The sequence below is a fragment of the Oerskovia enterophila genome (assembly GCF_001692445.1).
Classification (GTDB): domain Bacteria; phylum Actinomycetota; class Actinomycetes; order Actinomycetales; family Cellulomonadaceae; genus Oerskovia; species Oerskovia enterophila.
Genome location: NZ_MAQA01000035.1, coordinates 1 through 54,318, shown reverse-complemented (window position 1 = coordinate 54,318; position 54,318 = coordinate 1). Strand labels below are relative to the sequence as shown.

At 71.1% G+C, this 54,318-nt stretch carries 29 protein-coding genes; 5 read left to right on the top strand and 24 right to left on the bottom strand.

The annotated features are described in order from the left end of the window. Positions 1-587 precede the first annotated feature (587 nt). From OERS_RS14000 to OERS_RS13990, 3 genes are all read right to left on the bottom strand, one after another. Positions 588-2,504, bottom strand: coding sequence for a 5-oxoprolinase subunit B/C family protein (locus OERS_RS14000; RefSeq protein WP_083201472.1), 1,917 nt, complete (start codon positions 2,502-2,504; stop codon positions 588-590). Further along, positions 2,501-3,286 (bottom strand): LamB/YcsF family protein, encoded by a 786-nt coding sequence (locus OERS_RS13995; protein ID WP_068626335.1) that lies wholly within the window; start codon positions 3,284-3,286, stop codon positions 2,501-2,503. The genes OERS_RS14000 and OERS_RS13995 overlap by 4 nt, the downstream gene beginning before the upstream one ends. A 180-nt stretch (positions 3,287-3,466) precedes the next feature. Further along, positions 3,467-3,658: a DUF1059 domain-containing protein gene (locus OERS_RS13990; RefSeq protein WP_068626332.1), complete on the bottom strand. Its 192-nt coding sequence runs from the start codon at positions 3,656-3,658 to the stop codon at positions 3,467-3,469. 219 nt (positions 3,659-3,877) lie between these two features. Between OERS_RS13990 and OERS_RS13985 the strand changes: the two genes are divergently transcribed. Beyond that, positions 3,878-4,507 carry a GNAT family N-acetyltransferase gene (locus OERS_RS13985; RefSeq protein ID WP_083201471.1) on the top strand — a complete coding sequence of 210 codons (630 nt, stop codon included), beginning with the start codon at positions 3,878-3,880 and terminating at the stop codon, positions 4,505-4,507. 198 nt (positions 4,508-4,705) lie between these two features. Here the strand turns inward: OERS_RS13985 and OERS_RS22045 are convergent, their stop codons facing one another. The 16 genes from OERS_RS22045 to OERS_RS13905 all read right to left on the bottom strand — a co-directional run bounded on the left by OERS_RS22045 (position 4,706) and on the right by OERS_RS13905 (position 38,245). Beyond that, complete coding sequence (locus tag OERS_RS22045; RefSeq protein ID WP_068626328.1) at positions 4,706-10,225, bottom strand: ThuA domain-containing protein; 5,520 nt, start codon at positions 10,223-10,225, stop codon at positions 4,706-4,708. Between the two features lie 183 nt (positions 10,226-10,408). Continuing rightward, positions 10,409-11,215 carry a hypothetical protein gene (locus tag OERS_RS13975; RefSeq protein ID WP_068626326.1) on the bottom strand — a complete coding sequence of 269 codons (807 nt, stop codon included), beginning with the start codon at positions 11,213-11,215 and terminating at the stop codon, positions 10,409-10,411. 210 nt (positions 11,216-11,425) lie between these two features. Further along, complete coding sequence (locus tag OERS_RS13970; RefSeq protein ID WP_248948574.1) at positions 11,426-17,407, bottom strand: ThuA domain-containing protein; 5,982 nt, start codon at positions 17,405-17,407, stop codon at positions 11,426-11,428. A 215-nt stretch (positions 17,408-17,622) separates the two neighbouring features. Further along, positions 17,623-18,486 (bottom strand): sugar phosphate isomerase/epimerase family protein, encoded by an 864-nt coding sequence (locus OERS_RS13965; protein ID WP_068626323.1) that lies wholly within the window; start codon positions 18,484-18,486, stop codon positions 17,623-17,625. Positions 18,487-18,683: 197 nt separating this feature from the next. After that, a complete protein-coding gene (locus OERS_RS13960; RefSeq protein WP_068626321.1) occupies positions 18,684-19,910 on the bottom strand; it encodes a substrate-binding domain-containing protein in 1,227 nt (408 codons plus the stop codon). A gap of 106 nt (positions 19,911-20,016) precedes the next feature. Then, positions 20,017-21,138, bottom strand: coding sequence for an ABC transporter permease (locus OERS_RS13955; RefSeq protein ID WP_068626319.1), 1,122 nt, complete (start codon positions 21,136-21,138; stop codon positions 20,017-20,019). Beyond that, a complete protein-coding gene (locus OERS_RS13950; protein ID WP_082608495.1) occupies positions 21,135-22,280 on the bottom strand; it encodes an ABC transporter permease in 1,146 nt (381 codons plus the stop codon). The genes OERS_RS13955 and OERS_RS13950 overlap by 4 nt, the downstream gene beginning before the upstream one ends. After that, positions 22,277-23,935 carry a sugar ABC transporter ATP-binding protein gene (locus OERS_RS13945; protein ID WP_083201470.1) on the bottom strand — a complete coding sequence of 553 codons (1,659 nt, stop codon included), beginning with the start codon at positions 23,933-23,935 and terminating at the stop codon, positions 22,277-22,279. Before OERS_RS13945 ends, OERS_RS13950 begins: the two co-directional genes overlap by 4 nt. Continuing rightward, the gene (locus OERS_RS13940; protein WP_082618455.1) at positions 23,932-25,194 is read right to left on the bottom strand and encodes a Gfo/Idh/MocA family protein; all 1,263 of its coding nucleotides are present in this window, start codon (positions 25,192-25,194) and stop codon (positions 23,932-23,934) included. Before OERS_RS13940 ends, OERS_RS13945 begins: the two co-directional genes overlap by 4 nt. A 253-nt stretch (positions 25,195-25,447) precedes the next feature. Continuing rightward, the gene (locus OERS_RS13935; RefSeq protein WP_056646348.1) at positions 25,448-26,452 is read right to left on the bottom strand and encodes a sugar phosphate isomerase/epimerase family protein; all 1,005 of its coding nucleotides are present in this window, start codon (positions 26,450-26,452) and stop codon (positions 25,448-25,450) included. Positions 26,453-26,567: 115 nt separating this feature from the next. Further along, positions 26,568-27,215 carry a hypothetical protein gene (locus OERS_RS13930; protein WP_068626318.1) on the bottom strand — a complete coding sequence of 216 codons (648 nt, stop codon included), beginning with the start codon at positions 27,213-27,215 and terminating at the stop codon, positions 26,568-26,570. A gap of 314 nt (positions 27,216-27,529) precedes the next feature. Next, positions 27,530-33,052, bottom strand: coding sequence for a ThuA domain-containing protein (locus OERS_RS13925; RefSeq protein ID WP_248948572.1), 5,523 nt, complete (start codon positions 33,050-33,052; stop codon positions 27,530-27,532). A 164-nt stretch (positions 33,053-33,216) separates the two neighbouring features. Beyond that, positions 33,217-34,392, bottom strand: a complete 1,176-nt coding sequence (locus OERS_RS13920) for a Gfo/Idh/MocA family protein (protein ID WP_056646342.1) — start codon at positions 34,390-34,392, stop codon at positions 33,217-33,219. Between the two features lie 88 nt (positions 34,393-34,480). Next, on the bottom strand, positions 34,481-35,545 hold the full coding sequence (locus OERS_RS13915) for a substrate-binding domain-containing protein (RefSeq protein ID WP_068626316.1): 1,065 nt from the start codon (positions 35,543-35,545) through the stop codon (positions 34,481-34,483). 124 nt (positions 35,546-35,669) lie between these two features. Beyond that, on the bottom strand, positions 35,670-36,722 hold the full coding sequence (locus tag OERS_RS13910; protein ID WP_369800613.1) for an ABC transporter permease: 1,053 nt from the start codon (positions 36,720-36,722) through the stop codon (positions 35,670-35,672). Then, complete coding sequence (locus OERS_RS13905; protein WP_068626314.1) at positions 36,719-38,245, bottom strand: sugar ABC transporter ATP-binding protein; 1,527 nt, start codon at positions 38,243-38,245, stop codon at positions 36,719-36,721. Before OERS_RS13905 ends, OERS_RS13910 begins: the two co-directional genes overlap by 4 nt. 417 nt (positions 38,246-38,662) lie before the next feature. Between OERS_RS13905 and OERS_RS13900 the strand changes: the two genes are divergently transcribed. Together OERS_RS13900 and OERS_RS13895 are read left to right on the top strand one after the other, a co-directional pair. After that, positions 38,663-39,796 carry an ROK family protein gene (locus OERS_RS13900; RefSeq protein WP_056646836.1) on the top strand — a complete coding sequence of 378 codons (1,134 nt, stop codon included), beginning with the start codon at positions 38,663-38,665 and terminating at the stop codon, positions 39,794-39,796. Positions 39,797-39,813: 17 nt separating this feature from the next. Beyond that, positions 39,814-40,479: a ThuA domain-containing protein gene (locus OERS_RS13895; protein WP_068626312.1), complete on the top strand. Its 666-nt coding sequence runs from the start codon at positions 39,814-39,816 to the stop codon at positions 40,477-40,479. 138 nt (positions 40,480-40,617) lie between these two features. Here the strand turns inward: OERS_RS13895 and OERS_RS13890 are convergent, their stop codons facing one another. Continuing rightward, complete coding sequence (locus OERS_RS13890) at positions 40,618-41,727, bottom strand: hypothetical protein (protein WP_068626339.1); 1,110 nt, start codon at positions 41,725-41,727, stop codon at positions 40,618-40,620. A gap of 81 nt (positions 41,728-41,808) precedes the next feature. On the opposite strand from OERS_RS13890, the gene OERS_RS13885 reads away from it, so the two are divergent. After that, the gene (locus OERS_RS13885; protein ID WP_068626311.1) at positions 41,809-42,804 is read left to right on the top strand and encodes a dihydrodipicolinate synthase family protein; all 996 of its coding nucleotides are present in this window, start codon (positions 41,809-41,811) and stop codon (positions 42,802-42,804) included. Positions 42,805-42,860: 56 nt separating this feature from the next. Here OERS_RS13885 and ligA read toward each other — a convergent pair whose 3' ends face one another. Together ligA and adhE are read right to left on the bottom strand one after the other, a co-directional pair. Further along, the gene (gene ligA, locus OERS_RS13880) at positions 42,861-45,344 is read right to left on the bottom strand and encodes an NAD-dependent DNA ligase LigA (protein ID WP_083201468.1); all 2,484 of its coding nucleotides are present in this window, start codon (positions 45,342-45,344) and stop codon (positions 42,861-42,863) included. Between the two features lie 381 nt (positions 45,345-45,725). Continuing rightward, positions 45,726-48,419 (bottom strand): bifunctional acetaldehyde-CoA/alcohol dehydrogenase, encoded by a 2,694-nt coding sequence (adhE, locus tag OERS_RS13875; RefSeq protein WP_068626309.1) that lies wholly within the window; start codon positions 48,417-48,419, stop codon positions 45,726-45,728. Between the two features lie 189 nt (positions 48,420-48,608). On the opposite strand from adhE, the gene OERS_RS13870 reads away from it, so the two are divergent. After that, entirely contained in the window at positions 48,609-50,804 is a 2,196-nt protein-coding gene (locus tag OERS_RS13870) for a prolyl oligopeptidase family serine peptidase (protein ID WP_068626307.1), read from the top strand. Between the two features lie 94 nt (positions 50,805-50,898). Here OERS_RS13870 and OERS_RS13865 read toward each other — a convergent pair whose 3' ends face one another. Then, complete coding sequence (locus tag OERS_RS13865; RefSeq protein WP_056646321.1) at positions 50,899-53,376, bottom strand: glycoside hydrolase family 65 protein; 2,478 nt, start codon at positions 53,374-53,376, stop codon at positions 50,899-50,901. After that, positions 53,376-54,116 carry an HAD family hydrolase gene (locus OERS_RS13860; protein ID WP_068626305.1) on the bottom strand — a complete coding sequence of 247 codons (741 nt, stop codon included), beginning with the start codon at positions 54,114-54,116 and terminating at the stop codon, positions 53,376-53,378. Before OERS_RS13860 ends, OERS_RS13865 begins: the two co-directional genes overlap by 1 nt. Between the last annotated feature and the right edge of the window lie 202 nt (positions 54,117-54,318).

Below are 54,318 nucleotides of genomic sequence, written 5' to 3'. Positions count from 1 at the left end.
GGCTAACAACCATACGAAGCGGACCCGAAGGTCCATAATCATGGCTACAAACCGAAAACATGACGTTTTCAATTCATACCAAATAAGAAGTCTCAACACGAACACACAACACACACCGAAGGTGCACACCATGCGCCCATGCAGGACAATTGGCATTAACTATCAAGCACACTGTTGAGTTCTCAAGCAACCGACACGCACCGACTCCAACCCGTTTCCAGGACTTCACTCGGGGCAACTTCTCTAATCTACCAGACTCTTTCCGGCTTCTCAACCCACCGTTTCCGGTGAAGAAGATCTACCTGAGCCGACCTCCCAGGCGATCATCGAGCGACGCACGAGTGCCTCGTCAAGATCTTCAGGGTGGTCACCCGGGGGTTCCAGCCACTTCGCGGCGGCTCCGAGGAGCTTCGCAGTGGTGTCTGTTCCTCCCTGCCGGGCTGACTTCGAGAACATTACGTGGTGCGCCTCGGCTCCGTCAACTCCGTCCGGCTCGGCACCCCGTCGCCCCCTCCCCCTGCTCCGGGCGGGCGGCACGCAGGGACGAGCATCCGCGGCGCCGGTGGCTCACGGCCGGCCCGCCTGCATCACGGACCGGACGGCGCCGATCGCGCGGACCGGAACGAGACCTTGTCCCCAGGCCGGAGCTGCGCCGCGGTGTCGAGAGCGTCCGCAGCGACCACCGCGATGACCGGGTAGCCGCCCGTGACGGGATGGTCCCGCAGGAACAGCACGGGGTTCCCGTCGGGCGGGACCTGGATCGCGCCGGGCACGAGTCCCTCGCTCGGCAGCTCACCGCCGCGACGGTGGATCGTCGGGCCCGAGAGGCGCAGCCCCACGCGGTTGCTCGCGTTCGAGACCTCGAACTCGCCCGCCAGCAGCGCGGCCCAGGCGTCGCCGCCGAACCAGTCGGAACGCAGCCCCGCACGCACTTCCAGGGCGACCCCCACGTCGCTCGTCGCCGAGGGCACGAGTCCCACGGGCACCAGGTCGACGACCGGCAGGGCGGAGGGCCGCGGCCCGATCGCCACGAGGTCACCCGCGCGCAGCGGGGCCGGGCCGAGCTCGGCAAGGACGTCGTACGAGCGCGACCCGAGCACCGCAGACGCGGCGAACCCGCCACGCACACCGACGTACGTACGCGTTCCACGGACGGGGAAGCCCAGCCTCAGTACCGATCCGGGCCGCGCGCGGAGGAGCGCCTGCATCCCGACCGGGGTGCCGTCGAGCGTCGCGGGCGCCGGCGCTCCCGCGAGGGCGAACGTCGCCCGTTCGTGGAACCGCACGGCGAGCCCACCGAGCGTCACCTCGAGCACGGCCGCCGACTCGTCGTTCGCGAGCAGCCGGTTCACCAGGCGGAGGGCGCCCCGGTCCGCGGCGCCCGACCGCCCGACGCCGGCGGCGGACCACCCCGGGCGTCCCCCGTCCTCGATCAGCGTGAGGAGCCCGGGAGCGAGGACCTCGACACCGCGCGGCTCGTGGTGCCCGACCGGGGCGGTCCGCTCGGCGGCGCCGGGACTGCCGTGCACGGGTGCGTCCTGGAGGGATCGCCCCAGGCCACCGGCCCCGGCACGGACGACACCGACACCGAGGTGATCACGGCCCCGCACCAGCCCGTCACCGTCATCACCGTCGTCACCACCGACCCTGATCCCGTCCCCCTCGGACGCAGCGCCGGGCTCGTCGTCGTGCAGCCGCTCGACCGCACGGAACCGCACCCTCGTGCCCGCGGTGAGCAGCGCGGGCGGGTCGCGGTCGACGTCGAAGAGCTCGACGTCCGTCCGCCCGAGCAGGCGCCAACCGCCCGGCGTCGCACGCGGGTAGACCGCCGTGAGGTCCCCCGCGAGCGCGACCGACCCCGCGGGCACGCGCGTCCTGGGCGTCGCGAGGCGGGGTGCGGCGATGGCCGGGTCCACCTGGCTCAGGTACCCGAAGCCCGGCATGAAGCCGCCGAACGCGACGACGTACTCGCGTCCCGTGTGGCGTGCGACGACCTCGGCGACCGACAGGCCGGCCCACGCGGCGACGTCGGGCAGGTCGTCCCCGTCGTAGACGACGGGGATCTCGACGACCGCCGCCTCTCCCGGGCCCACGTCCTCCCCCGGCGCCACGCCGCCCGGCGCACCGGCGTGCGAGGCGACGCCCGCTCCCCCGTCCGCGCGTCGGGCGACCGCGGCCCAGGCCGCCCGGACCTCACCCTCGACGCGGCCCAGGTCCGCGGTGGTCGCCGCGTCGTCGAGCAGCACGAGGACCGTGCGCGCCGCGGGCACGACGTCCGCGACGCCCTCCACGTGCCGCGCCCGCAGCGCGGCGGCGAGCGCGTGGACCTCGTCGAGCCCGGGCAGGTCGACCATGAGCGCCCGGTCGCCGTAGGGGCGCACCGGCAACCGGCTCGTCCCGTCCGTCGTGCCACTCGTGGTCGCTCCGTTCGTCGCGGTCTCCCCCGCACGGTCCGCCGGCGTGCCACCGAGCCGCGACCCACCGGCGCCGGTCGGCCTGCTCATCCGCCGAACCGCTGCACGACGACGCCGCTCGCCTCGAGCGTCCGGCGCACCTCGGTCAGGAGCGCGACCGCGCCGGGGGTGTCGGAGTGGATGCACACCGAGTCGGCCTCGACCGTGATCTCGCTGCCGTCGGCCGCCACCACCACGCCCTCGGTCACGAGGCGCAGCGCGCGCTCGGCGACCTCGACCGGGTCGTGCAGGACCGCGCCCGGGGTGCCCCTCGGCACGAGCGACCCGTCGGGCGCGTAGCCACGATCGGCGAAGACCTCGTGCACCACGGGCAGCCCCGCTTCCCGGGCGAGCCGCAGCACCGCCGAGCCGGACATCCCGACGACCGGGAGCGTCGGGTCGTAGCCCGCGACTGCTTCCACGACGGCGCGCGCCTGCTCCTCGTGCCGGACGATCGCGTTGTAGAGCGCGCCGTGCGGCTTGACGTACCGGACCCGGTCCCCGGCCAGGCGCGCGAACGCGTCGAGAGCACCGAGCTGGTACACGACGTCGGCAGTCAGCTCCGCGGGGGCCACGGCGAGGAAGCGGCGCCCGAAGCCCGCGAGGTCGCGGTACGCGACGTGCGCACCGATGCTCACGCCCCGCTCGACGGCGGCGCGCGTCACGGTGCGCATGATCGTCGGGTCCCCCGCATGGAACCCGCACGCGACGTTCGCGCTGGTCACGAGGTCGAGCAGGGCGTCGTCGTCCGCGAGCGCCCACGGCCCGAACCCCTCGCCCAGGTCCGCGTTGAGGTCGATGCGGCGCGCGTCGGGCGCCGTGAGGTGTGCCATGTCCCCATCATCGCCGAGAACGCGTGCGCCCAGCAGGGTCCTCGACGGGTGTCCCGCGGGCCTCGGACGACCTGCGGGGTCCTGAGCACGGCTGTCGGCCGTGACCTTCGTGGTCACGACCGGCTGTGCCCCGGGTTCGTCCGGCCCCGGTGGCCCTCGTCCTTGCGCCGGGAGGTGTCCTCAGGCCATCGAGGGTTCTGCGTCGACCAGGTCGGCGCGGATCTCCTCACGCAGCTGGGGCGTGGGTTCGTGTCCGTGCTTGCTGACCATGTGGTCGTACGCGGCGTCGAGGACTTCCTCCTCCTCGCCGACGATCGTCAGCGTGCAGTTGATCACGCTGGGCGTGGTCCGGCAGTCGACCATCTTCCTCATGTGTTCTCACCTCCCCTCACGCGGGTCCCGTCGTCGGGGCTCCGGGCGGGGCGGCGTCCGTGGGCTGGGCGGGCGACGTCTCCGGTGCTTCCACCGTCCTCCGTGCGGGGCGAGGTGTCAACGGACGGCAGCGCTGCGGGCGTGGGGCGCGCGCAGCGCGCAGGCCCGACGGCGGAGCGCACCTCCCGCTCGTCGGTGCGCCCGGGTAGATTGCCGCGGGTGACGACCTCCCTGCGCCTCGCGACCCCCGACGACGCCGAGCGCCTCGCGGCGCTGGCCGCGATCACCTTCCCCCTCGCGTGCCCGCCCGGTTCCGACCCCGCGGCCGTCGCCGAGCACATCCGGACCCAGCTCTCCCCGGCACGCTTCGTGGCCTGGGCGAAGAGCGCCGACCACGCGCTGCTCCTGGCCGAGGTCAGCGTCCCCAGCACCGGTACCGGCACCGACACCGGCGACAGCTCCGACGGCAGTCCCGACGGCAGCAGCACAGGACGCGCCGACAGCGCCTCGGACTCCCGTCTCGTCGGCTACGCCCTGCTCGTGCGCGGCGTGCCCGACGACCAGGACATCGTGGCGGTCGTCGGCGACGAGCCCACGGTCGAGCTCTCCAAGATCTACGTGCACCCCGATTCCCAGGGCACGCGGGTCGCGAGCGACCTCATGCGGGCCGCGCTCGACGCGGCACCGGGTCTCGTCGCGGACCGCGCGGTGTGGCTCGGCACCAACGGCGAGAATGCCCGGGCGCAGGCCTTCTACCGCAAGCACGGCTTCGCGGTCGCGGGCTCGCGGACCTACGTCGTGGGCGGCGAGTCGCACGACGACGTCGTGATGGTCCGCCCGCTCGGCTGAGCCACCGCGCGGCGCGCGTCGCGCACCGAGGTGGGCGACGCCGTCGGGCACCGGGCAGTGCCGCGCCCCCGCACGCGTGCCGGACGACGGACGGGGCGGGACCCCGAAGGATCCCGCCCCGCCCGCTGCTGCGGTCGACCGGTCGGCGACGCCGCCCGTCACTCTCTCGACGGTCCGGGCGATCGACCGGTCACCCGGTCACCCGCAGCTCGTGGCCCCGTAGGCGACGTCGAAGGTCGTCGTCCGACCCCCGGCCGTCGCGGTGACCTGTGCGACCCCTGCCTCCACCGCGCCGGCACGCGCGCTGAAGGACTGGTGCGCGGACTTCCCCGGCGCGACGCCGAGGAAGGTCTTGGTGCCGAACGGCGTCGTGACGACGATGTCCGCGGGGACGTCCTCGTCGTTGACCACACGGACCGAGACGTTGGCGGTCCGCCCCACGCACTGGGACCTGACCGTCGTGGTGACCTCGACCTCGGGCTCCGGCTCGGCCGTCAGGTCCTTGACCTGGACGTTGCGGAACGAGACGTCGTCACCGTTGCCGTGGTTCTGCAGCCCGATGTAGCCGGACGACAGGTCGCGCGACGGTTCGGTCGAGGTGAAGTCGTTGATCAGGGTCCCGTTGAGGAAGACCCGGATCCGCTGCCCCTCGACCGTGATCTCGTACGAGTTCCACTCCCCCGGCGCCTTGAGGACGGCGTCGCGGGCCGCGAGGTCGGCGCTCTGGAACGTGTAGATCGCACCGGTCGTGCGGTCGTCGGCGTCCGTCGCGTCGATCTGGATCTCGTAACCCTGGTTGACCGCGACCCACGGGTCGTTGCCCGGGTCGGGGAACCCGACGAAGACGCCCGAGTTGTCGTCCCCGGCCATCTTCCAGTCGAGCGTGAGGCTGTAGGCCTCGAGCTCCTCGGGGTACCAGAGCAGGCCCATGCCCCCGGTGGACAGCATGGAGCAGTCCTCCTGGAGCTCGAACCCGCCCGGCCCGGCCATCTTCCAGCCGGCGAGCGACTCGGCCGTGCCGTCGAAGAGCATGCGGTAGCCCTCCGCGGGCGTGGCCGGCTCGCAGACCTCGGGCTCGTCCTCGACGAACGTGACGTCGCTGAACGCGACCGTCGTGGGAGCCGTCTGGTTCTTGCCGAGCGCGAACGGCCCCGGCGCGATCCCTGCGAGCGTGTCGTTCGTGACCGGTGCGAGGTCCGTCCAGGTGACGCCGTCGAGCGACCAGGAGCCCGTGAAGGTGTCCTGGTCGCGCGTCAGGCGCACGTGGTAGGTCTTGTCGGCCTCGCGCGGCAGGTCGGACACGCCGGGCTGCGGGTCCTGGACCACGTCGCCCTTCTCGCTGCGTGCCTCGAAGCCCACGGTCCCGGCAGCCGCCCCGTTGTGGATCACGCCCACCTTGACGTAGTTGGCCTGGTCCTTGAAGACCATGAGGCCGCCCTGGTGGTAGTTCTGCGTGAGGTCGGACGTGATGGTCGTCTCGACCGTCCACCGGTCACCCGTGGCGATCTTGTTGCGCAGGATGTTCGGCACGGTCGAGTTGGTCGCGCCGAACACGTCGTCGTCCGTGGTGGTCAGGCGCAGCGCGCCGTCGCTCACCGCGAGCTTGGACGCGTCGGGGTTGACGACGTACCAGCGGCACGCGTCGAGCTCGGTGCCCTCGAACGTGTCGCTCGCCGTCGTGCCCTCGCACGTGGGCGGCGTGGTGCCGTCCACGAGACGCACATAGTCGAACGCGACGTCGATCTGCGCCGCGCCCGCGAGCTTGCCGAGCGCGAAGACACCGACCCCGGCGTCCTGGGCCGCCGGGTTCTTCACGCCGCCCGGCAGCACTGCCCAGGTCTGGCCGTTGTCGACCGAGACCTGGCCCGTGAACGTGTCACCGGCACGGGACAGCCGCAGCTGGTACTCGCCGTAGACCGGCTTGGCGAGGTTGTCGATCCCCGGCTGCGGGTTCTGCGTGACGTCCCCGACCTCGCTGCGCAGCTCTGCGCGCACCGAGCCGTCGTCGTTGCCGACCACGTCGAGCTTCACGTAGTTCTTCTCGTCGAGGTAGACGATGACACCGCCCTGCTGGGCCGACCGGACGAGCGGCGCCGTGAACGACGTCTCCACGGTCCAGGTGTCGCCCGGCTGGTCGGTCGTGACGATGTTGGGCACGGGCGAGTTCGCCGTGCCGTAGAAGTCGTCGTCGGTCGTGGTGACGACCCACTTGCCGTCGCGCACCTCGGCGAGGTCCGGGCGGTAGTTGTGGACGTCCCAGCGGCACGCGTCGATCGACGCGCCGAGGAACTCGTCCTCGGGCCCGCGCTGCGGGTCGGGCTCGGTGCACTCGAGCGCACCGAACGTGGTCACCTTCACGGTGCCCGACGCCGAGGCGCCGGCCGGGTCGGTCACGGTCACCTTGGCCGTGAACGCGCCACCGGTCGTGTAGGTGTGCGCGACCTGCGCTCCGGTCCCGGTGCCGCCGTCGCCGAAGTCCCACGCGTAGGTGAGGTCGTCGCCGTCCGCGTCGGTCGCCGTGGCCGTGAAGGTCACGTCGAGCGGGGCGTCGCCCGTGGTGGGCGTGCCCGTGACCGCGGTGAGCCTCGGCGCCACGTTGTTCGCCGCCCCCTTGCCCGCGAAGTGGAGCGAGTCGACGTCGAACATGTCTCCCGTGGCCCCCGACGCCGAGCGCGCGACGAAGAACAACGTGTTCGTGCCACCCGGGTCCGTGATCGGCACGACGTCGGACGACGCGTGCGTCTCCCAGCTGCCCGTCGAGCCCATCGTGATGGTCCCGAGGAGCGGACCGTCCGCCGCTCCGACGCGGACGTCGATCAGGCCGCCCGCGTTGCCCGACGTGTAGCGCGCCGAGATGCCCGTGATGTCCTTGAGGTTCATCCGGTCGAACGCGAACCAGTCGCCCGGGGCGATGTAGCCGAGCTGCTTGGCGCCCTCGGCCGCGGCCTTGTCGACGACCTGGACACCCTGCTGGGCCGTGAAGTACTCGGCCTGCTTGGTCCGCGTGTGCAGGACGGCCTCGTCGTCGCCGGTCAACGAGGGCACGCCCTCGGCTCCGCCGTCGGTGTACGTCGCGTTGACGACCCCGAAGATGTTGGCGTCGAGACCGTGGCCCTCGTCCTTGACGGTCGTGAGGACGCCCTCGCAACCGGTCGCGCTCGAGAGCGGGTGCCCGTGGTTGTCGTGGCCGAGGATGTACTCGACGACGACGTTGTCACAGTCGACCTCTGTCCCGTCCTCGGCGTCCGTGACCGTGACCGTGAACGGCACCTGGTCGCCGAAGTCGAAGAACTGCCCGTCCTGCGGCAGGTCGAGCGTCACCACGGGGGCGGTGTTGCCGACCGTGATCGTGGTGGTCGCGACGCCCGTCTTGCCGTCGGGGGCCGTGACCGTGAGACGGGCCGTGTACTGGCCCTTGGCGGTGTACGTGTGCGTCACGACGGGCTCGGTCGAGTCGACCGTGCCGTCCGAGTCCACGTCCCACGCGTACGTGAGCGGCAGGTTCTCGGGGTGCTGGGAGGCCGATCCGTCGAGGACGACCTCGAGCGGCACGCCACCGTTGGTCACCGACGCCTCGATCTCGGCGACCGGGGACCGTGAGCCCTTGACGTAGTCGATGCGGTAGACCGCGGAGTCCGCGGCGCCGCCGAAGTAGCCGCTGCCGTAGTCGAGCACGTACAGCGAGCCGTCCGGGCCGAACTCGAGGTTCATGGGCCGACGGATGTTCAGCCCGGTCAGCGCCGGGGCGAAGCCGGCAGGGCTGCCGTCCTCGTTGAGCACGGCCTCCTTGATCCAGCGCCGCTCCCACTCGTACAGCAGGGGCTTGCCGTCGTAGTACTGCGGGAACTTGGTCTCCGAGACGAGCTCGGGGTCGTAGTTGTAGACCACGGCGCCCATGGGCGACTCGCCGCCCGAGCCGAAGGCCGGGACGTTGCCGCCGTCGTAGGGCTGCCAGGCGGCGATGGCCGGCGGCAGGTCCACGAGACCCGTGTTGTTCGGGCTCGTGTTCTTGGGAGCGCTGCAGTCGAACGCCGCGCCCGAGGTGCCCGTCGCGAAGTCGTAGTCGACGTAGGGGACGTTGTCCCCCACGCAGTACGGCCAGCCGTAGTTGCCGGGCTCGGTGATGACGTTGAACTCGACCGACCCACCGGGGCCGCGGTTCGGGTTCGCCCCGCCCGCGTCGGGCCCGTAGTCACCGAGGTGCACGTAGCCCGTGGCCTTGTCGACCGAGAACCGGAAGGGGTTGCGGAAGCCCATCGCGTAGATCTCGGGGCGGGTCTTGTCCGTCCCGGGAGCGAAGAGGTTGCCCTCCGGGACCGTGTACGTCCCGTCGTCCTTCATGGTGATGCGCAGGAGCTTGCCCCGCAGGTCGTTGGTGTTGCCCGACGAGCGCTGCGCGTCGTAGGCCGGGTTGCGCGTCGCCCGCTCGTCGATCGGCGTGTAGCCGTCCGAGGCGAACGGGTTCGTGTCGTCCCCCGTCGACAGGTAGAGGTTGCCCTCTGCGTCGAAGTCGATCTCACCGCCCGCGTGGCAGCACGTGCCGCGCGAGGCCTCGACCTCGAGGATCTTCTTCTCGCTCGCCAGGTCGATCGTGTTCTGGTCGGTGAGCGTGAAGCGCGAGAGCTGGTTGTAGCCGTCGAAGGCCTCGAACGACTCGGGGCCCGTCCCGTACTCCGGGGCGTCGCCCGCAGGCGTGTTGAGCCGGGGGGCGTAGTAGAGGTAGACCCAGCGGTTCTCGGCGAAGTCCGGGTCGATCGCGACCCCCTGGAGGCCGTCCTCGTCGTGCGAGTACACCGGGATGGTGCCCGCGAGCGAGGTCGTCGCGTCCGCAGTCGTGTACCAGACCCGGCCGTCGCGCGAGGTGTGCAGGACGTCGCCCTCGGGCAGGACCGCGAGCGCGATCGGCTCGCCGGTCTTCTCGGCGCCCTTCGCGAGCGTGATCTGCTCGTACGAGCTCTCGACCGTCGCGCCGCACTCGGCCTCGACCGCGCCCGCGGCGGTCTGGATCCCGCCCAGGAGGTGCTGGACGAACGCCGGGTCGCTGTAGGACTCCTGCGTGTGGCCACCCCCCGTGTACCAGGAGCGGCCGCCGGCCACGTCCTGGCACCAGGCCGTCGGGTGGTCTGCACCCATCGCGCCACCGCCCGGCGAGTACGTCGCCTCGTCGAGGGTCGCGAGCACGTGCACGTCCCCGCGCGGGTTCTCGCGGAAGTTGTACCACTCGTCGTACCGCTCCCACGTCGCCGGCAGGTGCGCGGTCGAGGGGTGGTCCTTGTCCGCGACCACGACGTTCGCGGTCTGGTTCTGCGGGTGGGCCGAGAAGTACGCGCCCACGAGCTCGCCGTACCAGGGCCAGTCGTACTCGGTGTCGGACGCGGCGTGCACGCCCGCGTAGCCGCCGCCGTCCGCGATGTAGGCCTCGAACGCGGCCTGCTGCTCGCCGTTGAGCACGTCGCCGGTCGTCGAGAGCCAGACGACGGCGTCGTAGCCCGCGAGGTTCTCCTCGGTGAACGCCCCCGCGTCCTCGGTCGCGGTCACGGCGAAGTGGTTGTCCACGCCGAGCTGCTTGATGGTCGCGATCCCGGCCGGGATCGCGTCGTGCCGGAACCCGGCGGTCTTGGAGAAGACGAGCACGGAGAACTCGTCGTGGGCGGCGGCGGGTGTCGCCGTCAGGGCCAGGGTCGGGGCAGCGAGGGTCAGCGCCAGGAGCGCGCTCACCCCTGCCCGTCTCCTTCGGTGTCGTACGGTCACAGCTTTCTCCTTTGAAAGTCGATCGTCGTCCTCGGCGGCGGCCAGGCCGTCCACCGGTACTGCGTCCGTCCTCACCTCCTCGTGCGCGCGGTGCTCCTGGGTGCCCGCCGGGACTCGGCCCACCCGCAGGTGGTCCCGGCGGGCACCGGTCTAGTGGTCGCTCTCCCCCAGGCTCGCGGCGCCGTCGCCTGCGTCGTCCGGGTGGAGCGGGAGGAACACGTGGACGTGCCCCTGGTCTGCGGCGACGCTCAGGTCGTCGAGCTGGGTCGCGGCCATGCTCCAGGTGTCCGCGGCGCGCAGGCGCAGGTCGGCCGCGAGCGCCAGGAGCTGCGCCCGGGCCGGCTCGGCCGACCCCTCGGCGAGCTCGAGCGTGTCGAGCGCGTCACCCAGCAGCGCGATCGAGACGCCCAGCCCGTTGCGCGTGACGTTGTACCCCGACGCGCCCGTCGGGAGGGCCTCGGCCTCGGCCGTCAGGGCCGCGAGCTGGTCCCGCCACGCGGCGAGCTGCTCAGGGGTCGCCGGGGTCCCGGGCGCGCCGTCGAGCGGCAGCGCCACGGACAGCTCGTGCATGGTCGGCACGAGCCTCTCCTGGGCGGAGACCGCGAAGTCGGTCACGACGCCCAGGTTCTCGGCGTCGCGCACCACCTCGGCGGCCTCGAGCTCGGCCACGCGCGCGGGGTCGACGGCGTACGCGCCGGACGCTCCGTCGTCGGGCCCTCGCGTCACGGCCCAGACGACCGCCACGACGACCAGGGCGACCACCGCGACCGCGGCGACCACGAGCCACGCGAGACGAGCGCGCGAGAGGTTCCACGGCCACCGGGCGCTCGCGCGCTCCGGTGGCCGCTGCTGGGGACGGCCGGCACCGTCCCCGGACCGGGGTCCCGCTCCCCGAGCGGTCGCCGACCGGGCTGCGAGGTCCGCCTTGCTGCGTCGTGCTGCGGTCTTCTGCGCCACGGGTCGGTTCCTGTCTGTCGGGGGCGGGAGGTTCGTGCCGGCGCGGGCGCCCGGCACGAAGACGGAGGTTGATGCGGGTGTACGGAAGAGGCCTGCCGGGAGACCGGGCGGGGAAGCGCTGTCAGAGCCGTACGCCGTCGGGCCGTCACGGGCGGGACGACGTGCGCGGCAGGCGCCGCCCCCGAGGGGGCGACGCCTGCCGTTCGTGCATCAGCTGCAGGAAGCAGCCGCGTAGTCGACCGTGTACGTCGACGTCCGGTCCCCGATCGTCGTGGTGACCGTGACGGAACCCGCCTCGATCGCCCCCAGACGCGAGCTGAACGTCTGCGACGCGGACTTGCCCGGAGCGACACCCGTGAAGGTCTTCGTCCCGAACGGCGTGCTCACCTTGATCGTCGCGGGCGCGTCGTCGGTGTTGACGACCCGCACGTTGACGAGCACCTTGCCCGCGGTGCACTGGGTCTTGGCCACGACCTCGGCCGAGACCCCGCCCTCGACTGCGGGCACCGAGAGGGTGAGCGGCTCGCTCACGTTCCCGGCGACGTCGACCGCGCGGTACGAGACCTCGACGGCCCCGTCCCCGACCACGACCGGCTCGCCGTACGTGAGCCACTCGCCCTCGGCCGTGTCGGCGAGGCGGTACTCGACCCGCTCGACGCCCGAACCGGCGTCGGCACCCGCGAGGGTCACCGTGCGCTCGGCGAGCTCGGCCGTGGCCGTCGGCACCGTGGTGTCGATCTTGACCACGTGAGCGACCTCCTCGGAGACGTTGCCCGCCTCGTCGGACGCCCGGAAGGCGAGCGTGTGCTCCCCGTCCGTCGTGAGCGCCACGCCGGCCGTGTACGGGGCCCAGTCGCCGTCGGCGACCTTGACCTCGATCGACGGCGTCTGGGAGACGTCGTCGGTGGCCGTCGCGGAGACCGTCACGGCCCCGGTGTTCCAGCCGGACGCGCCGGCTGCCGGGTCCTGGGCGACGGTCACGACCGGCGCCTGCGTGTCCTCGTCACCCGTGGTGACGTGGAACCAGTCGAACGCCACCGTGACCGGGACCTCCTGCTCGGGGCCGATGGCCACGAGACCGAAGGACGTCAGCGCGGCGTCGTTCGTGACGGGCGCCCCGAGGGACGTCCAGTTGACCCCGCCGTCGCTGACCCAGCCCTGGTAGGTGTTGCCCACCTTCTCCATGCGCAGGTACCAGTAGCCGGACTCGGTCGTGTCGGCGATCTCGAGCTGGCGGTTGCCGCCGCTCGAGGCCGCGTTCTTCTCCGACGCGAGCTCCGCACCCAGGTTCAGGGCGGTACCCGGCTGGTTCTTGGCGACCACGTCGAGCTTGACGTAGTTGTCGTCGTCGCCATACGCCATCAGACCCGCGTACTGCCACCGGTGCAGCAGCGGAGCCTTGAAGCGGGTCTCCGCGACCCAGTCGCCCTCGGGGGCCGCCTGGAGCACGAAGTTGCGCGGGCTGACCGGGTTGTTGTTGTTGATGTCACCCGGCTGGGTGGTGATGCGCAGCTCGCCGCCGGCGACCTCGACCTTCGAGGCGTCGTAGCGGACCACGTTGTTCCAGCGGCAGCCGTCGAGGGCGGTGCCCTCGAACTCGTCGGACGGCTCACGCGTGCCGTCGTCCGTCGAGTCCGGCGTGACCTTGAACCAGTCGAACAGCGCGACCGAGTCGGCCGTGCCCGTGTCGCCTGCGGCAACCATGCCGAAGGTCGCGTTCGCCTTGACCGGGGCAGAGCCCGCGATCGCGGTCCACGTCTGACCGTCCGCCGAGTACGCGGCCGTGATGGCCGTGCCCGTCGAGGTCAGCTTGAGGTAGACCGACGACGGGAAGTTCGCCGCGACGTCCGTCTGGCCGTGCCACGTCCGGTTCCCACCGGTCTCGGTCTGGAACTCGAGGAAACGAGCCCCGCTCTGGTTCTTCGTGAACGCGAACTTGGTGTACTCGTTGTCGTTCACGTGCACGAGGAGACCCGCGTGCTGCCAGTGCCGTGCGAGCGGGACCTCGACCTTGGTCTGGATCTCCCACGCCCCGGCAGGTGCCGGCTGACCCAGGTAGCTGATCGGGCCCGGGACGGCACCGTCGATGTCACCCTGGACGACGGGCAGGACCGCCTTGCCGTCCGCGACCGTGAGCGACTTCCCGGGTGCGGTGCGCACCACGGTCCAGCGACCGGTGTTGATCGACGCGGCGTCGAACTCGTCCGACTTCTGCGCCGCGCACTGCGGCGGGGTGCCGGTACCAGGCTCGGTCGGGTCGACCGGGTCGTCGTCGAACGAGAAGTCCTGGAACTCGACCGCGCTCGTGGCGGAGCTGTGCGCCGTCACGAACATGCCGATGTCCTGGACCGCCTCGGCACCCGGCAGGGACACCGGGTCACCGATCTGGGTGAAGTTCTCGCCGTCCTTGCTCCACGACGCCGTGTACAGGTCGCCGTCGCGCTCGATCCGCATCCACGCGGGGTAGCTCGACGAGCTCGCTGCCGACGACGTCACGAGCTGCCCCGCGGCGTTGCCGCGCAGCCACTCGAAGCCGCCGTTCGGACGGATGCCCAGGGCCGCGTAGCCCGGTGACTTGCCAGGCTGCGTCACGTCGTTGCGGACGATGAGACCCGCCTTGGCGGACCCGTTGGTGTTGCCCTGGCTGTTGACCTTGACCGTCGCGGACCACTTCTCGTCCGCACCGGCCTCCTTGTAGATGGCCGAGTACTCGTCGGTGCCCTGCCACATGTTGGCACCCGCGGAGCTCACGAGGTACTTGCCCTCGGAGAGCTGCTCGAACGTGCCGTTCGCGTTGGTGAAGGTCTTCATGCCGGCGAACAGGTCGCCGACCTGCGCCATGACGATGCGGGACTTCGTGGTGAGGCCCTTGTCGTTGGTGGCGACCGCGGTCAGCTTGTAGTAGTTGTCCGCGGAGACGGTCCAGGTCGTGGAGTACGGCGCGGACGTGTCCGTGCCGATCGACTGGCCGTTGACGAAGAACTCGACCTGCGTGACCGTGTTCTCGGCATCCGTCGCGTCCGCCGAGACCGTGATCTCGCCCTGCTCGAGCTGGACGCCCGCCTCAGGAGCAGTCACGACGACCTCGGGACGGGTCGTGGCCGAGATGCCCTTGCCGTGCGCCTCGATGAAGTTCAGGCGACGCTCGCCCGCACCGGGGAACACGACGTACAGGGTGAAGCTCTCCCCCGGGTCGGCGACGTCGACACGCACGTCGGTGAACGTCCCCAGGCCGGTCTCCGGGACGGAGGCCGTGGCGAGGAGCTCGCCGTCGGGAGCGTCACGACGCAGCTCGACGGTGCCCGCCTGGGCTGCCGAGACACGCAGCGACAGCGCGCTGATCTGGTGGAGGTTGAACGGGTCGTACGAGGACCATGCCCCGTCCTTGCCCGTGATGACGGACCCGCCGCCCTCGACGTCACGGCTCGGGAGCTGGGTCGTGCCCTGCGACGCCGTCTGGAACTCGGCCTCACGCTTCTTGCCGAACACGAGGGTCGTGTCGGAGCCGGTGAGCGCGGGCACGCCGCCCTCGCCGCCACCGTCGGTGTAGCGGGCGTCGAGCACGTAGAAGACGTTCATGTCCTCGCCGTGCCCGCCACCGAGGCCGGTCTCGACCGAGCCCGTCGTTCCGTAGAGCGGCTCGGACGGGTGCGCGTGAGCGTCGTGGCCCAGCGCCGGCTGGATGATGACGTTCTCGTCGACGATCGAGGTGTCCTCGGCGTCGGTGACCGAGACGTCCCAGTCGATCCGGTCGCCGAAGTCGAAGAACGACCCGGTCGGCGGGAGGTTGAAGTCGACCTCGGGGCGCGTGTTGCCCACCGTGATCGGCGCCGTGGCGGTGCCGACCTTGCCCGAGGGGTCCTTGACCGTTAGACGGGCGTCGAACACGCCGTTCTCGGTGTAGGTGTGGGTCGGCTTGGCCTCGGTCGAGTCCGTCGTGCCGTCACCGTCGAAGTCCCACGCGTACGTGAGCGCCTCGTTCTCGGGGTCGGTGCTCGCCGAGCCGTCGAACGTGACGGTCAGCGGAGCCGTGCCCGAGTCCGGCGTGGCGGCCGGCTTGGCGACCGGGGAGCGCGAACCGGAGATGTAGTCGATGCGGTGCAGGCCCGAGTTCGGGTTGTCACGGCCGAAGCCGCCGCCCCAGTCGAGCACGTAGAGCGCACCCTCGGGGCCGAACGTCGAGTCGATCGGAGCGAGGAACTGCTCGTTCGACAGGAAGGGGTTGACCTTCTCGACCGCGGCACCCTTGGGCGTCGCGTCCTTGAGGTCGATCGAGTACATCTTGTTGCGTGCCCACTCGTAGAAGAAGGGCTTGCCGTCGTAGTACTCCGGGAACTTGGTGTCCGACACGAGGTCGGCGTCGTAGCTGTAGAACGGACCACCCATGGGTGCGAGACCGCCACCGGCGTTGATGACGCCGGGGGCCGAGGTGCGCTGGTAGCCGTAGTACATGTCCGCGGGCTGGGCCGGCGGGAGCTGCGTCAGACCCGTGTTGAGGATCGAGTCGTTGACCGGGTTGGCGCAGTCGAAGAAGGCGCCGACCGTGACCGGGTTGGTGCGGTAGTCGACGTCGCGGAAGGGCTCGTTCTTGCCCATGCACAGGGGCCAGCCGAAGAAGCCCGGCTCCTGGATGTAGTTCCACTCGGCGATGCCCGCAGGGCCGCGGTTCGCGAGGTTGTCGGAACCGTTGTCGGGCGAGTAGTCGGCCACGCCGAGGTTGCCCGTGGCGGGGTCGATCGTGAACCGGAACGGGTTGCGGAAGCCCATGGCGTAGATCTCGGGCAGCGTCTTCTCGGTGCCCGGGGCGAACAGGTTGCCCTCGGGGATCGTGTACGTGCCGTCGGCCTCGGGGTGGATGCGGAGCACCTTGCCGCGCAGGTCGTTGGTGTTGGCCGACGTCGCGCGGGCGTCGTGCTGCTGCCCCGGGCGCTCGGAGATCGGCGCGTAGCCGCCCGAGGGCTCGGAGTGCGGGTTCACGTCGTCGCCCACGCCGATGTACAGGTCACCGGTGCGGTCGTCGAAGATCAGGCTGCCACCGGTGTGGCCCGGCTCGTCGGGCAGACGCCCGGCCGGGACCTCGATGAGGACCTTCTCCGACGCCGGGTCGATCACGGTGCCACCGGGACCGCCGTCGGTCACGGTGAAGCGCGAGATCCGGTTGAAGAAGTTCGCCGGGTCGGAGTCGTTGGCGCTGGCCGGCGAGTAGTACTGGTACAGGTACCCGTTGGTCGCGAAGTCCTTGTCGAGCGCGATGCCCAGCAGGCCGTCCTCACCACCGGAGTACACGGGGATGGTGATCGCGGTCGAGGTGTTCTGGGTGCGCGGGTCGTAGACGCGGATCTGACCGCGCACGAGCTCGGTGAAGAACACGCGGCCGTCGGGAGCGACGTCCATGCCGAACGGTGCGCTCGTGTTCGTGTCGAGCGCGACCTTCTCGAACTGGCCCCAGTCGGTGCCGCCGCAGTCGCCCGCGACCTGGCCGGACGCCCACTGGACGCCGCCCACGATGTGCTGGACCAGGTCCGGCTCACCGGTGAAGTGCGCACCGAAGTGGCCCATGCCGGTCATCCAGGCGCGGCCGCCGTCGTAGGGCTTGCACCACGAGATCGGGTGGTCGGCGCCCATCTTGTTGCCGCCGGCGTCGTAGGTCGACTCGTCCATCGTGGCGAGCACGTGCGCGCTGCCGCGGACGTTGGCCGAGTAGTTGTACCACTCGTCCGCGCGGTTCCAGCGCTGGTCGAGGTGGCTGGTCGAGGGGTGGACGCGGTCCTCGACGCGGACCGTGCCGGGCAGGCCGGGGCTGTTGCCCGTGGCCGCGTGACCGGGCATGAGCGCCCCGATCATGTCGTCCCACCAGCCGTAGTTCCCGCGCATGTCGGTCGCGTTGTGGATCGCGACGATGCCGCCGCCGGCCTGCTGGTAGCGCTCGAGCGCGGCCTTCTGGTCGGCGTTCCACGGGTCGCCCGACGTCTGGAACATCACCAGCGCGTCGTACTCCGCCAGGCCCGCGTCGGTGAACACCGAGGAGTCCTCGGTGTGGTCGGACGCGATGCCGACGTCGGCGAACGCGGCCTCGAGCACCGGGGTGCCCTGCGTGATCGCCTCGGAGTGCCGGAACTGGGTCGTCTTGGTGAAGATGAGGACCTTGCGGTCGTCACCGGGTTCGTGTGGTCCGTCGTGGGCAGCTGCCATGGTCACGGGCGCGAGGGTGAACGCCAGTGCTCCGATGGTCAGCGCCGCGACGGCTCTTCCCCGCAGGGGAAGTCGCGCAGCCTTCATGTGTCTTGCCTCCAGGGCAGTCGGCACGTGGTTTGCGTGCCCTGTTCGTCGGTGAACGGGGCGCACGTGCTGTGAAGAGATACGTCGTCCCACGGCGTGCCGGCGCCGTCGGTGTTCCTACCGATCGATCAGCCGCGCATCAGTCCCTTCAGGAAGTCCAGGCCATCGACAGCGATGGCGTCCTGGGTGGGGGCGAGCGGACGCCAGATCGAGGCGGCCGTCGCGATGGTCGCGTTGTCGGCGGTGAACGACTCGATGCACAGGGAGCCGTCGTAGCCCGTGGCGTCGAGCGCGCCGAGGAACGCGTGCCAGTCGAGGTGGTCGCTGCCGGGGGCCCCGCGGTCGTTGCCGCAGACCTGCACGTGCGCGATCCGGTCCCCGGCGCGCGTCACTGCGGCCGCCAGGTCCGTCTCCTCGATGTTCATGTGGTAGATGTCGAGCATCAGCCCGATCCCGGCCGACGGCAGCGGCGCGACGACCGCGAGCCCCTGGTCGACCGTGTTGACGAGGCTCGTCTCGTAGCGGTTGAGCGGCTCGAGGCCGATCCGTACGCCCGCGGCCATCGCGTGGTCGACGACGGGGGCGAGGTGCTCGACCAGCCCGGCGTTGGCCGCCTCGCGCTGGGCGGGGGTCAGCCGCCAGGTGCGCCCGACGGACGCGTACGCGGGTCCGCCGATCACGCCCGAGCCCACGGTGGCCGCCATGTCGATCACCTGGCGCAGGTAGTCCTGGGTCCGGCGGACCGTGCCGGCGTCGGCCGCGACGAGCTCGCGGCCGGGGCCCATGACGAGGGACACCGACGCCCCGAGGCCGTTGTCCGCGAGGACTCGCGCGGCCTGCTGCGGGTTCCAGTCGGTCACGTCCTCGACGGGCAGCTCGAGGACGTCGAATCCCCACCCGGCGACGCGCGGTGCGATCTCGCGGAGGGAGCCGTCGGTCAGGGGTGAGGTCCACACCCAGGTGTTGACCCCGAGGGGGCGCGTGCGAGCCACGTTGCTCTCTTTCGTCGGTGGGTGCGTCACCCGGGTGCCCGACGCCGGAGCTCGCCCTCGCGCGGAGGGCGGGCTGCGTCGTCGGGCACCGTGGGTGGGACGTGCGGGTCGTGCTCGGGTGGGCCGTGCCGGCCCCTCGAGCTGGTCGAGGGGCCGAGCCGCGGGCTACCCGTGGTGCGGTCGGGCCGTCGCTGGGGTCAGCGGTCGGTCCAGGCCTCGGGGTAGCCGGGCAGGTCCTCGCCACCGAACTTGGCGTAGTGCAGCGACGGCATGTCCTTGTTGGCCTCGAGGTAGGCGTCCAGGTCCTCGCCCGTGATGGGCGACTGCGGCAGGACCCACTCGGCCGGGACCTGCTCGCCGTTCCAGATCTTCTGGGCTGCGAGGATCGGGGTGCGCCACTGGAAGTTGGAGTACACCGCACCCAGGGCGGTCATGTCCGTCTCCTGCCACTTGCGCATGAAGCTCAGCTCGTCCTCGCCCATGAACACGGGGTAGGGCTTGCCGGCGTCCTCGAACGCCTCGACCGCCGCGACGGCGCCGTCACCGGCGTCCATCCAGATGCCGTCCACGTCACCGCGCTGCAGGTACTGCGTCACGATGTCCTTGATCTTGGCGCCGTCACCACCGGTGAACTCCTGGCCCACGACCTCGATCTCGCTGTCGGAGAAGATCTTGTCCGCGGCGGCCCAACGGTTCTCGAGCACGTCGACACCGGGGAGGATGCGCAGCGCGAGGACCTTCGAGCCGGGCTCGAGGTTCTCGACGAGGAACTCGGCGCCGTCGGCGCCGTAGGCGTAGCCACCGATCGGGTGGATGTAGGTGACCATGCAGTCGGAGTTCACGCCGCGGTCGAACACGATCACGGGCTTGCCGCTCTCGCACGCCGCCTCGACCGCCGGGGTCAGGGTCGCGGTGGTCGAGGGCGAGATGATGATCGCGTCGCAGTCACCGGCCTCGACGAACGCCTGGATGTCGGAGATCTGCTTGTTGTCGTCGTCGGCCGCGTCCGAGACGCGGAACTCCGAGATCTCGCCCGAGGCCTTGAGGACCTCGACCTGCTGCTGCATCGTGATGAACCCCGTGACACGCCACGGGTTGGAGACCGAGGCGTTGGAGAAGCAGAGCTTCTTGCCCCCCTCCTTCGCGTACTGCGCGGTGTCCACGAACTCGGGGTCGATCGCCTGCAGCCACGGCTGGTCGGCCGGGCCCTCGGGGACCGCCGAGCGCTGCGCGAGCTGGCGCTCGTAGTCGGCCTGCACGAACCACTGGCTGTTCGCACCGGACTCGTTGGACTCCTCCGTGGACTCCTCGGTGGCCGCGGCACCCGCGTCCGGGGTGTCGGCGGGCGCGTCGGTGGTGCACGCAGCGGTGAACAGCAGTGCCGCGGTCGCGGCCCCTGCCATGAGAACTCGAGAGCGTCGCATGTTCCTTCTCCTGATGATCGAGAGACTTCTTTGTCCTGCCGTCGCAGCGGGTGCGACGGCCTGTCGGGGACGGATCTGTGTGGCGTTCCGGGGGGTGACCGGAGGACTAGGGCGCTGCTGGCTGGGGCTCCTTGGGGACGGTGGGTTCGGGGACCCCTGCCGGGGTGGTCGGGGCGCTCGGAGACGCTGCCTTGGACTTGCGCGGCATCGCGGCATAGGCCACGGCCGCGATGATGATCACGCCCTGGACCGCGGGGCGGATCGTCGACGGCAGGCTGAGCTGGTTGAAGAGCGTGAACAGCGCCTCGAGGGTCAGCGCGCCGGCCATGGCCGCGACGACCGACCCACGGCCGCCACCCAGCACCACGCCGCCCAGGACGACCGCCGTGATCGCCATGAACTCGAGCCCCTCGCCGACCTGGGCCGTCACACCGGCGTAGCCGCCGATGAGGATGCCCGCGACCGTGGCCATGAAGCCCGAGAACAGGAAGGCACGCGTGCGCACCCACCAGACCGAGGCGCCCGAGTAGGAGGCCGCCACGTCGTTGTCGCCGGTCGCGACCAGCGTGCGACCGTACGGGCGACGCATGACGATCACGGCGACGACGCCGAGGACGAGCGTGATGAGCACCGCGTACGGCACCTGGAACTGACCGGGCGTGTCCGGGAACCCGCCGCGCCCCCACTGGCGGAAGCCCTCGGTCAGGGAGCCCGTGGGTGCCCCACCGGTCCAGAGGCGGATCGCCCCGTAGAGGACGAGCATCATGCCGAGCGTCGTGATGAACGACGGGACCTTGAGCAACGTGACGATCAGACCGTTGATCAGCCCGATCCCCAGGCCGAAGAGGACCATCAACCCGATCACGGGCCAGGTCATGGACTCCTCGCCGTCGATGAGCTTGGCCGCGATGACGACCTGCGCCCCCACGAGCGAGCCCACCGAGAGGTCGAACTCCCCGGAGACGATCACGAAGTACTGGCCGATCGCCAGGACGATCAGCGGCGCCGCCTTCTTGAGGAAGGCCATGAGCGACATGGGCTCGCCGAACGACGGGTTCATCACGAGGATCGCGACGAAGACGACGATCAGCAGGGCGTAGACGGTCCAGGAGCTGCCCGACGTGGCGCGCTGCACCAGGCGGGAGAAGCCGCTGGGCGAAGACCCCGGCTGCGGTGCGCCGGACGCGCCGGTGCCGCTCGGCGTGGTCGCGGACGTGCTCGCGCTCATCGGGTGGCCTCCTTGCCGGACGAGGTGGACGTGGACGGGGCGGACGTGGACGTGGAGCCCGGAGGGGCCTGCCCGCCCCGCGCGCCGCCAGGACGGACGGACTGGGCCAGTGCCCGGAACCTCGCCCTGCTGCTCGCGGGGTCGATCTGACGACGGGCGTACATCGCGACCGCGGCGATGATGATCGCGCCGCGCAGGACGTCCTTGAAGAACGGGCTGACGTCGAGGACGTTGAACACCGTGTCGAGCGAGGCGAGGATCAGGACACCCGCGATCGTGCCCATGATCGAGCCGCGCCCACCCATGAGCAGGGTCCCGCCGAGCACGACGGCCGCGATCGAGTTGAGGTCGTAGCCGTAGGTGTAGACCAGCGCGTTGCCCGTGCCGAAGCGAGCCGCGATGAGGAGACCGGCGACGCCCGCGCACAGCGAGCACAGGACGTGGGCCAGGATGATCGACCGGTCGGTGCGGATGCCCGAGAGCCGGGCGACGTCGATGTTCCCGCCGACCGCGAACATGTGATAGCCGGGGCGGGTGCGGGTCAGCAGGACCACACCGAGCACCATGACGACCGCGAGCACGATGACCGAGATCGGCACCGGGCCGATGCGCGTGTAGCCGAAGGACTGGAACGCCTTGGGGATCTCGCCCGACGGGCCCTTGTACTGGGTGTCGAGGTAGCCCTTGATGATGAGGCCGACGCCGAGCGTCGCGATGAACGAGTTCACGCGGAGCTTGGAGATCACCAGGCCGTTGACCAGGCCGACTCCCGCGGCGACCGCGAGGGCCGCGACCACGCCGAGCCAGATGCGCGACGGGTCACCGGCCATGGTCGTGGCGGCGACGAGCGACGACCAGGCCACGACGTAGCCGACCGACAGGTCGAGCGACTTGCAGAGGATCACGAACGTCTGCCCGATCGCGACGAAGCCCAGCAGGCTCGTCTGCGACAGCAGGTAGAACAGGTTGCCCTGGCTGAAGAAGTTGCCGCCCTGGGCCGCGACCAGTCCTGCCGAGATCACGAGGATCCCGACGAGGGCGAGGTAGACGATCCCCGTCGAGCCGAGCCGGCGCCGGCGCGGGCCGGAGGTCGACTTCGCGCTCCCCGTCGAGGGCGAGGCGGTGCTCACCGCGGTGCTCATTGGTCCTCCTGGGTGGTGTCGCGCTGCGCGTGCCGGGGGGAGGCTGGCTCGCCGCCGGGCAGCACGGACTGGGGTGCGCGGGCTGCGTTGCCCACGGGTACGTCGAGGGCGGAGAGGTCGACCTCGACGTGCTCCGAGGTGTCCCCCGCCCCGGTGGCCATCGCCATGATGGTCTCCTCGTCGCTGCCCGCGGGAAGCTCCCCGGCCAGGCGGCCGTCGCGCATCACGAGGATGCGGTCGGCCATGGCGACGACCTCGGGGAGCTCCGAGGAGATGAGCAGGATCGCGACCCCGCGAGCCGTGAGGGTCCGCATGAGGTCGTAGACCGCACGCTTGGCGCCGACGTCGATCCCTCGCGTGGGCTCGTCGAGCACGATCACCGAGGGGTCGGTCACGAGCCACTTGGCGAGGACGACCTTCTGCTGGTTGCCACCCGAGAGGTACTGCACCTCGGCGTCCTTGGAGCGCGAGACCAGGTCGAGCGACGAGAGGATGCCGGGGATCGCCTTGGCGCGGCGGTCGGAGGACCCCGGGGTCACGGAGTCGAGCACGAGCCGTGCGTTCGCGGAGATCGACTGCTCGAGCGCGAGCCCCTCGGCCTTGCGGTCCTCGGTCACGAGCGCCAGGCCCTTGCGGACCGCCTCGCGGGCCGAGGAGACCGTGACGGGCTTGCCGTCGAGCAGGATCGTGCCGCGCGTGAAGGGGGCGACGCCGAACACGCCGTGCGCGATCTCGGTGCGGCCGCTGCCCTGGAGGCCCGCGAGCGCGACGATCTCGCCCGCACGGACCTCGAGGTCGATCCCGTCGACCTGGGTGTTGCCCGCACCCTCGAGCGCGAGCTTGACCGCGCCGGGCACCGTGCCGGGGTCCTTGTCCGGGTAGTAGCCCGCGAACTCGCGCCCGACCATGGTCCGCACCAGGCGGTCCGGGGTGATGTCGGCCGTCGCGGTCGTCAGCACGAAGTCGCCGTCCTTGAGCACCGTGATGGTGTCGCAGAGGTCGAAGATCTCCTTGAGCCGGTGCGAGACGTAGAGGATCGCGACGCCACGCGCCCTCAGCTGCTCGACGAGCGCGTAGAGGAGCTCGACCTCCTGGTCGGCGAGCGCGGCCGTGGGCTCGTCCATCGAGATGATGCGCGCGTCGCAGGAGACGGCCTTGACGATCTCCACGATCTGCTGCTCGGCCACGGACAGCGAGCCGACCCGCATCCAGGACGCGAGGCCGTGCAGGCCGAGGTCCGCGAGCAGGGCGTCGGTGTCGCGGGCCATGCGCCCGGCGTCGACGATCCCGAGCCGGCGGGGCTCCCGGCCGAGGTAGACGTTCTCGGCGACCGTGCGCTCGGGCAGGAGGTTGAACTCCTGGAAGACGGTCGAGACGCCGGCGGCCTGGGCCGCGAGCGGCGAGGCGAACGCGACGGGCTTCCCGTCGAGCTCCATGGTGCCCGAGTCGGGCTTGTGGACCCCGGCGATGATCTTCATGAGCGTGGACTTGCCGGCGCCGTTCTCCCCGACGAGCGCGTGGACCTCACCGGGCCGCACGTCGAGGTCGATGCCGCGCAGGACCGAGTTGCCGAAGAAGACCTTGCCGATGCCCCGCAGCTGCAGGATGGGCGCGCCCGTGGCGCTCGCGCCTCCCGCTGCCGTCGATGCGGTCATGCTCCTACCTCCACCCAGGTGCCGGTGCGTGCGGATCGGGCGACGGCCTCGGCGAGGTGCGCGGCCCGGAGCCCGTCGGCGAACGTGGGCAGCCCGTCGGGCGTCTGCCCGTTGATGGCCGCCGCGGTGTCGCCGACGAGGGCGTTGAAGCAGTCCTGGTAACCCTGCGGGTGTCCCGCGGGGAGCCGGGAGTAGCGGGCAGCCTCGGGCGAGAGGGCCTCGGGGTTGCGGATGAGCAGGCGGCTCGTGTCCCGGCGCCCCTCCCAGAGGGTCTCGGGACCCTCCTGGTCGAACGCGAGCGTCGACTCGGAGCCCGAGATCTCGAGGAAGAGCCGGTTCTTGCGGCCGGCCGAGACCTGGCTGATGACCGCCGAGCCGAGCGCCCCGCCGTCGGTCTCGTACTGCAGGGTCACGGCGTCCTCGGTGCGGACCGCGGCGGGGCGCCCGTCGGCGCCCGTGCGCTCGGCGTTGATCGTCGCGGTCTGCGCGACGAGCCGCACGATGCGCTGGCCCGTCGTGAACTCGAGGAGGTCGCAGAAGTGCGAGCCGATGTCCCCGAACGCGCGGCTCGCGCCGCCGAGCGCGGGGTCGACGCGCCAGTTGTCGTCGCTGGCCCGTAGGAGCCAGTCCTGGAGGTAGGAGCCGTGCACGAGGCTGATGGTGCCGACCGCGCCGCTGCGGACCCGGGCGCGAGCCTCGCGGACCATGGGGTGGAAGCGGTAGGCGAAGGGCACGACGGCGACGCGGCCGTCCGCGGCTGCGGCCTCCTCGGCGAGACCGGCGAGCGCTACCGCGCCCTCGAGGTCCATCGCGAGGGGCTTCTCGCACACCACGTGCTTGCCCGCGGCCAGCGCTGCCGTGGCGAGCGGGACGTGCAGGAAGTTGGGGGTGCAGATGTGCACCACGTCGATGTCCGGGTCGTCGATGAGCTCCTGCGACGTGGCCGCGTACCCCAGCGCCCCGAGGTCGGCGGCGGCCTCTCGCGCCCCCGGTGCGTCGATGCCGGCGACCGAGACGAGGTCTCCCCCGGCCGTGCGGATCGCGCGGGCGTGGACCTCGCCGATGAACCCGGTCCCGATGATCCCTGCGCGGTAGCCCGCGGCGGGCAGTCGGCTCGGGAGCAGGTCGCTCGCGGGGTGGACAAGAACTGGGGTGGTCGCGGCGTCCACGACGGCACGGCCGTTCAGGGAGGACGGCTCCGTCCTGGTGGTGGGGGCGCTGACAGCCCCGTGGTCCCGCGCGACTTCTTCGGCTCGCATGTCCCATACCGTAGGGCGACTTATGTCGAGCGTCAAGCAAAAGCCGAATGTTAGATGTCACCGTTAGGTAACTCCATCGGTTAAACAATTGCCGAGGCCTACTGTCGTGCGGTGGAACCGTGACGCACAGCGTGCTCGGACCTGCCCTGCCCGGTTGCCGGGCCTCGTCCCGGGCACGCCGGAAGGGCGCCCTCCCTGGTGGGGAGGACGCCCTTCCGGTGCTCGCGTGCTGCCTGCTCCTGCCTGCTCCCGCCTACTCCTTGGTCGAGAACGCCGCGTCGAACGCAGCGTCGGGAGCCTCGAACGCGTACTGCTTGACGAACGCCAGGGCCTCGGGCGCGCCCACGAGGCGGTCCATGCCCGCGTCCTCCCACTCGACCGAGATCGGACCGTCGTACCCGATGCTGTTGAGCATCCGGAAGCTGTCCTCCCACGGGACGTCCCCGTGGCCCGTCGAGATGAAGTCCCACCCACGACGCGGGTCGGCCCAGGCCAGGTGGGAGCCCAGACGGCCGTTGCGGCCGTTGTGCATGCGCTTCTTGGTGTCCTTGCAGTCCACGTGGTAGATCCGGTCCTGGAAGTCCCAGAGGAACCCGACCGGGTCCAGGTCCTGCCAGACCATGTGGCTCGGGTCCCAGTTCAGGCCGAAGGCCTCGCGGTGGCCGATCGCCTCGAGCGTGCGGACCGTCGTCCAGTAGTCGTACGCGATCTCGCTCGGGTGGACCTCGTGCGCGAAGCGGACCCCGACCTCGTCGAACACGTCGAGGATCGGGTTCCAGCGGTCCGCGAAGTCCTGGTAGCCCGCGTCGATCATGGCCTGCGACGCCGGCGGGAACATCGCCACGTACTTCCAGATCGAAGACCCCGTGAAGCCGACGACCGTCTTGACGCCCAGCTTCGCCGCGAGACGCGCCGTGTTCTTCATCTCCTCGGCCGCGCGCTGACGCACGCCCTCGGGGTCGCCGTCGCCCCACACCCGGTCCGAGAGGATGTCGCGGTGACGCTGGTCGATCGGGTCGTCGCACACCGCCTGTCCCTTGAGGTGGTTCGAGATGGCGTAGACCTTGAGCCCGTGCGCCTCGAGCAGCGCGAGCTTGCCCGCGACGTACTCGTCGTCGTCCCAGCGCCAGGGGTCCAGGTGGTCGCCCCAGCAGGCGATCTCCAGACCGTCGTAGCCCCAGCCGGACGCGAGGCGTACGACCTCCTCGAAGGGCAGGTCGGCCCACTGGCCGGTGAAGAGGGTGATCGGTCGTGCCATGTCGGTGTCTCCTTCGTTCCGTCGTGCTGCGGGTGCGCCCTGGTGCGGCGTGCACCCGGGTGCGCTGTGGTGGGCTGTGGCGCGGCGTGCTCGGTGGTCACCGCCGCGCCTGGGTTCAGGGGCGCTCGGCAGCCGTGGCCCGACGGCGGAGCACCAGCACGGCTCCGGCGGCGGCGAGCAGCACGACCGCACCGACGACGATCGCGGTCGTCGGGACACCGGTCCCGTCGTCCTCGCTCGTCGCCGAGGCCTCGTCGCCCTGGCCGGCGGCGTCCGCCTCCGGACCGGCGTCCTCCGCGGGAGCGGGCGGGGCCGCCGGGGGGACCACGTCGATCTGCGTCGTCGCGGTCGTCGCCACGGGCGTCGTGGTCGTCGCGGTCACGGTCCAGTTGCCCTCGCCCAGGACGTCCGGGGCGGACGTGTACCAGCCGACGCCCTCGGAGGCCGAGGAGAGCTGGATCGGGCCGACCTCGGTGCCCTCCGCGGAGACCGCGGTGACCATGACGTCGACGATCTCCTCGACGGGGTGCCCGTCGGTCTTGTACGTCACGTTGACCGACACCCCGCCGGCACCGTCGCCGCCGATCGACAGGATGATCTCCCCGCCGTGGGCGCTCGCGGGGGCTGCGCCGAGCACCGAGGCGAGCAGCAGGACGGCCCCTGCCAGGACCGCACGCAGCGCGTGCGAGAAGGGGCGGGGGCGTGGGGTACGCGTCCGGTCGGGACCGGAGCTCCGGTTCGCCTGCTGAGTCATGTCGCTCATCACCTCGTCGTGAAAGAAAGGGGTCGTGCGTCGGGCTGCGCGGCCCGGCGGGCCGCGCGGTGGTGCTGGTCCTGCGGGTGGTGCTGGTCGTACGGTAGGTGGCTCCCGGCACCAGCCGGAGCACCGGGTTCCGGTGCCGGGAGCCGGCACCTCCTCGTCGTCGACGCGGAAGTGCCAGACGTGCTGACGAGCCTCGGCCATGGTGCCGACGTCCCGGCCGAAGGGTCGTCGACGCCACACGTCGGTCGAGGCTCCTCAGCCCGCCCGTCAGGGGCGGTGGGGCCGCGGTTCACCGCGGCCCCACCGGTGATCGGTCAGCCGCAGCTCGCCGCGGCGTGGTCGATCGTGTACGTGCTGGTCCTCCCCTCGGCGTCGGTCACCGTGACGGTGACCTGACCGGCTTCGATCGACGCTGCACGGGTCGCGAACGACTGGTGGGCGGACTTGCCCGCCGCCACGCCCGTGAAGGTCTTGGTGCCGTAGGCCGAGCGCACCACGATCGTGACCGGGGCGTCGCCCGTGTTGACCGCGGTGACGCCGAGCGTCACCCGGTTCGCCACGCACTTCGGTGCGGCCGTGACGGTCGCGGGGACCAGCTCACCTGCCGGCACCTCGAGCGAGGAGGCCGTGACGTTCCCGGCCGCGTCCGTGGCCCGGTAGGCGAGGGTCGCCGCGGCGTCGCCGACGGCGACCGGTGCCTCGTACGCGACCCAGGTCGTGCCGTCGAGCGAGTACTCGACCGACGCGATCCCCGAGACGTCGTCCGTGGCCGTGATCTCCACCGTGCGGTCCTCGCGCAGCGTCGCCGCCGCGGTCGGTCCGTCGCCGTCGATCTTGACCGCCACGTCGGCGCCCGTCACGTTCTCGGTGCCGGCCGAGGCCCGCACCTTGATCGTGTGCTCACCCGGTGCGTCCACGACCACGGGGGCCGTGTACTCCGCCCACGCGCCGCCGTCGAGCTGGTACTCGCGGTAGACCTGCTGGCCCGCCGCACCGCCCGTGGTGGCGACCGTGACGGTCACCGGACCGGTCCACCAGCCGTTCGCGCCCGACGGCGAGGCCGGGTCGAGCGACCCGCTCACCGTGAGCGGCTCGGCCTGGGGTCCCACGACGCGGAAGTACTCGAACGTCGCGGTCGCGGAGGCCTTCTGGCCCGCCCCGAGGGCGTAGAGACCGATCTTCGCGTCCGCCAGACCGGGGTTGGTCACCTTCTGGGTGATCTCGGTCCAGGTCACGCCGTCGGCGCTGTACGAACCCGTGTAGGTCGTGCCCACCTTGGCCATGCGCAGCCACCAGACACCCTGCGTCAGGCTGTTGACGTTGGGCTGCGGGTTGAGGACGGTCGAGCCGGCCTCGCTGCGCATCTCGATCCCGCGGTCGATCGCCGCGCCGGGCTGGTTCTTCGTGATGAAGTCCAGCTTGACGTAGTTGTCGTCGTCGCCGTAGAGGATCAGACCACCCTGCTGGTACTGCTGGTCGAACGTCGAGCCGTCGACCTTGGTCTCGACGGTCCAGTCACCTGCCGGCTGGTCCTGCAGGACGATGTTCGGCACGTCGGTGTTGCCCGTACCGAAGATGTCCGTCGGGGTCGTGTCGATCTCGAGCTTGCCACCGGCCACCCGGAGGCCCGACGCGTCAGGACGAACCACGGAGCTCCAGCGGCAGCCGTCGAGCGACGTGCCCTCGAACTCGTCGTCCGGCCCGGCCGCGGTGGCCGTGTCGTCCGGCGTGATGTGGAACCAGTCGAACTTCGCGTCGACCACGTCCGGGACGGAACCGTCGTTCGCGAACGCGACGAGCCCGATCTTCGGGTTCACGAGCCCGTGCAGCGACTTGGTCTCCGACATGGCCGTGAAGTCCAGGCCGTCGGCCGAGTAGTACGCCCGCAGGTTCGACCCGTCGCTCGTGTAGCGCACGTAGAACGTGTCCGGGAAGTCCGTCGTGATGTTCACGTTGGACGCCGCGACCTCGTTCGGCGCGCCGTTCTCCTCGCGGATGAACTGGAAGACGCGCGAGTTCGGGTTGGCCCCGGTCCCGCGGCCCTGGATGACCATCTTGGCGTAGTTGTCCCCGTCGCCCCACAGGAGCAGTCCGGCCTGCTGGTACTGCGCGCGTGCCGGGAAGGTGACCTTGGTGGTCGCCGTCCACGGACCCGAGGGCAGGTCCTGCAGGACGATGTTGGACACCGGTCCCTCGCCCTGGCCGTAGAAGTCCGCCTTGCTCGCGGGGATCACCAGGTGACCGTCCGCGACCGCGAGCTTCTGGTCCCGACGGATGATCGTGGACCAGCGGTCCTCGTCCACCGCGGTGCCCGTGAAGTCGTCCGAGCGGCCCGAGAAGCACATGACCGGACCGGACTCGTTGACCTTGATGTTCACGTACTTGACCGTGTAGGCGCCGCCCGCGTCGGTCACGCGGACCTGCAGACGGTAGGTGCCCGCCGCGGTGTACGTGTGCGAGAACTCGGGGCCGCCGTCGACGAACCCGCCGCCCAGCCCGTCGTCCCACGCGTAGACCAGGTCGGAGGCCTCGCCGTCGGGGTCGGAGCCCGTCGCGGTCGCGGTGACCGTCAGCGGGGCCGAGCCGACCAGGGTGGGCACGTCGAGCTCGACGTCGGGACGGATGTTGTCCGTGACGCCGCGGCCGTCGATGTCCATCCAGTTGACGTTGATGCCGCCCGAGAGCAGGACGAAGTAGAGCGTCCCGCTGCCTTCCGGCACGTTCGTGAGCGGCGTCGAGACGTCGCGGTAGACCTGCCAGTCCCCCGTGTTCGGCACGGTGATCCGTCCGACCTCGGGGCCGTCCGGCGCGTCCCAGCGCAGCGAGACCACGCCGTTCGCGTTGGGCGAGGCGACGCGCAGGCTGATGGCCTCGACGTTCGTCAGGCTCACGGGCTCGTGGGCCCACCAGTCACCGGGCTCGATGTAGCCCAGGTTCTGACCGCCGCCCGCGGAGTCCGAGGTGGTCTCCTTCTGGACGCCGGGGGTGCCGCTGGTCCCGATCGAGGTCTCGCGACCCGTCGAGGTGTAGAACTCCGACTGGACGCGCTTGGGCTGGAGCACCTGGAGCGCGTTGCCCGTGAGGGGCACGCCGGCCTCGCCGCCGTCGTCGGTGTAGGAGCCCTCGATGACCCAGAAGATGTTCGACTCGATGCCGTGACCCTCGTCGCGGGCGGTCTGGAGGACCCCCTCGCAGCCGTACAGCTCCTCCATGGGGTGAGCGTGCGAGTCGTGTCCGAGCGAGGTGCGCAGCGCGACCGACGAGCAGTCGACGTCGCCGTCGGGGTCCTCGACCGTGATCCGGTAGCGGACCTGGTCGCCCCACTCGAAGAACCCGCCGTTGTCCGGGAACTCGATCTTCACCGTGGGCGCCTGGTTGCCGACGACCACCGTGACGTTGGCGACGGCGAACTTGCCGTTGCTGTCGGTCGCGGTGAGCTGGGCGGTGTAGGAGCCGTTCTCGGTGTAGGTGTGGGTCGGGTTCGCCTCGGTCGAGGGCGCGGAGCCGTCGCCGAACGTCCACTGGAGGGCGATCGGGTCGCCCGACGGGTGACGCGTCCCCTCGGAGGAGAACTGGACCGTCAGGGGGGCCGCACCGCTCGTCACGTCCGCACGGGCGTGAGCGATCGGCGAGGGGTCGCCCTGGACGTAGTTGACCTTGTAGACCGCGCTCGAGTCGTTGTTGCCGCCGAAGCCGGAGCCCCAGTCGATCACGTACAGCGCGCCGTCGGGCCCGAAGTCGAAGTCCATCGGACGGTCGAACCCGTTGGACGGGTCGAGCACGCCCGGCATGATCCGGTTGATGTCGACGATCTGGTCACGCTTCTCGCCGTCGAGCTGGATCGAGAACATCGTGCCGTGGTTCCACTCGCCGAACAGCGCCTTGCCGTCCCAGTACGCGGGCCACTTCACGTCGGAGTCGAGCTCGGGGTCGAACTCGTAGACCGGGCCGCCCATGGGCGCACCGCCACCGCCGATCTCGGGGAACTGCGGGTTGGCCGCGCCGGTGTACCAGATCTCGGCGGCGATGGCGGCCGGGAGCTTCTGGATGCCCGTGTTGTTGGGCGAGTCGTTGGTCGTGCCTGCCGCGCAGTCGAACGACGCACCGGACTGGCCGGTCGCGAAGTTGTAGTCGACGTACGACGTGTTGGCGCCCGTGCAGTACGGCCAGCCGTAGAAGCCCGGCTCGCTCACGACGTTCCACTCGACCGCGCCGCGAGGACCGCGAGCGGGGTCGGCCGCACCCGAGTCAGGACCGTAGTCGCCGACCAGGACGTTCCCGGACGCGTTGTCGATACCGATGCGGAACGGGTTGCGGAAGCCCATGGCGTAGATCTCGGGCCGCGTCTTGTCCGTGCCCGGGGCGAACATGTTGCCCTCGGGGATCGAGTACGTGCCGTCGTCCTCGGGCGTGATGCGCAGGACCTTGCCACGCAGGTCGTTCGAGTTCGCCGAGGAGCCCTGGGCGTCGAAGTTCTTGCGGCCGGGACGCTCGTCGGTCGGCGTGAAGCCGCCGGACTCGAACGGGTTGGTGTTGTCGCCCGTCGCGAGGATCAGGTTGCCGTCCTCGTCGAAGATCATGTCTCCGCCCGCGTGGCAGCACGTGTCGCGCTGCGTGGTCACGGTCAGGAGCTTCTTCTCGCTCGTGGGGTCGAACGTCCTCGACGCGGTGTCGTAGGTGTAGCGCGAGATCCGGTTGTGCGGGCCGTCCGACCCTACGTTCGCGGGCGACCAGTAGGCGTAGAGCCAGCCGTTCGTCGCGAAGTCCGGGTCGAGCACCAGGCCCAGCAGCCCGTCCTCGTTGGCCTGCGTCACGTTGAGGGTGAGCGCCGTCGTCGTGACGTTGGCGTCGTGGTCGATGCGACGGACCCGTCCGTCACGCTCGGCGTAGAACACCGTGCCGTCGGGCGCGACGTCGAGCATCATGGGGTTGCTCGTGTCCTCGTCGAGCGCGACGCGCTCGAAGCTCGCGCTCTGGGTCGCGTTGCAGTCCGAGTCGACGACGCCCGCTGCGGTCTGGATGCCGCCCAGCAGGTGCTCGACGAATCCGGGCTCGGTGTAGCTGGCCTGGGTGTGCCCGCCACCGGTGTACCAGGAGCGGCCGCCCTCGTAGGTCTGGCACCACGCGATCGGGTGGTCCGAACCCATCTTCGCGCTGCCCGCGTCGTAGGAGGTCTCGTCGAGGCTCGCGAGCACGTGGACCGTGTCGCGCGGGCTCGTGCGGAAGTTGTACCACTCGTCGTGGCGGTCCCAGCGGGACGGCAGGTGAGCGGTCGAGGGGTGGACGCCGTCCTCGACCTTGATCGTGGCGTCCTGGTTCTGCGGGTGCCCCGAGAAGTAGGCGCCCACGAGGCCGCCGTACCAGGACCAGTCGTACTCGGTGTCGGACGCCGCGTGCACGCCGGCGTAGCCGCCGCCGTTCGCGATGTACCGCTCGAACGAGGCCTGCTGCTCGGTGTTGAGCACGTCCCCGGTCGTCGAGAGCCAGATCACGACCTCGTACTGCGCGAGGTTCTCGTCGTTGAAGGCGGCCGCGTCCTCGGTGACGTCGACCGTGAAGCCGTTCTCGGTCCCGAGCTTCTCGATCGCGGCGATGCCTGCCGGGATCGCGTCGTGCCGGAACCCGGCGGTCTTGGAGAAGATCAGCGCGTCGAAGGGGGCCGCGGCGGCCTCCTGGGGCACCACGACGGACGTGGTGGCGGACTGGGCGGCACCGGGGGTGGCAGCGAACGCCGCCGCCCCGGTCGCCATGGACAGTGGGAGCGCCACCGCGGTAGCGGCGACGGCCGCGACCGTGCGCATCGTTGCGCGCGGGGCTCTCCAGAGCACGTTTCTCACCTAGGACTCCTTGTGATGATGGGACAAGGGTGCTGCGCTCCGGGGTGTCGACGGCTTCGGCCGTGACCCGTCGTCACCGGTGGCGGACCTGCTCCGCCGGGCACCGTGCACCACGTCGCGCGTCGGCGCGTGGCCCCCGCTCGTGGCGGGTCGAGGACCTCCTCTCAGATCTGCTGCCAGTCGCTGTCGGACGCAGCGCTGCGCTCGACGGCTTCGAGGATTCGCTGGACGGCCAGGCCGTCGGCGAAGGACGGGGTGGGCTGAGTACCGGCCGCGACGTCGCGCACGAGGTCGACGGCCTGGTGCGTGAACGCGTGCTCGTACCCGAGCCCGTGACCGGCGGGCCACCAGCTCGCGATGTACGCGTGCTGCGGCTCGGTCACGACGATGCGTCGGAAGCCCGCGACCTGCGCGTCGTCCGAGGCGTCGAAGAAGTGGAGGACGTTCATGTCCTCGAAGTCGAACGCGACCGACCCGCGCGATCCGTTGATCTCGAGGCGGATCGCGTTCTTGCGGCCGTAGGCGAAACGGGTGGCCTCGAAGACGCCGAGCCCGCCGCCCGTCAACCGCGCGAGGAAGACCGCGGCGTCGTCGACCGTGACGGGGCCCTTCTCGGTGCCGCCCGTGCCGGACAGGCCCGAGAAGTCCGTGGCGATCGGACGCTCGTCGACGAACGTCTCGAGGATGCCCGAGACCCCCGTGATCGACTCGCCCGTGATGAACTGCGCGAGGTCGATGATGTGTGCGCCGATGTCGCCCAGGGCACCCGAGCCGGCCTTGGTCTTGTCGAGGCGCCACGAGAGCGGCACGTTCTCGTCGGCGATCCAGTCCTGGAGGTACTGGGCGCGCACGTGGCGGATCGTGCCGATCCTGCCGTCCGCCACGAGCTGGCGGGCGAGCTGGACCGCGGGGACCCGACGGTAGGTGAAGCCCACCGTGGAGAGCACGCCACGCGCGGCGGCGGCCTCGGCGGCCGCGACCATGAGCTCGGCCTCGGCGACCGTGTTGGCCAGCGGCTTCTCGCACAGGACGTGCTTGCCCGCCTCGAGGGCCGCGATCGCGATCTCGGCGTGCGTGTCGCCGGGTGTGCAGATGTCGACCAGGTCGACGTCGTCGCGCGCCACGAGCTTGCGCCAGTCCGTCTCGACGTCGTCCCAGCCGAGCTTGTGCGCAGCCGCCGTGACGGCTGCGGCGTTGCGGCCGGCCAGCACGCGCATCTCGGGCGCGAGCGGCAGGTCGAAGAACCGCGGTGCGGTGCGCCATCCCTGCGAGTGGGCAGCCCCCATGAACGAGTACCCGACCATGCCGATCCCGAGGGTCGGGTGACCGTTTTCTGCCATCTCAGGCACTTCCTTTCGTGGTGGACGTCGCGGCGGGGCGCCCGCCGGGGCGCTGCGCCCCGCCGGCGACGTCAGGGGTGGGTCGTGCTCAGGACTCGAAGGCCGACGGCAGGTACTCGTCGACGTTGTCCTTGGTCACGACCGGCGCGAAGAGCTGGATCTGACGCGGCACGCCGATCGAGGCGAGGTCGCTCATCGACTTGCCGTGCTCGATCAGACGGGCCAGCTTGATGCCGTCGGCCGCCTGGGTCGAGGGGTAGATGACCGTCGCCTTGAGGACGGTGTCGTCGGCCTCGATCGAGCGCATGACGTTCGCCGAGCCGGCGCCGCCGACCATGAAGAACTCGTCACGGCCCGCGTTGTCGATCGCCGCGAGGACGCCGACGCCCTGGTCGTCGTCGTGGTTCCAGATCGCGTCGATCTTGGGTGCGGCCTGGAGCAGGTTGGCAGCGGCCTGCTCGCCGCCCTGGACCGTGAAGTCTGCCGCGACGCGGTTGTTGACCTCGAGCCCGCAGCCCTCGAGCGCGTCGGCGAAGCCCTTGCTGCGGTCCTGGGTCAGGGGCAGCGAGTCGATCCCGGCGATCTCCGCGACGACCGCGTCCTTGTTGTCGCCCAGCTGCTCGCAGATGTAGGTGCCGGCGCTCACGCCCATGCCGTAGTTGTCGCCGAGGACCGTCGAGCGGGCCGCGAACGGGCTCGAGAACTCGCGGTCGACGTTGATGACCGTGATGCCGGCCTCCATGGCCTGGGTCGCGACCTCGGTGAGTGCCGCGCCGTCGAACGGGAGGATGACGATCGCGTCGACGCCGTCGTTGATGAACGTCTCGATCTGGCTGATCTGGAGGTTGACGTCGTTGGTGCCCTCGGCGACCTTGAGGTCGACGTCGTCGTACTTGGCGGCCTCGGCCTGGGCGGCCTTGGTGATGGCACCCATCCAGCCGTGGTCGGCGGCGGGCGCCGAGAAGCCGATGACGACCTTCTCGCCCGAGGCGTCGTTGTCCGACGACGCGCCCGGGGCGACGGCAGCGGCGCTGGTCTCCGCGGGGGCCGGCGTGTTCGAGGTGCAGGCCGAGGCGAACAGCGCGACCGAGGTGAGCGCGACGGTCGCGAGGGCCAGGCGGCGTGGCATCGGGGTACGGGTACGAGCGGACATGAGGATCTCCCTTGATTCTGGTCCTGCTGGTGCTGGTTGGGACGTGCTGGACGTGCTGGGGGTCCGGCCCCGCGGGGCGGGGCCGTCGTGCGGTGGTGCGGTTCGAGAAGTCCCGACGGCGGGGCTAGTCGGATCTGGTGCGCGACGCGAAGCGCTGCTGGAGGAGCACGGCGACCACGATGATCACGCCCTTCGCCACGTTCTGCGCCGAGGTCGACATGTTGTTCAGCGTGAAGATGTTGGTCAGCGTCATGAAGATCAGGACGCCGAACACCGTGCCGACGATCGTGCCGCGGCCGCCCACGAGGAGCGTCCCGCCGACGACGACGGCCGCGATGACGTCGAGCTCGTAGAACAGGCCGTTCGTCGAGGAACCGGCCGTGGTGCGGCCGAGCATCATGACCGCGGCGATGCCGGCCGTGAAGCCCACGAGGCAGTAGAGGTACATGAGGTGACGCTTGACCTTGATGCCCGCGAGGCGCGCGGCCTCGGGGTTGCCGCCGACCGCGATGGTGCGTCGGCCGAACGTCGTGCGGTTGAGGAGGATCCACCCCGCGACCGCGACCACGACGAACATCCACACGAGGACCGGGATCCCGATGAAGTCGGCGCGGAAGAAGGTGAGGAAGGGCTTGACCGTGACGATCTGGGTCTGCCGGTTGGAGATCATCTCGGCGAGCCCTCGGGCGCCGACCATCATGGCGAGGGTCGCCATGAAGGCGACGACCTTGCCGTAGGCGATGAGGACGCCGTTGACGAGACCGCAGACCGTACCGACCGCGAGGGCCGTGCCGACCATGACGATCCAGTGGGTGTCGGCAGCCATGGTCTGGGTCGCGAGCGTGCTGGCCCAGACGGTCGACAGGCCCATGACGGAGCCGACCGAGAGGTCGATGCCCCCTGCCGTGATGACGAAGGTCATGCCGATGCTCAGGACGCCGATCACGGCGGCCATGCGGAGGATCGTCAGGACGTTGTCGATGCTCGCGAACCGCTCTCCGGCCGTGACGTAGCCGACGATGCAGAGCGCCACGAGGGCGAGGACCAGGCCGATGTTCCGACCCATCGATCCATTGAACAAATTCCGGCGCGCCGACGCGGGACCGGATGAACCGGAGCTCCCGGCGTGCGCCGACCCGTCCACGACGGTTGCGGTGGACACCTCCTGCTCGCTCACGCGGCACTTCCTTCCATGACGAGGTCGAGCACACCGTGCTCGTCGATCGAATCTGCTGGTCCCTGGTGGACGACGCGGCCCTCCGAGATCACGAGGACGCGGTCTGACAGACCGAGCACCTCGTCGATCTCGCTCGAGACCACGAGGACCGCAGCCCCCGAGGCCGCGAGGTCGCGGATGAGCGTGTAGATCTCGGCGCGCGCCCCGACGTCGACGCCACGGGTGGGCTCGTCGAGCAGCAGGACGCGGCAGCCGCGGACGAGCCAGCGCGCCAGGAGCGCCTTCTGCTGGTTCCCGCCGGACAGCGTCCGCGCGTGCCGCTCGACCCCGGCGGGCCGCAGGTCGAGCGCGACCGCCTGCTCCTGCGCGGCCGACCTCTCGGCCTGCTCGTCGAGGAACCCGCTCTTGGCGAAGCGCCCGAACGTCGAGAGCGTGATGTTGCGGTACACGGGCTCGTCGAGGAGGAGCCCCTGGCTCTTGCGCTCCTCGGGGCACAGGCCGATGCCTGCGTCGACCGCCGCGGCGACCGATCCGGCCCGGAGCTTCGCGCCCCCGACCGTGACGGTCCCCTCGGTCGGGCGGCGCGCGCCGTAGACGGTCTCGAGGATCTCGGAGCGGCCCGAGCCGACGAGACCGGCGAAGCCGACGACCTCGCCCGCACGCACCTCGAAGGAAACGTCCGAGAACTCGCCCTTGAGGCCGAGCGACTCGACCGCGAGCAGCACCTCGGCCTCCTCGGCGACCGGCTCGCGGGCCGGGAAGACGTTGTCGACCGCGCGGCCCGTCATGAGCTTGATGAGCTCGGCGGTGGGCGTCTGCGCGACCTGGAGGTTCTGAGCGACCGTGCGCCCGTCCTTGAGGACGGTGATCCGGTCGCCGATCTGCCGGATCTCCTCGAGCCGGTGCGAGATGTAGACGATCGCGACGCCGCTGGACGTGAGCTCCTGGACCACGCGGAAGAGGTTCTCGACCTCTTCGCTGTCGAGCACCGCGGAGGGCTCGTCCATGACGATGACCCGAGCGTCGTGCGAGAGGGCACGGGCCATGGACACGATCTGCTTGCCCGCGGCGGACAGCTCCCCCACCTCGCGGTGGGGCGAGATCTCGGGGTGCCCGAGCCGCTTCATGAGCGCGCGGGTGTTCTTGGCGACGAGGCGCCGGTTGGAGAAGCCGACGGTCGACAGCTCGTGCCCCAGGTAGATGTTCTCGGCGACGGTCAGACCGTCGACGACGTCGAGCTCCTGGTACATGGTGGCGACGCCGAGCTTGAGCGCGGCGACGGGGTGAGGGATGGTGACGGGCTCCCCGTCGATGAGGATCTGCCCCTCGTTGGGCTGGTGTGCACCGGCGAGCACCTTGATGAGGGTCGACTTGCCGGCACCGTTCTGCCCGAGGAGGCAGTGCACCTCTCCGGGGAGGATGTCGAGATCGACGCCGTCGAGTGCTCGGGCGCCGGGAAACTGCTTGACGATGCTCCGCATCTGCAGGAGCGGCCTGGTGGGCTGAGGGTCTGCGTTGACCATGTGAGAGAAACTAGCCGACCTTTTGACGAGCGTCAATCAGAAGGTCTCGATCTTTTGCTTCGTTACCGACCCGTGACCAGCAAAAGTGGGCGCGGGGACGCGGCGCGCCGGCCGAGACTCTGACTCACGTCCGGCCGCGCGAGCAGGCCGGGACGAGTCGATCAGGAGAGGCAACAAGGGCAGAATGTCGGGGTTCTCACGCTACTGACAGGTGGAGGTGCGAGACTCCGTCCGCCGCGGCGTCGCTGCCGCGGCAAACCACACGCTAGGTCGGCTTCTGTCGATCGTCAAGCAAAAGCCGAAGATCGCAGTACGCTAGAGAGCGCCACCACTGCGTAGTAACGAGAGGCTCCGTGATACATCGTGCCCACCGAGGAACTGCTGAAGTTCGCCCCACGCCCCACAGGCGCCGGGGACATGTTCCAGCTGCTCCGCGACGGCCAACCCCGGACACGGGCTGACCTCGCAGCGATCACCGGGCAGGCGCGGTCCACGATCGCCGCCCGCATCGACCTGCTGATGGCCTCGGGGCTCATCGCGCCCGCGGGCGAGGCGAGCTCGACCGGTGGGCGCCCCCCGGTGACCTTCGCCTTCAGCCCCGGTGCACGGATCGTCCTCGCGGTGGACCTCGGCGCGACGCACGCGCGCCTCGCGGTCACGGACCTCGCCTCGAACGTCCTCGCAGAGATCGACGCACCCCTGTCGATCTCCGAGGGACCGGAGACGGTCCTCGCCTGGGTCGCGGAGACGGGCGAGAAGCTCATCGCCGCGGCAGGACGCGACCTCAAGGACCTCGTGAGCGTCGGCGTCGGCCTGCCCGGCCCGGTCGAGCACTCGACCGGTCGGCCCATCAACCCGCCCATCATGCCCGCGTGGGACGACGTCGACGTCCCCGCGATCCTGGGCAAGACCTTCGACGCCTCGGTCCTCGTGGACAACGACGTCAACATCATGGCGCTCGGCGAGCACCGCACGGCGTGGCCCACGGTCAGCGACATGCTCTTCGTCAAGGTCGCCACGGGCATCGGCGCGGGCGTCATCTCGGACGGCGAGCTCCGCCGCGGCGCCCAGGGGGCCGCGGGCGACATCGGCCACATCGCCGTCCCCAACGCGACCGACACGCCCTGCCGGTGCGGCAACATCGGCTGCCTCGAGGCCGTCGCGAGCGGCCAGGCGATCGCCGGCGCGCTGAAGAAGGAGGGCCTCGAGGCCCTCAACAGCGGCGACGTCGTCACGCTCGTGCGCGGCGGCGACCTCATGGCGAGCCACGCCGTCCGTCAGGCCGGTCGCGACATCGGGGCCGTCCTGGCGGCGTGCGTGAGCCTGCTCAACCCCTCCATGATCGTGGTCGGCGGCATCATCGCGGAGGCCGGGGAGCACCTGATCGCGGGCATCCGCGAGATCGTCTACCAGCGCTCGCTCCCCCTCGCCACGCAGCACCTGCGCATCGTCACGTCGCAGGCTCGCGGGCAGGCGGGCGTGCTCGGTGCAAGCGCCATGGCGATCGATCACGTACTGTCTCCCGCAGCGATCGATGCCCTGATCGCGTGAGCGCCAACGGAGGACTCATGAGCGTGCCGGACCGTCGGGCCCTGATCGTCCGGGGAGGATGGCCAGGCCACTCCCCCGAGGAGAGCACCGACCTCTTCCTCCCTTTCCTCGAGGAGTCGGGCTTCGACGTCGACGTCGAGTCCTCGCTCGAGGTCTATGCCGACGCCGGGTACATGGCGGGCGTCGACCTGATCGTCCAGTCCTGGACCATGGGCGAGATCCTGCCCGACGAGATGCGTGGTCTGCGCGAGGCGGTGACCAACGGCGCCGGTCTCGCCGGCTGGCACGGCGGGATCATCGACTCGTTCCGCATGGCCACGGACTACCTGCAGATGCTCGGTGGGCAGTTCGCCGCCCACCCCGGCGACCTGGTCGAGCACACCGTGGAGGTCCTGCCCGAGCACGCGGACCATCCGCTCGTGGCCGGGCTCGGCCCGTTCCACCTGAACTCCGAGCAGTACTGGGTGCTCGCGGACTCGCTCAACGAGGTCCTCGCGACCACGACGATCCAGCCCACGGCCGACTCGCCGTGGCGCTCGCCCGTGGTGTCGCCCTCGATCTGGACCCGGCAGTGGGGCGCGGGCAAGATCTTCGTGTGCGCGCCGGGTCACCAGCTCTCGGACCTCGAGAGCCCGGACCTGCGCACCGTGATCGAGCGCGGCCTGCTGTGGGCCAGCCGGTGAGGCGCCGCCTCTCCTGAGCACCGACGCGAACGGTCGGCACCCCTTCCGGGCTGCCGACCGTTCGTGCGTCCTGCCCGACGCCGGAGCGCACCCTGGCCGTGCGGGTGCGCCCGGGCGCGTGGCCGAACCGGTCGCGACCTACCAGGCGCGCGCGACCGCGGCGTGCAGCTCGAGCAGGGGCGCGGTGCGCTCGCTCGGGCCGCGCCCGAACCCGCACTCGGTCCCGACGCCGATCTCGCGCTCGCCCAGGACCTGCGCCGCGGCTGCGAGGCGGCGCAGCGCGCCCTCCTGGCCGTCCTCGTGGTGGACCACACCCAGGTAGAGCTCGGTCGCCGGGTCGATCGCGAGGTCGGCGAGCGGCGCGACGTACTCGACGTCGTCGCGCTCGATCGGCACGGGCAGGTGGAACCAGTCGATCTCGCGGGTCACGGTCGTGGCGAGCCCGTTCGCGACCTCGACGAGCCGGCGCGCGTCGGCGGGCTCGACGAAGTGCTTCTCGGCCACGTCGCCGTAGCAGAGGTGGAACCCGAGCTCGGCGCCCGCCGGGACCGCGGAGGCCACACGGGCCGCGCGCGCGACGCACCCGGCGAGCACCTCGTCGGAGTCGACCGCGAACCACGCCTGCGCGGGTCCGGCCCCGAGGTTCGCGCCCTCGACGAGCGCGAACTCGCTCGCGAGGTCGAGCTGGATCGCCAGGTCCTCGGCGGGGACGGCCGCGACGATCGCCTCGATCTCGCGCAGCATCGCCGCCTCGTAGGCCGTGTGGACGGCCGCACGCGCGTCGGGCACGGCGAACGCCACGACGGGGGCGAGCGGCGTGGGCAGGCAGACCTGGAAGCGGGTCCCGACCGGGATGACGCCCTCGTCGCGCAGTCGCGCGAAGTCCGCGTACGAGGACGTCGCGGCCGCCGCGTAGCCCAGCTCGCCGAACGTCAGGTCTCCCGGAGCGACCGAGCCGTCGAGCACGTGCGGGCGCACGTCGAACCCGGCGACGATCACGGGGTCGATCGGGAGGCGCGCCAGGCCGGGCACGGCCTCGAAGCGCGCGCCCTGGAACAGGATCCAGTGGAACCTCTCGCCGACCTCGCCGTCGGGGATCCGCCGGAGGTGGGTGCCCGCGTGCGCGGCGACGGTGCGGAACGTGTCCTCGGCGGTGGGGAGGTTCACGGAGCCCACGAGGTGGGCGCCACGCACGAGCGTCGAGGTGTCGGCGGGCGCGACGAGGTCAGGGATCAGGTCCTGGGTCATGGTCGCCATCGTAGGCGCGGGCAACGATCGGACGGCAGGACGTTCATCCCTCGGGCCCGCTCGTGTGGCAGCATCGCGCAGATGACCGTGCCGTCGCCCTTCAGCGGGCTGCTCGCCTATCCGATCACTCCCCTGGAGCAGGGCTCGGGCGACCCGGACCTGGGTGCCCTGGCGGGCCTCGTGGCGGGCGCGGTACGCGCAGGGGTCGACGGCGTCACTCTCCTCGCGTCGTCGGGTGCGGGCACGTCGCTCTCCCCCGAGGAGCGCGCCGCGGTGGTGGGCACGGCCGTCGGGGCCGCACGCGACGCCGGGCCGGGCTGCTCGGGGAGCCGGGTCCCGGTGCACGTCGCGATCGCGGCCGCGTCGACCGCCGGAGCAGTACGGAACGCGGTCGCCGCGCAGGCGGGCGGTGCCGACGGGCTCGTGCTCACGCCCTTCTCGTACGTCCCGCTGGTCGACGACGAGGTCGTGGCCCTGTTCGAGGCCGTGGCCGCCGAGACGGACCTGCCCGTGTGCTTCTACAACCGGCCTGCTCAGAGCGGGTACGACGCGACCCCCGAGGTCCTGTCCCACCTGGCGCGCCACGCCCGGCTCCGGGGACTCAAGGACCCGGCCGGGAGGGAGGGCGTGAGCGCCCGCCTGGACGCGGTCCGGGCCGCGGTCGACGACGAGGCGTTCGCGGTCGGGCTGAGCGGGGACCTCGCGATGACCGAGGGGGCCTTCACCACCCTGCCGGCGAGCGACGCCTGGCACACCGGGGTCGCGGCCCTCGTGCCCGCCGAGTACGTCAGACTGCGCCGGGCGCACGTCGAGGGTCGTCCCCTCGACGCGGTCGCCGAGCGCTCGTGGCTCCTCGCCCTGGCCCGCGAGCTCGGGCGGCTGCGCCCCGTGGCAGGACTCCACGCGCTGGCCGAGCTGCTGGGCGTGCCGACCGGACCTCCTCGCGGACCACTCCTGGCGACTCCGCACGAGCAGACCGGGGGCCTGCGGACCGCGCTGGCGCGCCGGCCGGTCGCGAGGCCCGGGACCACGGAGCCGGACTCCGCCGGACCGAGCACCACGGGCGCCCCGAGGTAGAGGCCTCCCGTCGAGGGAGAGGGCCGGGAACCTCTACCTCGACGCATCCCGGGCCGTCAGTCGGCGTCGGTCCCGTCGCTGCCGTCAGTGCCGTCGGGAGCGCCCGCCTCCTCGGCCCGCGCGTCGCCCACCGCCGCGGGCCCACCCGCGAGGAGAGCCACGAACCCGGCCTCGTCGAGGATCCGCAGGCCCAGGTCCCGGGCCTTGGTCTCCTTGGAGCCCGCGTTCTCGCCCACGACCACGTAGTCGGTCTTCTTGGACACCGAGCCCGAGGCCTTGCCGCCCGCCGCGAGGATCGCCTCCTTGGCACCGTCGCGCGAGAACCCTTCGAGGCCCCCGGTGACCACGACGGTCAGGCCCGCGAGCGGGCCGGTCGGCTGCTGGCGCGCGCCGGGACCGGGGTGGCCCGGGGTCTCGAACCGGACCCCGTCCTTCCTCCATGTCTCGACGATCTCCTGGTGCCAGTCCACGTCGAACCAGGCCAGCACCTCGTCGGCGATGACCGGTCCGACCCCCTCGACCGCGGCGAGCTCCTCGCGGCTCGCCGACCGGATCGCGTCGAGCGAACCGAACCACTCCGCGAGCGCCCGGGCGGCGACCGGCCCGACGTGGCGGATGTTGAGGCTCACCAGGATGCGCCACAGGTCCTTGGTCCTCGCGACGCGCAGCTCGTCCACGAGCGTCTGCGCGGTGGTCGACGGGCCGTAGACCGGGAAGTCCTTGCGGACGCCCGCGGCTCGACGCTCGGCGGGCGTCGCGTCCTCGAAGCCCGGCGGGTAGGTGCGGGCGGCGACCTTCTGGAACGGCCGGACGACCTTGGCCAGCAGCACCGAGCCGTCGGACATCTCCACCTCGCCCGACTCCCCCACCCCTTCGAACGGCCGGGGCAGCCCGGTCTCCGGGTCGCGGACGACCACGCGGATCGGTGCGAGCTGGTCGACCGTGAGCCCGAACAGGTTCTTCTCGGTGCGCAGCGGCGGATCCGCGGGCTCGTAGGGCTGCGTGAGCGCGGCCGCGGTGACCTCGCCCAGCGCCTCGATGTCGAGGCCGCCGCGCGAACCGATGTGCTCGACCCGTCCGCGGACCTGCGCCGGGCAGCTCTCGGCGTTGGGGCAGCGCAGGTCGACGTCGCCCTCCTTCATGGGGCGCAGCGGCGTGCCGCACTCGGGGCACTCGGCGGGCATGACGAACTCCGTACGCTGCACGCCGTCCTCGCGCAGCGCGACGACAGGCCCGAGGATCTCCGGGATGACGTCTCCGGCCTTGCGCAGCACCACGACGTCGCCGATCAGCACACCCTTGGCGCGCACGACGTCCTGGTTGTGGAGCGTCGCCTGACGCACGGTGCTGCCCGCGACGAGCACGGGCTCCATGACGGCGTACGGCGTTGCCCGTCCCGTCCGGCCGACGCCGACCTGGATCGCGAGCAGGCGCGTGTTGACCTCCTCCGGCGGGTACTTGTACGCGATGGCCCACCGGGGCGCGCGGCTCGTCGCGCCCAGCCTGCGCTGGAGCGCGAGCTCGTCGACCTTGACGACGATCCCGTCGAGCTCGTGCTCGATGCTGTGCCGGTGCTCGCCGAAGTACGCGATCATCTCCTGCACGCCCGCGAGCCCGTCGACGACCCGGTTGTGCGGCGAGACCGGGATGCCCCACCGCTCGAACAGCGCGTACGCGTCGGACTGCCGCGCGAGCTCGGCGTGCTCACCCTCGGCCCACTGGAGCGCCCCGACGCCGTGCGCGTACATGCGCAGGTTGCGGCTCGCGGTCACGGCCGGGTCCTTCTGGCGCAGGGAGCCGGCAGCGGTGTTGCGCGGGTTGGCGTACGGCGCCTGCCCCGCCGCGACGAGCGCCTCGTTGAGGGCCGCGAAGTCCTCGACGCCCAGGAAGACCTCGCCCCGGACCTCGATCACCGCGGGGTGCGTGGCCGGGTCGCCCGCGAGCTGCTGCGGGACGGTCGTGATGGTCCGGACGTTGGCCGTGACGTCCTCGCCCGTGCGCCCGTCGCCTCGCGTCGCGGCCCGCACCAGGCGCCCCCGCTCGTACAGCAGCGCGATCGCGAGGCCGTCGATCTTGACCTCGCACAGGTACTCCACGGGAGCCTCTGGTGAGACGCCCAGGTCGCGGTGCACGCGCGCGGCCCACGCGGCGAGGTCCTCCTCGGAGAACGCGTTGTCGAGCGAGAGCATGCGCTCGAGGTGCTCGACGGTCGCGAAGCCCGTCGCTGCCCGTCCGCCGACCCGCTGCGTGGGCGACTCGGGGGTCTGGAGGGCGGGGTGAGCCGCCTCGAGCGCCTCGAGCTCGCGCATGCGCGCGTCGTACTCGGCGTCCGACGACACGGGAGCGTCGGCCTCGTAGTAGGCCCGCTGGTCGGCCTCGACCTGGGCCACGAGCTCGGCCCAGCGGCGCTGGGCGTCGGCCTCCCCCAGGGCGCCGAGCACCGGAGAAGCGTGAGGCTGGGAAGCCGTGGCGAGGTCGCCGGGGACCTCCGGGGCGGTGTCGGCAGGGGTCGCGGGGCGCGGCGGGGTGGCGTCGTTCACGTCCCCATCATCGCGTGGGCCGCCCACACCCGCTCGGGCCTGCGCGTCCTGCCCGACGACGTCACCCACCACGTCGTGCCCGCCCACCACGCACGGTGCCCGCCGCACGGGACGGGCTGCGGCGTCGGGAGCCCGTCGTGCCCGCCCACCACGCGAGACGGCCGCCGAGGGCGCGCGGCGCCGTCGGGCCCACCGAACAGAGCAGCGCCCCGCGCTGGAGGACGCGGGGCGCTGCGTGCGGGACAGAGGCCAAGGGGGAAGCCTCGGTCCCGGGTGGGTGGCGCCACCCGGCAGGACGCGCCACCCGACCGTGACCCGTACCGCTCGGGTCGACGTCGGGCTACCGGCGTCCGGGCTGCTCCCCGGACGCCGGAGCCCAGATCACTCCGAGGTCTCGGCGGCCGCGGCGAGCGCGAGCGCCTCCTCGGTGGCCTTGCGCTCGGCACGGACCTCTTCGCGGCTGGTGCCGTAGTAGGCCGCGACCATGATGTCCTTCATGTCCTCGAGCATCGGCAGGCGAGGGTTGGCCGGGGCGCACTGGTCCTCGTAGGCCCGCATCGCCAGGGCGTCGAGCCCCCCGATGAACTCGCGCTCCGAGACACCCTGCTCCTTGAACGAGTGCTCGATCCCGACCTTAGCCCGCAGCTCCTCCACGGCCCGGGCGTACGACTCGACGGCCTGCTCGGGCGTCGAGGCCGGCAGCCCCAGGTGCTTGGCGATCTGCTGGTAGCGCTCGTGCGCGATGTACTTCTCGGCCTTGGGCCAGCCCGTGACCTTGGTCGGGATCTGCCCGTTGTAGCGGATCGCGTGCGGCAGGAAGATCGCGTTCGTGCGGCCGTGGACCAGGCCGAACGACGAGCCGACCGTGTGGGCCATCGCGTGGACGATCCCGAGGAACGCGCTGCCGAACGCCATGCCCGCGATCGTGGCCGCGTTGTGCATCTTCTCGCGGGCCTCGGGGGCTGCCGCCCCCTGCGTGACCGAGGCCTCGATGTGCTCGAAGACCAGCTTGATCGCGTGCAGCGCCAGGCCGTCCGTGAAGTCGTTCGCGTAGACCGACACGTAGGCCTCGGTCGCGTGCGTCAGGGCGTCGAAGCCCGAGTCGGCCGCGAGCTTGGCCGGCATGGTCGCGGTCAGGACCGGGTCGATGATCGCGACCGACGGGGTCAGCGCGTAGTCGGCGAGGGGGTACTTGTACCCGGTCGCGTGGTCCGTGATGACCGCGAACGGCGTGACCTCCGAGCCCGTGCCCGACGAGGTCGGGATGCAGACCAGCTTGGCCAGGTCACCGAGCGTGGGGAACTTGAACGCGCGCTTGCGGACGTCGAAGAACTTCTCGCGCAGGTCCGAGAACGCCATCTCCGGGTGCTCGTACTTGAGCCACATGACCTTGGCCGCGTCCATGGGCGACCCGCCGCCGATCGCGACGATCGTGTCGGGCTTGAAGTCGCGCATCATCTCCGCGCCCTTCTCGACCGTCTCGACGCTCGGCTCGGGCTCGACCTGGTCCATGATCTGGATCGAGACCTTGTTGGGGCGGCGACCCAGGACGTCGAGGACCTTGTCCACGATCCCGATCTGGCTCATGACCTTGTCCGTGACGATGGTGACGCGCTCGACGTCGGGCATCTGGGCCAGGTACTGGATCGAGTTCGGCTCGAAGTAGGTCTTCGGCGGGATCTTGAACCACTGCATGTTGTTGTTCCGGCGTCCGATCCGCTTGACGTTGATGAGGTTGACCGCCGACACGTTGTTCGACACCGAGTTGTGCCCGTACGAGCCGCACCCGAGGGTCAGCGACGGGATCAGCGCGTTGTAGATGTCGCCGATGCCGCCGAGGGCCGACGGCTGGTTCCACAGGATGCGCACGGCCTTGACGCGCTGGCCGAACTCCTCCGCGATGTCCTTGTCCTCGGTGTGGATCGCACCCGAGTGACCCAGGCCGTCGAACTCGACCATCTGCTCGGCGAGCGAGATGCCGTGGTCGGTCGACTGGGCGCGCAGCACCGCGAGGACGGGGCTGAGCTTCTCGCGCGTCAGGGGCTCGGCGGGGCCGACCTCGGCGCACTCGGCGAGGATGATCGAGGTGCCGTCCGGGACGGTGAAGCCGGCCTGCTCGGCGATCCACTGGGGGCTCTTGCCCACGATCGAGGCGTTGAGCTTGGCGCCCGCGCAGTTCGCGCCGCCGGCCTCGACGCCGAAGATGAAGCGCTCGAGCTTGGCCTTCTCCTCGGGGGTCGCGAGGTAGGCGTGCATGTGGGCGAACTCGGCCAGGGCCTCGTCGTAGATCTCGGTGTCGAGGATGACGGCCTGCTCCGAGGCGCACACCATGCCGTTGTCGAAGCCCTTGGACAGGACCACGTCGTTGACCGCGCGGCCGAGCTTGGCGCTCTTCTCGATGTAGGCCGGGACGTTGCCCGCGCCGACGCCCAGGGCGGGCTTGCCCGCCGAGTATGCCGCGCGGACCATCGCGTTGCCGCCCGTGGCGAGGATGAGCGAGACGCCGTCGTTGTTCATGAGCGCCGAGGTGGCCTCGAGCGAGGGCTGCTCGACCCACTGGATGCAGTCCACGGGGGCGCCCTCGGCGACCGCGGCGTCCCGCACGATGCGGGCTGCGGCGACCGAGCACTTCTGGGCGCTGGGGTGGAACGCGAAGATGATGGGGTTGCGCGTCTTGAGCGCGATGAGGGCCTTGAAGATCGCGGTCGAGGTCGGGTTCGTCACCGGGGTGATGCCCGCGACCACGCCGACCGGCTCGGCGATCTCGACGATGCCCGTGAGGTCGTCGCGGCCGATCACGCCGACCGTCTTGAGGTTGGCCATCGAGTTCGGCACGTGCTCGCACGCGAAGATGTTCTTGGTGGCCTTGTCCTCGAAGACTCCGCGCCCGGTCTCCTCGACCGCGAGCTGCGCGAGGCGGCCGTGCTCGTGGAGGGCCGCGACGGACGCCTTCTTCACGATGCGGTCGATGTCCTCCTGGGTGAAGGCGTCGTACTGCTTGAGCGCCTTGAGGCCCCGGTCGACGAGGGCGTCGATCTCGGTGACTCCGGCGAGGGCCTTGCTCGTGCTGCTCACGTTGGTAGCTCCTCCAGTGACCCGAGCGGCCGGGTCTGCGTGGTGTCTTTCCCTTGCTTGTGAATACTTTCACAAGGTACGGATAGATGCAAGAGGCCTCGATGGATGTGGCACGGGCCACAGTCACCGCCCCCTGTCGGGTCGTCCCTGCCGGGACGACCCGTCGGACCGGTCACCTAGGGTGTTGGCATGAGTGCTGAGAACGCCGTGACCGACACGCCCACCGCACAGCCGACCACGCCGCACGACCCGTACCTGTGGCTCGAGGAGGTCGAGGGCCGCGAGGCCATGACCTGGGTCCAGGGCCGCAACGCCGAGACCGCCGCGACCATCGAGGCCACGACCGAGTTCGCCGCGACCGAGCAGGCGATCCGCGAGGTCCTCGACTCCGACGACAAGATCCCCGACGTGTCCCGGATCGGCGAGCACTACTACAACTTCTGGCGCGACGCCCAGCACGAGCGAGGCGTCTGGCGCCGCACGACGCTCGACTCCTACCGCACCGACCACCCCGCGTGGGACCTCGTGCTCGACCTCGACGCGCTGGGTGAGGCCGAGGACCAGAGCTGGGTCTGGCACGGCGCGAGCGTGCTGCGGCCCGAGCCCGGCCAGGAGTGGCGCCACGCCCTGATCGACCTGTCCCCCGGCGGCTCCGACGCCGACGTCACGCGCGAGTTCGACCTCGTGACCAAGACCTTCGTCTCCCCCGAGGACGGCGGGTTCCTGCGCGAGGAGTCCAAGGGCGGGCTCGGCTGGATCGACGCGGACACGGTCTACGTCTACACCGACTTCGGCCCCGGCTCCATGACCCCGTCGGGATACCCGCGGATCGTCAAGCGCTGGCACCGCGGCACGCCCGTGACCGAGGCGACCGTCGTGTACGAGGGTGAGCCCGAGGACATGTACATCATGGGCTGGCGCACGCACTCCCCCGGCTTCGAGCGCGACTTCGTGGGACGCTCGATCGCCTTCTACGACAGCGAGACGTACCTCGTCCAGGACGCGAGCACCCCTGACGAGAAGCTCGTCAAGATCGACGTCCCGCGCTCGGCCGAGGTCGGCGTCAAGCGCGAGTGGATGCTCGTCGAGCTCCGCGACGACTGGACGGTCGACGGCGCCACCTACCTGGCCGGCTCGCTGCTCGCGACGCGCTTCGAGGACTTCCTCGCAGGGGCCCGCGGCTTCACGGTCCTGTTCGAGCCCACGCCCTCCACGTCGCTCGCAGGCGCCACGTGGACCGCGCACCACCTCGTGGTCAACGTCCTCGAGGACGTCAAGAACCGCCTGCACGTGCTGACCCCGCCGCCTCCCGCCGAGGGCCCGGACGTCCCCTGGGCTCGCAGCGAGCTGCCCGGCCTGCCGACCATCGGCACCGTCGTCGTGGGCGCGGTCGACTCCGAGGAGAGCGATGACGTCTGGCTCGTCACGACCGACTACCTCACGCCCTCGACGCTCTCGCTCCTGAGCGTGGGCGCGGGCACCGCCCCCGAGGTCCTCAAGTCGAGTCCCGCGTTCTTCGACGCGCAGGGCCTGGTCATCGACCAGCACTTCGCGGTGTCCGACGACGGCACGCGCGTCCCGTACTTCGTCGTCGGGCGCGAGGACCTCGTCCGGCCCGGGGTCGGTGCGGGCTCGACCGGCGCCCCCGAGGCCGCTGACGGTGCAACCGCCGCGACCGGTGCGCGCCCGGGTGCGGCCCCCACGCTGCTCTACGGGTACGGCGGCTTCGAGGTCTCCCTGACCCCGGGCTACTCCGGGACGCTGGGCCGCGCCTGGCTCGCGGACGGCGGCGTCTACGTCGTCGCGAACATCCGCGGCGGCGGCGAGTACGGACCGGCCTGGCACCAGGCGGCCCTCAAGGCCAAGCGCCACAAGGCGTACGAGGACTTCGCGGCCGTCGCGCGCGACCTCGTCGCCCGCGGGATCACGACCCCCGAGCACCTGGGCATGGAAGGACGCAGCAACGGCGGGCTCCTGGCGGGCAACATGCTCACCCAGTACCCCGAGCTCTTCGGCGCCGTGATCGTGGGCGTCCCGCTGCTCGACATGCTGCGCTACACGCACCTGCTCGCGGGTGCGTCCTGGGCCGCCGAGTACGGCGACCCCGACGACCCCGCGCAGTGGGAGTTCATCAGGACGTTCTCGCCGTACCACCTGTTCGACGCCGAGCGCGAGTACCCGCCCGTGCTCTTCACGACGTCGACCAAGGACGACCGCGTGCACCCCGGGCACGCGCGCAAGCTCGCCGCGAAGATGCTCGCGGCCGGCAAGGACGTGACGTACTACGAGAACGTCGAGGGCGGGCACGGCGGCGCGGCCAACAACGCGCAGGCCGCGCACATGGCCGCGATCCACTACCGCTTCCTGCGGGAGCAGCTCGGCTGACGTCCGAGCACCGACGCCGAGAGGGCGGGTCCAGGTGGACCCGCCCTCTCGGCGTCTACGGGCGGTCGGTGACGGCCGCGCCGGCCGACCCGCGCTACGAGTGCGGCACCTGGGCCGTGATGAGCGTCCCGTCCTCGCGGCGGTTGCCCGTCAGGTCGCGCAGGCTCGGGGTGCCGTGGAGCACGGGCCCCTGGCCGTCGAGCGCGACCGTGACGGTCTCGCCCGCACCGACGTGCACGGCCTCGCCCCGCACGAGCACGTCCGCTCCCTCACCCGTCTCGCACACGAGCTCGATCGCGTCGACCGTGACCGTGACCTTGAGCCGGGAGCCGCGCAGCGTGACCCGGAACGTCAGGGACTCCCACTCCTGGGGCAGGCGCGGGTCGAAGCTGATGCGCCCGCAGTCGTCGCGCATCCCGCCGAACCCGAACGCGAGCGCCGACCAGGTGCCGCCCGCCGAGGCGACGTGCACGCCGTCGGCCGCGTTCGCGTGCCGGTTCTCGAGGTCGACGAGCAGCGACGAGGTGAAGTACTCGAGCGCGAGCTCGTGGTACCCGACCTCGGCCGCGATGATCGACTGGACGACGCCCGACAGGGTCGAGTCGCCCGTGGTCAACGGGTCGTAGTACTCGAAGTCGGCGAGCTTCTCCTCGGGTGTGAACTCTGCCCCCTGGAGGAACAGCGCGAGCACCACGTCGGCCTGCTTGAGGACCTGGTAGCGGTAGATCACGAGCGGGTGGTAGTGCAGCAGCAGGGGTCGCTTGTCCGCGGGGGTCGCCGCGAGGTCCCAGATCTCGCGCTCGAGGAAGTGCGAGTCCTGCGGGTGGATGCCCAGGTGCTCGGCGAACGGGATCGACATGTGCTTGGCCGCGCGCTGCCACTCGGCGGTCTCCTCCTCGCTCACCCCGAGCCGGATCGCGAGCCGCTGGTACTCGTGCGGGGCGTCGCGCCGCATGGTCTCGAGCGTCTCGGCCGCGACCCGCAGGTTGAAGCGGGCCATGACGTTGGTGAAGAGGTTGTCGTTGACGACCGTCGTGTACTCGTCGGGTCCCGTGACCCCGTGGATGTGGAAGTAGTCGTCGCCGTTGGCCCGCCAGAACCCCAGGTCGGCCCACATCCGCGCGGTCTCGACGAGGATGTCGACGCCCTCGCGCTCGAGGAAGTCGAGGTCGCCCGAGGCCCGCACGTACTGCATGACGGCATAGGTCACGTCGGCGTCGATGTGGTACTGCGCGGTGCCCGCGGCGTAGTACGCCGAGGCCTCCTCGCCGTTGATGGTCCGCCACGGGAACAGCGCGCCCTGCTGCGAGAGCTGGCCCGCGCGGCGGCGGGCGGCGTCGAGCATCTGGTAGCGGAAGCGCAGCGCGTTGCGCGCGTACCGCGGGCTCGTGTACGTCAGGAACGGGAGCACGTAGATCTCGGTGTCCCAGAAGTAGTGCCCGCCGTACCCGGAGCCCGTGAGCCCCTTGGCGGGCACGCCGTTGCCCTCGGCACGGGCCGTGGCCTGGGCGAGCTGGAAGATGTTCCAGCGCACGGCCTGCTGCACCTCGGGCTGCCCGGGGATCTCGACGTCCGAGCGCGCCCAGAACTCGTCGAGCCACTCGCGCTGCTCGGCGTGCTGGAACGCGATGCCCTCCTCGCGCACGCGGTCGAGCGTGCGACGGCAGCGGTCGATCAGCTCGATCGCGGGCACGCCGCGGGACGTGTGGTAGGCCACGGTCTTGGTCAGACGCACGGGCTTGCCCGGCTCGGCCTGGATCCGGTAGACGTGCTTGGCCAGGTCCTCGTCCACCTGGGTACGCACGTCGTACGAGTTCTCGGTCGCCAGGTCGTCGTCCGCGGCGACCGCGAGGGTCATGCCCGAGTTGGTGCAGCGGTAGGAGAGCACGAGGCGCTGGTCGTCGCCCCACTGCGCCTGCGGCTGGAGCACGCGGTCGGTGAACTGGTTGGCCTTGCGCGGGTCGAATCCCTGCCCCATCGCGGCGGAGGGGACGTGGTACTCGTCCTGCCCGTCCTGCCGGTTGAGGATCTGGGACGAGATCGCGATGGGCGCCGGGTCGTCGAGCATGGTGACCTCGAACGTGAGCACGGCCAGGTGCCGCTCGACGAACGAGACCATGCGCTCGGACTTCACGAGCACGCGCTTGCCCGACGGCGTGCGCCACAGGAGCTCACGGCGCAGCACGCCGTCGGCCATGTCGAGCGAACGGTCGTAGGTGATCAGGTCGGCGACGGGCAGCAGGAGCGGCTCGTCGTCGACGTAGAGGCGGATGATCTTGACGTCGGGGACGTTGACGATCGTCTGCCCGACCTCGGCGAAACCGTAGGCCTCCTCGGCGTGGTGGATGCGCCAGGTCTCGTGGAAACCGTTGATGAAGGTCCCCTGCGTGTGGGACTCGCGGCCCTCCTCGACGTTCCCGCGCATGCCGAGGTACCCGTTGGCGACCGAGAACAGCGTCTCGGTCACCCCGAGGTCGTGCGCGGCGTACCGGCTCTCGGTGAGCTTCCACGGGTCGGCCGGGAAACGGCTGCGGTCGATCGTGCCGTCGAACCCGTGCTCGAACCCGCCCATCAGCGGACCTCCTCGCGGGCCGGGCGGTCGAGGACCGTCGCGTCGAGCTCGCCCAGGTCGCTCACGACCAGGTCCGCGCCGTGCTCGGTCAGGGCGTCGGCCCCGACCCCACGGTCCACGCCGAGCACGAGGCCGAAGTCGCCCGCCGCCCCGGCCTGGACGCCCGAGATCGCGTCCTCGACGACGACCGCCGCGGTCGTGGGGACGCCCAGCAGCTCGGCCGCGTACTCGTAGGTCGCGGGCGACGGCTTGCCGTCGAGGCCGTGCGCGGCCGCGACCGTGCCGTCGACGACGACCTCGAAACGGTCCGCGATCCCGGCCGCGGCCAGGACCGACGGCGCGTTGCGCGAGGACGAGACCACCGCGACCTGGGCCCCGGCGGCCGTCACGGCGTCGAGGAAGGCGATCGAGCCGGGGTACGGGGAGATGCCCTCCTCGACGAACATGCGGTTCACGATCTCGTTCTTCTTGTTGCCCAGCGCGCACACCGTGCCCTCGCCGGGCGCGTCGTCGATCGTGCCCCGGGGCAGCTCGATCCCGCGCGAGGCGAGGAAGGTCGCGACCCCGTCGAAGCGCGGCTTGCCGTCGATGTGCGCGAAGTAGTCCGCCGACGTGTACGGCGCGACCCCCCGCTCGACGCACAGGGGCGCGAACAAGCGCTCCCAGGCGCGCATGTGGACCTCGGCCGTCGGGGTCAGGACCCCGTCGAGGTCGAAGAGGACGGCGTGCAGAGCGGGCATCGCGCTCCTTCGGGAGAGTGGACGGACGAGGGAGCGCCGCGAGTTCGGCACCACTCTCCGAGCCTACGCACCGCGGGCCGTCACGGCGAAAACGAACCGACGCAGCGGACGAACGGCAGCCCGGCTGCCGAACCCACCGTCCGGGCCACGGCAGGCCCGCGCCGCTCAGTCGGCCGCCCCGCAGGCCGCCGCACCGCAGACC

Excerpts from the sequence above, each read along its gene's own strand:
- OERS_RS13890 (WP_068626339.1), bottom strand. The coding sequence starts at position 41,727 with ATGACCCAGGACCTGATCCCTGACCTCGTCGCGCCCGCCGACACCTCG.
- OERS_RS14000 (WP_083201472.1), bottom strand. The coding sequence starts at position 2,504 with ATGAGCAGGCCGACCGGCGCCGGTGGGTCGCGGCTCGGTGGCACGCCG.
- OERS_RS13940 (WP_082618455.1), bottom strand. The coding sequence starts at position 25,194 with ATGCGAGCCGAAGAAGTCGCGCGGGACCACGGGGCTGTCAGCGCCCCC.
- OERS_RS13895 (WP_068626312.1), top strand. The coding sequence starts at position 39,814 with ATGAGCGTGCCGGACCGTCGGGCCCTGATCGTCCGGGGAGGATGGCCA.
- OERS_RS13930 (WP_068626318.1), bottom strand. The coding sequence starts at position 27,215 with ATGAGCGACATGACTCAGCAGGCGAACCGGAGCTCCGGTCCCGACCGG.
- OERS_RS13960 (WP_068626321.1), bottom strand. The coding sequence starts at position 19,910 with ATGCGACGCTCTCGAGTTCTCATGGCAGGGGCCGCGACCGCGGCACTG.
- OERS_RS13865 (WP_056646321.1), bottom strand. The coding sequence starts at position 53,376 with ATGGGCGGGTTCGAGCACGGGTTCGACGGCACGATCGACCGCAGCCGT.
- OERS_RS13950 (WP_082608495.1), bottom strand. The coding sequence starts at position 22,280 with ATGAGCACCGCGGTGAGCACCGCCTCGCCCTCGACGGGGAGCGCGAAG.
- OERS_RS13990 (WP_068626332.1), bottom strand. The coding sequence starts at position 3,658 with ATGAGGAAGATGGTCGACTGCCGGACCACGCCCAGCGTGATCAACTGC.
- OERS_RS13955 (WP_068626319.1), bottom strand. The coding sequence starts at position 21,138 with ATGAGCGCGAGCACGTCCGCGACCACGCCGAGCGGCACCGGCGCGTCC.
- OERS_RS13900 (WP_056646836.1), top strand. The coding sequence starts at position 38,663 with ATGTTCCAGCTGCTCCGCGACGGCCAACCCCGGACACGGGCTGACCTC.
- OERS_RS13920 (WP_056646342.1), bottom strand. The coding sequence starts at position 34,392 with ATGGCAGAAAACGGTCACCCGACCCTCGGGATCGGCATGGTCGGGTAC.
- OERS_RS13970 (WP_248948574.1), bottom strand. The coding sequence starts at position 17,407 with ATGGCAGCTGCCCACGACGGACCACACGAACCCGGTGACGACCGCAAG.
- OERS_RS13935 (WP_056646348.1), bottom strand. The coding sequence starts at position 26,452 with ATGGCACGACCGATCACCCTCTTCACCGGCCAGTGGGCCGACCTGCCC.
- OERS_RS13870 (WP_068626307.1), top strand. The coding sequence starts at position 48,609 with ATGAGTGCTGAGAACGCCGTGACCGACACGCCCACCGCACAGCCGACC.
- OERS_RS13915 (WP_068626316.1), bottom strand. The coding sequence starts at position 35,545 with ATGTCCGCTCGTACCCGTACCCCGATGCCACGCCGCCTGGCCCTCGCG.
- OERS_RS13905 (WP_068626314.1), bottom strand. The coding sequence starts at position 38,245 with ATGGTCAACGCAGACCCTCAGCCCACCAGGCCGCTCCTGCAGATGCGG.
- OERS_RS13860 (WP_068626305.1), bottom strand. The coding sequence starts at position 54,116 with ATGCCCGCTCTGCACGCCGTCCTCTTCGACCTCGACGGGGTCCTGACC.
- OERS_RS13945 (WP_083201470.1), bottom strand. The coding sequence starts at position 23,935 with ATGACCGCATCGACGGCAGCGGGAGGCGCGAGCGCCACGGGCGCGCCC.
- OERS_RS13995 (WP_068626335.1), bottom strand. The coding sequence starts at position 3,286 with ATGGCACACCTCACGGCGCCCGACGCGCGCCGCATCGACCTCAACGCG.
- OERS_RS13885 (WP_068626311.1), top strand. The coding sequence starts at position 41,809 with ATGACCGTGCCGTCGCCCTTCAGCGGGCTGCTCGCCTATCCGATCACT.